This is a genomic window from Mesorhizobium sp. WSM4807 (assembly GCF_055811615.1).
The window spans coordinates 218535-274943 of sequence record NZ_JBVVQY010000004.1 but is presented as its reverse complement, the minus strand read 5'-3'; the positions used below and the strand labels follow the sequence as shown (position 1 = coordinate 274943).

55 protein-coding genes are annotated in these 56409 nt (G+C 61.6%); 32 read left to right on the top strand and 23 right to left on the bottom strand.

All coding sequences use genetic code 11. The features are described 5' to 3' along the window. The first annotated feature begins 676 nt into the window (after positions 1-676). The gene (locus tag AC0L3N_RS07425) at positions 677-1090 is read left to right on the top strand and encodes an ATP-dependent DNA ligase (RefSeq protein WP_473546813.1); all 414 of its coding nucleotides are present in this window, start codon (positions 677-679) and stop codon (positions 1088-1090) included. Positions 1091-1199: 109 nt separating this feature from the next. Beyond that, positions 1200-1436 (top strand): hypothetical protein, encoded by a 237-nt coding sequence (locus AC0L3N_RS07420; protein WP_473546722.1) that lies wholly within the window; start codon positions 1200-1202, stop codon positions 1434-1436. Between the two features lie 50 nt (positions 1437-1486). Here AC0L3N_RS07420 and AC0L3N_RS07415 read toward each other — a convergent pair whose 3' ends face one another. After that, complete coding sequence (locus AC0L3N_RS07415; protein ID WP_473546720.1) at positions 1487-1792, bottom strand: sunset domain-containing protein; 306 nt, start codon at positions 1790-1792, stop codon at positions 1487-1489. 924 nt (positions 1793-2716) lie between these two features. Between AC0L3N_RS07415 and AC0L3N_RS07410 the strand changes: the two genes are divergently transcribed. From AC0L3N_RS07410 to AC0L3N_RS07380, 7 genes are all read left to right on the top strand, one after another. Further along, positions 2717-3067: a hypothetical protein gene (locus tag AC0L3N_RS07410; RefSeq protein ID WP_473546718.1), complete on the top strand. Its 351-nt coding sequence runs from the start codon at positions 2717-2719 to the stop codon at positions 3065-3067. A 140-nt stretch (positions 3068-3207) separates the two neighbouring features. After that, positions 3208-3492: a DUF982 domain-containing protein gene (locus tag AC0L3N_RS07405; RefSeq protein ID WP_292537025.1), complete on the top strand. Its 285-nt coding sequence runs from the start codon at positions 3208-3210 to the stop codon at positions 3490-3492. Positions 3493-3732: 240 nt separating this feature from the next. Next, positions 3733-4032, top strand: coding sequence for an ATP-dependent DNA ligase (locus AC0L3N_RS07400; RefSeq protein WP_473546811.1), 300 nt, complete (start codon positions 3733-3735; stop codon positions 4030-4032). A gap of 272 nt (positions 4033-4304) precedes the next feature. Next, on the top strand, positions 4305-5579 hold the full coding sequence (locus tag AC0L3N_RS07395; RefSeq protein ID WP_473546716.1) for a hypothetical protein: 1275 nt from the start codon (positions 4305-4307) through the stop codon (positions 5577-5579). Between the two features lie 31 nt (positions 5580-5610). Further along, positions 5611-5799: a DUF982 domain-containing protein gene (locus AC0L3N_RS07390; RefSeq protein WP_473546809.1), complete on the top strand. Its 189-nt coding sequence runs from the start codon at positions 5611-5613 to the stop codon at positions 5797-5799. Positions 5800-5807: 8 nt separating this feature from the next. Beyond that, complete coding sequence (locus AC0L3N_RS07385) at positions 5808-6056, top strand: DUF982 domain-containing protein (protein WP_473546714.1); 249 nt, start codon at positions 5808-5810, stop codon at positions 6054-6056. Positions 6057-6165: 109 nt separating this feature from the next. Then, positions 6166-6315, top strand: a complete 150-nt coding sequence (locus AC0L3N_RS07380) for a DUF982 domain-containing protein (RefSeq protein ID WP_473546712.1) — start codon at positions 6166-6168, stop codon at positions 6313-6315. A gap of 51 nt (positions 6316-6366) precedes the next feature. Here AC0L3N_RS07380 and AC0L3N_RS07375 read toward each other — a convergent pair whose 3' ends face one another. Then, positions 6367-7191, bottom strand: a complete 825-nt coding sequence (locus AC0L3N_RS07375) for a methyltransferase domain-containing protein (RefSeq protein ID WP_473546710.1) — start codon at positions 7189-7191, stop codon at positions 6367-6369. A 485-nt stretch (positions 7192-7676) separates the two neighbouring features. Between AC0L3N_RS07375 and AC0L3N_RS07370 the strand changes: the two genes are divergently transcribed. From AC0L3N_RS07370 to AC0L3N_RS07360, 3 genes are all read left to right on the top strand, one after another. Beyond that, positions 7677-7889 (top strand): hypothetical protein, encoded by a 213-nt coding sequence (locus tag AC0L3N_RS07370; RefSeq protein ID WP_473546708.1) that lies wholly within the window; start codon positions 7677-7679, stop codon positions 7887-7889. A 1276-nt stretch (positions 7890-9165) separates the two neighbouring features. Continuing rightward, positions 9166-10686 (top strand): FAD-dependent oxidoreductase, encoded by a 1521-nt coding sequence (locus tag AC0L3N_RS07365; protein WP_473546706.1) that lies wholly within the window; start codon positions 9166-9168, stop codon positions 10684-10686. Between the two features lie 371 nt (positions 10687-11057). Next, positions 11058-11372: an ATP-dependent DNA ligase gene (locus AC0L3N_RS07360; protein ID WP_473546704.1), complete on the top strand. Its 315-nt coding sequence runs from the start codon at positions 11058-11060 to the stop codon at positions 11370-11372. Between the two features lie 447 nt (positions 11373-11819). On the opposite strand, the gene AC0L3N_RS07355 is transcribed toward AC0L3N_RS07360, so the two are convergent. Then, entirely contained in the window at positions 11820-12242 is a 423-nt protein-coding gene (locus tag AC0L3N_RS07355) for a hypothetical protein (RefSeq protein WP_473546702.1), read from the bottom strand. Between the two features lie 735 nt (positions 12243-12977). On the opposite strand from AC0L3N_RS07355, the gene AC0L3N_RS07350 reads away from it, so the two are divergent. Beyond that, positions 12978-13208 carry a hypothetical protein gene (locus AC0L3N_RS07350; RefSeq protein WP_473546700.1) on the top strand — a complete coding sequence of 77 codons (231 nt, stop codon included), beginning with the start codon at positions 12978-12980 and terminating at the stop codon, positions 13206-13208. Between the two features lie 119 nt (positions 13209-13327). Here AC0L3N_RS07350 and AC0L3N_RS07345 read toward each other — a convergent pair whose 3' ends face one another. The 4 genes from AC0L3N_RS07345 to AC0L3N_RS07330 form a co-directional block, all read right to left on the bottom strand. Continuing rightward, entirely contained in the window at positions 13328-14587 is a 1260-nt protein-coding gene (locus AC0L3N_RS07345) for an O-antigen ligase family protein (protein ID WP_473546698.1), read from the bottom strand. Further along, a complete protein-coding gene (locus AC0L3N_RS07340) occupies positions 14584-16119 on the bottom strand; it encodes an undecaprenyl-phosphate glucose phosphotransferase (RefSeq protein WP_473546696.1) in 1536 nt (511 codons plus the stop codon). Before AC0L3N_RS07340 ends, AC0L3N_RS07345 begins: the two co-directional genes overlap by 4 nt. A gap of 106 nt (positions 16120-16225) precedes the next feature. After that, positions 16226-17356 (bottom strand): glycosyltransferase family 4 protein, encoded by a 1131-nt coding sequence (locus AC0L3N_RS07335; RefSeq protein WP_473546694.1) that lies wholly within the window; start codon positions 17354-17356, stop codon positions 16226-16228. Between the two features lie 5 nt (positions 17357-17361). Beyond that, entirely contained in the window at positions 17362-17925 is a 564-nt protein-coding gene (locus tag AC0L3N_RS07330; RefSeq protein ID WP_095495842.1) for a polysaccharide biosynthesis/export family protein, read from the bottom strand. A 361-nt stretch (positions 17926-18286) separates the two neighbouring features. Between AC0L3N_RS07330 and AC0L3N_RS07325 the strand changes: the two genes are divergently transcribed. Further along, complete coding sequence (locus tag AC0L3N_RS07325) at positions 18287-20476, top strand: GumC family protein (protein ID WP_473546692.1); 2190 nt, start codon at positions 18287-18289, stop codon at positions 20474-20476. A 46-nt stretch (positions 20477-20522) separates the two neighbouring features. On the opposite strand, the gene AC0L3N_RS07320 is transcribed toward AC0L3N_RS07325, so the two are convergent. Continuing rightward, positions 20523-21752, bottom strand: coding sequence for a GNAT family N-acetyltransferase (locus tag AC0L3N_RS07320; RefSeq protein WP_473546690.1), 1230 nt, complete (start codon positions 21750-21752; stop codon positions 20523-20525). A gap of 91 nt (positions 21753-21843) precedes the next feature. Here AC0L3N_RS07320 and AC0L3N_RS07315 point away from each other — a divergent pair, with 91 nt between their 5' ends. Both AC0L3N_RS07315 and AC0L3N_RS07310 read left to right on the top strand, forming a co-directional pair. Beyond that, a complete protein-coding gene (locus AC0L3N_RS07315) occupies positions 21844-22899 on the top strand; it encodes a polysaccharide deacetylase family protein (RefSeq protein ID WP_473546688.1) in 1056 nt (351 codons plus the stop codon). Positions 22900-23354: 455 nt separating this feature from the next. After that, the gene (locus tag AC0L3N_RS07310) at positions 23355-27965 is read left to right on the top strand and encodes an nSTAND1 domain-containing NTPase (RefSeq protein WP_473546686.1); all 4611 of its coding nucleotides are present in this window, start codon (positions 23355-23357) and stop codon (positions 27963-27965) included. Between the two features lie 445 nt (positions 27966-28410). Here the strand turns inward: AC0L3N_RS07310 and AC0L3N_RS07305 are convergent, their stop codons facing one another. Further along, a complete protein-coding gene (locus tag AC0L3N_RS07305) occupies positions 28411-28629 on the bottom strand; it encodes a DUF2842 domain-containing protein (RefSeq protein ID WP_473546684.1) in 219 nt (72 codons plus the stop codon). Between the two features lie 152 nt (positions 28630-28781). On the opposite strand from AC0L3N_RS07305, the gene AC0L3N_RS07300 reads away from it, so the two are divergent. After that, positions 28782-29873 carry a COX15/CtaA family protein gene (locus AC0L3N_RS07300; protein WP_473546682.1) on the top strand — a complete coding sequence of 364 codons (1092 nt, stop codon included), beginning with the start codon at positions 28782-28784 and terminating at the stop codon, positions 29871-29873. On the opposite strand, the gene AC0L3N_RS07295 is transcribed toward AC0L3N_RS07300, so the two are convergent. Genes AC0L3N_RS07295 through speB form a run of 3 tightly spaced genes read right to left on the bottom strand, consistent with a single transcriptional unit; the run spans position 29863 to position 32666 of the window. Continuing rightward, a complete protein-coding gene (locus AC0L3N_RS07295) occupies positions 29863-30702 on the bottom strand; it encodes an aminoglycoside phosphotransferase family protein (protein ID WP_473546680.1) in 840 nt (279 codons plus the stop codon). The genes AC0L3N_RS07300 and AC0L3N_RS07295 overlap by 11 nt on opposite strands. Next, positions 30703-31635 (bottom strand): N-acetyl-gamma-glutamyl-phosphate reductase, encoded by a 933-nt coding sequence (gene argC / locus AC0L3N_RS07290; protein ID WP_473546678.1) that lies wholly within the window; start codon positions 31633-31635, stop codon positions 30703-30705. It lies immediately after the preceding gene. Positions 31636-31658: 23 nt separating this feature from the next. Continuing rightward, a complete protein-coding gene (gene speB, locus AC0L3N_RS07285) occupies positions 31659-32666 on the bottom strand; it encodes an agmatinase (protein WP_473546676.1) in 1008 nt (335 codons plus the stop codon). A 154-nt stretch (positions 32667-32820) separates the two neighbouring features. On the opposite strand from speB, the gene AC0L3N_RS07280 reads away from it, so the two are divergent. Together AC0L3N_RS07280 and AC0L3N_RS07275 are read left to right on the top strand one after the other, a co-directional pair. After that, complete coding sequence (locus AC0L3N_RS07280; protein WP_473546674.1) at positions 32821-33009, top strand: hypothetical protein; 189 nt, start codon at positions 32821-32823, stop codon at positions 33007-33009. Positions 33010-33102: 93 nt separating this feature from the next. Further along, the gene (locus AC0L3N_RS07275; RefSeq protein ID WP_473546672.1) at positions 33103-34161 is read left to right on the top strand and encodes a glycerophosphodiester phosphodiesterase family protein; all 1059 of its coding nucleotides are present in this window, start codon (positions 33103-33105) and stop codon (positions 34159-34161) included. 44 nt (positions 34162-34205) lie between these two features. Here the strand turns inward: AC0L3N_RS07275 and AC0L3N_RS07270 are convergent, their stop codons facing one another. Further along, complete coding sequence (locus AC0L3N_RS07270) at positions 34206-35078, bottom strand: aldo/keto reductase family oxidoreductase (protein WP_473546670.1); 873 nt, start codon at positions 35076-35078, stop codon at positions 34206-34208. Positions 35079-35172: 94 nt separating this feature from the next. Between AC0L3N_RS07270 and AC0L3N_RS07265 the strand changes: the two genes are divergently transcribed. Then, the gene (locus AC0L3N_RS07265) at positions 35173-36081 is read left to right on the top strand and encodes a LysR family transcriptional regulator (RefSeq protein WP_473546668.1); all 909 of its coding nucleotides are present in this window, start codon (positions 35173-35175) and stop codon (positions 36079-36081) included. 79 nt (positions 36082-36160) lie between these two features. Here the strand turns inward: AC0L3N_RS07265 and rpsI are convergent, their stop codons facing one another. From rpsI to AC0L3N_RS07240, 5 genes are all read right to left on the bottom strand, one after another. Further along, complete coding sequence (gene rpsI, locus AC0L3N_RS07260; protein WP_023717316.1) at positions 36161-36643, bottom strand: 30S ribosomal protein S9; 483 nt, start codon at positions 36641-36643, stop codon at positions 36161-36163. Between the two features lies 1 nt (position 36644). Further along, positions 36645-37109, bottom strand: coding sequence for a 50S ribosomal protein L13 (rplM, locus tag AC0L3N_RS07255; RefSeq protein WP_023798353.1), 465 nt, complete (start codon positions 37107-37109; stop codon positions 36645-36647). 280 nt (positions 37110-37389) lie between these two features. Continuing rightward, the gene (locus AC0L3N_RS07250) at positions 37390-37788 is read right to left on the bottom strand and encodes a type II toxin-antitoxin system HicB family antitoxin (protein WP_123150077.1); all 399 of its coding nucleotides are present in this window, start codon (positions 37786-37788) and stop codon (positions 37390-37392) included. Then, the gene (locus tag AC0L3N_RS07245) at positions 37785-38000 is read right to left on the bottom strand and encodes a type II toxin-antitoxin system HicA family toxin (protein WP_123150110.1); all 216 of its coding nucleotides are present in this window, start codon (positions 37998-38000) and stop codon (positions 37785-37787) included. Before AC0L3N_RS07245 ends, AC0L3N_RS07250 begins: the two co-directional genes overlap by 4 nt. 50 nt (positions 38001-38050) lie before the next feature. Beyond that, complete coding sequence (locus tag AC0L3N_RS07240; RefSeq protein ID WP_123150076.1) at positions 38051-38506, bottom strand: PaaI family thioesterase; 456 nt, start codon at positions 38504-38506, stop codon at positions 38051-38053. Positions 38507-38684: 178 nt separating this feature from the next. Here AC0L3N_RS07240 and AC0L3N_RS07235 point away from each other — a divergent pair, with 178 nt between their 5' ends. The 6 genes from AC0L3N_RS07235 to AC0L3N_RS07210 all read left to right on the top strand — a co-directional run bounded on the left by AC0L3N_RS07235 (position 38685) and on the right by AC0L3N_RS07210 (position 43037). After that, a complete protein-coding gene (locus tag AC0L3N_RS07235; protein ID WP_123150074.1) occupies positions 38685-39506 on the top strand; it encodes an enoyl-CoA hydratase in 822 nt (273 codons plus the stop codon). Positions 39507-39508: 2 nt separating this feature from the next. Further along, positions 39509-39931: a VOC family protein gene (locus tag AC0L3N_RS07230; protein ID WP_192364770.1), complete on the top strand. Its 423-nt coding sequence runs from the start codon at positions 39509-39511 to the stop codon at positions 39929-39931. A gap of 12 nt (positions 39932-39943) precedes the next feature. Next, complete coding sequence (locus AC0L3N_RS07225) at positions 39944-40720, top strand: AAA family ATPase (protein WP_473546666.1); 777 nt, start codon at positions 39944-39946, stop codon at positions 40718-40720. Next, entirely contained in the window at positions 40717-41238 is a 522-nt protein-coding gene (locus AC0L3N_RS07220) for a CoA-binding protein (RefSeq protein ID WP_258117695.1), read from the top strand. The genes AC0L3N_RS07225 and AC0L3N_RS07220 overlap by 4 nt, the downstream gene beginning before the upstream one ends. A gap of 146 nt (positions 41239-41384) precedes the next feature. Continuing rightward, positions 41385-42665: an O-acetylhomoserine aminocarboxypropyltransferase gene (locus AC0L3N_RS07215; protein WP_473546664.1), complete on the top strand. Its 1281-nt coding sequence runs from the start codon at positions 41385-41387 to the stop codon at positions 42663-42665. 21 nt (positions 42666-42686) lie between these two features. Next, the gene (locus AC0L3N_RS07210) at positions 42687-43037 is read left to right on the top strand and encodes a cupin domain-containing protein (protein ID WP_473546662.1); all 351 of its coding nucleotides are present in this window, start codon (positions 42687-42689) and stop codon (positions 43035-43037) included. Here the strand turns inward: AC0L3N_RS07210 and AC0L3N_RS07205 are convergent, their stop codons facing one another. After that, the gene (locus tag AC0L3N_RS07205; protein ID WP_473546660.1) at positions 43038-44294 is read right to left on the bottom strand and encodes a cytochrome P450; all 1257 of its coding nucleotides are present in this window, start codon (positions 44292-44294) and stop codon (positions 43038-43040) included. A gap of 105 nt (positions 44295-44399) precedes the next feature. Between AC0L3N_RS07205 and AC0L3N_RS07200 the strand changes: the two genes are divergently transcribed. Then, positions 44400-45503 (top strand): NAD(P)/FAD-dependent oxidoreductase, encoded by a 1104-nt coding sequence (locus AC0L3N_RS07200; protein ID WP_473546807.1) that lies wholly within the window; start codon positions 44400-44402, stop codon positions 45501-45503. A 75-nt stretch (positions 45504-45578) separates the two neighbouring features. Here AC0L3N_RS07200 and AC0L3N_RS07195 read toward each other — a convergent pair whose 3' ends face one another. Beyond that, on the bottom strand, positions 45579-46094 hold the full coding sequence (locus AC0L3N_RS07195) for a hypothetical protein (protein WP_473546658.1): 516 nt from the start codon (positions 46092-46094) through the stop codon (positions 45579-45581). A 338-nt stretch (positions 46095-46432) separates the two neighbouring features. Between AC0L3N_RS07195 and clpP the strand changes: the two genes are divergently transcribed. From clpP to AC0L3N_RS07175, 4 genes are all read left to right on the top strand, one after another. Continuing rightward, complete coding sequence (clpP, locus tag AC0L3N_RS07190) at positions 46433-47062, top strand: ATP-dependent Clp endopeptidase proteolytic subunit ClpP (protein WP_095485814.1); 630 nt, start codon at positions 46433-46435, stop codon at positions 47060-47062. A gap of 294 nt (positions 47063-47356) precedes the next feature. Then, positions 47357-48631: an ATP-dependent Clp protease ATP-binding subunit ClpX gene (gene clpX, locus AC0L3N_RS07185; RefSeq protein WP_027155315.1), complete on the top strand. Its 1275-nt coding sequence runs from the start codon at positions 47357-47359 to the stop codon at positions 48629-48631. Between the two features lie 307 nt (positions 48632-48938). Then, positions 48939-51350: an endopeptidase La gene (lon, locus tag AC0L3N_RS07180; protein ID WP_095495865.1), complete on the top strand. Its 2412-nt coding sequence runs from the start codon at positions 48939-48941 to the stop codon at positions 51348-51350. Positions 51351-51543: 193 nt separating this feature from the next. Then, positions 51544-51816 carry an HU family DNA-binding protein gene (locus AC0L3N_RS07175; RefSeq protein WP_023798342.1) on the top strand — a complete coding sequence of 91 codons (273 nt, stop codon included), beginning with the start codon at positions 51544-51546 and terminating at the stop codon, positions 51814-51816. A 105-nt stretch (positions 51817-51921) separates the two neighbouring features. Here the strand turns inward: AC0L3N_RS07175 and AC0L3N_RS07170 are convergent, their stop codons facing one another. Then, positions 51922-52944, bottom strand: a complete 1023-nt coding sequence (locus tag AC0L3N_RS07170) for an aldo/keto reductase (RefSeq protein ID WP_473546655.1) — start codon at positions 52942-52944, stop codon at positions 51922-51924. A gap of 305 nt (positions 52945-53249) precedes the next feature. On the opposite strand from AC0L3N_RS07170, the gene AC0L3N_RS07165 reads away from it, so the two are divergent. Then, positions 53250-53993 carry a creatininase family protein gene (locus AC0L3N_RS07165; RefSeq protein ID WP_473546653.1) on the top strand — a complete coding sequence of 248 codons (744 nt, stop codon included), beginning with the start codon at positions 53250-53252 and terminating at the stop codon, positions 53991-53993. A gap of 206 nt (positions 53994-54199) precedes the next feature. Here AC0L3N_RS07165 and AC0L3N_RS07160 read toward each other — a convergent pair whose 3' ends face one another. Both AC0L3N_RS07160 and AC0L3N_RS07155 read right to left on the bottom strand, forming a co-directional pair. Next, the gene (locus tag AC0L3N_RS07160) at positions 54200-55117 is read right to left on the bottom strand and encodes a carbohydrate ABC transporter permease (RefSeq protein WP_473546651.1); all 918 of its coding nucleotides are present in this window, start codon (positions 55115-55117) and stop codon (positions 54200-54202) included. Between the two features lie 13 nt (positions 55118-55130). After that, positions 55131-56252 carry a carbohydrate ABC transporter permease gene (locus AC0L3N_RS07155; RefSeq protein ID WP_473546649.1) on the bottom strand — a complete coding sequence of 374 codons (1122 nt, stop codon included), beginning with the start codon at positions 56250-56252 and terminating at the stop codon, positions 55131-55133. Between the last annotated feature and the right edge of the window lie 157 nt (positions 56253-56409).

The window sequence follows — 56409 nt, the reverse complement described above, 5'->3', positions numbered from 1 at the left end:
CTTCTTCGGTCGCCAGACGGTCGATTCCTCACCTACTCACCGTCTTCGGCGGAAAAAGATGCGCGACCTTCTCACCTCGATTTGCGGAGACGATCACGGCCGCAGCGACTGCGGCTTTCAACGGAGGCCGTGCAGCCAATGTCCCTTCTTAATGACAGGGAGCCGTTCAGCCTCCCAGCTGGCTTTGGCGAAGACGACGAAACACAGCCTGCCGTCGACTTTGTCGGAATAGACCCGCGAGCGCACGCTCTCGATGCCATGGCAGACTATGCTGATATTCCTTACGGCGACAAGGCGAGGCCCTGTTCCATCAAAGTCTAACGACTGGGAAAACGCACTGGAAAGCACGTGCGGTAACAGTTGATTCAACCGTTACTGGTAATTTTGGAGGAGTGTGGGTAGCGGCTCCGACAGTGGCGCGGGAAGGCGAATTGCCGGAGCCGCCAGCGCAGCCCGTTTGGGGGTTTGACCGCGCCGTCCTATTCTGGGACAGCGCGGTCAACGATTCGTTAAAATTTTCCGGAACTAATTAAGAGCATGCTAATTGAATCGCGGTTTTGCGAGTCAATGCATGCGTTTGAAGTTTGTCCCGCCACTAATGCCGACCTTGGTCGACAAGCCGCCCAAAGGTGACGATTAGCTTCATAAAGCTAAGTTCGACGACTACAGGTCACAAATCATCATCGAAAACGCGGACATTCGCATTTTCACCCGGCGCGGCCTTGATTGGACTGCCAAATACCGCGACCTAGCGACGGCGGCCAAGACGCTGGACGTCGAGAGTGCCATCATCGACGGCGAAATCATCGTCTTGAACGAGGATGGTATTTCGGACTTTGCCGCCCTGCGGAAGGCGATCACGCGGCGCCAGCATGACCTCTGCTTCGTCGCCTTCGATCTTCTGCACCTCAACGGCCACGATCTTCGCGACATGGCACTGGAGGACCGGCGGGAAATTTTGGCCGGTCTTATTGAATCCGGCAGCCGAATCCAATTCAGCGAGGCGCTGCCGGGCGAGGCGAACGCGATTTACCATCTAGTCGATAAGGCGGGCCTGGAGGGGATGGTGTCAAAGCGCGCGGAACTCTAAATACCGCAGCGGCCCGACTACCAACTGGCTGAAGACGAAATCCTTCACCGAAAGCGAGTTTGAACTTCTCGGCGTCGAACGCGAGAGGGGCAAGCCGGCGTTTGCTCTGATGGGCGAGCCGGGCACCCGGAAATATGTCGGCAGTGCCTTCGTAAGCGTCCATCGCGAAATGCGGGAGCGGCTTTGGAAGCGGGTGCAGGAGCATGCCGGGCCGGCGCCCAACGATATGAAGAAGCGGCCGGCAACACAATGGGTCAAGCCGGGGATCAAAGCGCGAGTAAAGCATCTGCGGGGCGAGGACGACCTTCGGCACGCCTCGCTGCAGGATTTCTGGGATGAGGATTGAAGACGACGCACGCTGGCAAATTTGCCGACGCGATGCTGTCCGTCGGCCCTTTATCGCCTTGCCTTCCGCCAGCCGGCCGCTCGCGCCTCGGCCTCGCTGCAAAACCACCGTTCGCCCTTCCGCGAGGTGGTCCGCGTCTCATCGTAATATTTTTGGCCAGGCACATGGTAGATATGCCCACCAGAGCCAATGTTGCCTTTGATGTTGCAACCTGAGTCGAGAAGCCCGACGCTAGTCGATGGCTCGCTGACGGTCTCGACCTTGTCGGTGTTCGCGGCACGCCAATCCCAAGGTTGATCGAACCGGCCCTTGGTGAGCCGCCTTGGCAGTGCGTTGCTCGGCGGCGAATGTCCCATTCGAATAGCGTGGCCAGTCGAGGGCCAGACCCTGCTCGACAAGCCATCGCTGCACGCTGCGACCGTCCGCCCGCTCGCAGTTCCCTACAAGACGCCCGAACCGGTCTATGTGATGCCGCGAGAAACTCGTCCAAGGCTTTGCCAGCGCGGCGCCCGCAGGGATACTCGAAGCCCTTGGCGTCATTGCAATACTGCCCGCTCTCGGGCGCATCGATCCCGTTCAGCCGGATTCGTTGGCCAGCAATCTCGATCGTGTCGCCGTCGATGACAGATGCCCGGCCTCGCATTGGCCCAGGCAGCGTTCCTGACCAGTTTGTCATCGTGCCCTGGAGGCCGGCGGTGCTTTGGAAGACGAACTGAGTCAATGCGGCGGCAAGCGTACCAACGCCTATACAGATCAGTCCCAAGAGGGGTCGCGGCCATCGCCGTGATGGCATCCTTCCGGCGCGTTTTCGCCACCGGTTAGCCTGATCGGCGCTCGATATCCGCGAATTTTGCCCAAGCCCTTCTCCCGAAAGGGAGAATGCCGCTATTGCGGGCGAGAGTCCAGAAGCCTAATCGGCCGGTAATAGATCAACACCGCAGGTCTGGCGCTGAGAGATGGAATATTCGGCTGAACTAGACATCTCTAGGAGACTAAAGGACGCGCTCGCCAATGAGCACGGTGTTCAAAGCAGAACCAATGAGATGGCTGTCTCGGCTTGGCAAAGCCCCATCCTGCATTCTTGCCACAGCCGGGATGCTCGCACAGCCCGAACAGTTGAATGCGGGGTTCGAGGCGTTTCTGTGTCCTCGCGCAAGCTTCGCCGCCACAGTGGACAACTGTCCAGACAGTCCGCTGCCCTCACGGTCGCGGGCCTTTTTGTTACTGAGGAACCTTTACGCTGCGGCGGCCGTTGAGCCCCACCCAAAAGGGAGATCACAATGGCCGACGACCCAAACGAAGACGCAACGCCGACGGAGACGCAGCGCGAAGCTCAAGAAGCCTTGGAGAAGCAAGTTGCGCAACTGAAGCGCGAGATCAACAAGATCAATCGGACGCTCGCGGAGCGCGCTGAAGAGGTGGTCGAGGAAGCCACTGGTTGGTATGAGGGCGCGGCCGATAGCGTGTCTCGGACAACGGAAGCACTTCGCAAAAGGGCATCTACTGCTTCCGGTGTCGTTCAAGAAAATCCTGGCACGGTGTCGTCCGCCTTCATGCTGGGCGCGGCTGTAGGCTTGCTGTTGGGCCTTGTTCTTGTGGCCGGCGACCAGCGCCGGGACCGCTGGATCTAACGCCCCAAATGAGGGCCATAGCTCCGCTGCCAGATCCGCGCGCGACATGTCCACGATGCGATCGGCAGTGTTAGTCGCGATGATGCAACCACCGCCATGGCCTTCGCGTTTAACCGCCTTAATCCTGGCGAGCGATAAAAATGGCGGCGTTCATTCCGATTACAGTCTACCTGAATCACAAGCCGATGGTGGTCGCTTCGATAGCCGACGCCGAGATGGCGCTTCAGCAACCATGGCCACTCATGGAAAAGCCGTCCCGGCTTGAAGCAATCCGAATGATCGAGGAATGCCTGGCCGGACATTGCAGTCACCAAGCTGCGTTCGCTGCTTTCAAGGCGGCCGCATCTGAACAGGGACTTCTTAAGCGAAAGCGTCCAAGCGCAGGCCTTAAGAAATTTGACGGGGTTGCTGAAGACCTGATGTAACGAGGTGGAACTGCCCGACAGCCAGCCGGCCGCCGGGCCTGACCGCCGGGGCGGCTTGCGGGCCGGTCGCCGTCCCTAGCCACCAGATGGGACGGGCCTAGACTCGATTCCGTGCGCAAGCGAGTGATTGCCGGCCGCCGGCTAGAATTTATTCCTCCGATGATGCCGACCTTGGTCGACAAGCCGCCCAAAGGTGACGATTAGCTTCATAAAGCTAAGTTCGACGACTACAGGTCACAAATCATCATCGAAAACGCGGACATTCGCATTTTCACCCGGCGCGGCCTTGATTGGACTGCCAAATACCGCGACCTAGCGACGGCGGCCAAGACGCTGGACGTCGAGAGTGCCATCATCGACGGCGAAATCATCGTCTTGAACGAGGATGGTATTTCGGACTTTGCCGCCCTGCGGAAGGCGATCACGCGGCGCCAGCATGACCTCTGCTTCGTCGCCTTCGATCTTCTGCACCTCAACGGCCATGATCTTCGCGACATGGCACTGGAAGACCGGCAGAGTGAGTGCGCCGGCCCGGCGTGATCGTGAGGTCCTCGCTTACTCGAACATGATCCGATAGGTTCCTCTTTCTGCGATTACAATCAGTGCGCCGGCCGGAACCTTTGTTGATTTAGAAGGTTTGAATACATTCGGCTGCATTCCGTTCCGCGTGGAATTCAGGTCCCGCGAACCAAAGATGACCGCCGACTGGCAATCGTCTTTGGGAGGGACGTGACATGCCTTTGCGTTTCAACGGTACAGGGATAATTTTCGCTCTTCTCCTATCTTCAACCTTGATCCCCGCCGCGGCTCAAATGAGCTCGAAAGGAAAAATAAGCGGGAAGGATTTCGACAATGCTGCCGCCGAGCAGGCCAAGCGATATCTCGAGGAAGGCCGCGAGACATTCCGCTTTGACACCTTCGGCAGCGAGGACTTCTGGGGCGGCAAACTTAAACTCCACGAGGCAATCGCAGGTGAGAAGCTGGGCGGCACAGGATCCGGCCTGAGCCCGGAAAAGGCCCTCGAACTCGGCCTCAAGATCGATGTGAACGCCATTCCCAAGGATGTGGCCGATGCGCTCAACAAGGGCGAGGTCGACCTCGCGGATCCCGCGAGCACGCTTGTTCTGCTGAAAGCCAATGCCGTTGTCGGGGTGACCGGGTTCTTCGCTGAGGACGGAAAGACGCTGACTTCGGTGGGCATCCAATGCGCGGTGTGCCATTCGACCGTCGACGACGCCTACGCACCCGGGATCGGGCAAAGGCTGGACGGCTGGCCCAACCGTGACCTCAATATCGGGGCGATCGTCGCCCTCGCACCTGATCTCACGGCATTCACCGAGATGCTGCAGATATCCGAAGCGGAGGTGAAGAAGGCGGTTGAGGCGTGGGGTCCCGGGAAATTCGATGCCGAACTGAACCTCGACGGCAAAGCATTTCGGCCGGACGGCAAGACGGCCGCCACGCTCAATCCGCCGGCGTTCGGATTGGCCGGTGTAAACAACCACACATGGACCGGAGCCTGGGGCACGGTGAGCTACTGGAACGCTTATGTCGGCAATCTCGAGATGCACGGGAAAGGCGTGTTTTACGATCCGCGCCTTGATGACGCCGAGAAGTATCCGGTCGCAGCACGAACGAAGCAGGGCCACAAGCAGGACAAGCAGGACCGGATTACAGCCAAGTTGCCGGCACTCCATTTCTATCAGCTCTCGCTGCCAACCCCGAAACCGCCGGAGGGCGCCTTCGACAGCGCCGCTGCGGAGAAAGGAGAGGTTCTCTTCAACGACAAGGCCAAATGCGGCACTTGCCACGTGCCGCCGCTCTTCACCGAACCGGGCTGGAACCTGCATACGGCCGACGAGATCGGGATTGACGACTTCCAGGCGATGCGGTCCCCAGACGAGCGTTACCGGACGGCATCGCTGCGAGCCCTTTGGGACATCGAGAAGATCCACAAAGGCGGCTTTTACCACGACGGCCGGTTCGCCACCCTCAATGATGTTGTCAAGCATTATGACGGTCATCTCAGCCTTGATCTGACCGATCATGAAAAGAGTGATCTGATCGAGTACCTCAAATCGATCTGATCCGGCACTCGACGGCGCCAGCGGTCCGGGCATTCGCCATGGGGTCAGCTACGTCGAGGAAGCCGCCGAGGAACTCATGGCGTGGGACACAAAGGGGCCGAGGTGGACGAAAGCGGTCCAATCATGCGTTGACGCGTTCGAGGGCAGTGTCCCCCAAGAGGTCCGTGAAGCCTTTGAGGCGGCGGCCAAGGAGGCGAGCGTATATCTCTCGCCTGAGTAGGAGGTATCATGGCAAGTCTTTGGTTCGTCCCTCCGGTGTTCGTGAAGACTGAAACGGACGGTGCCAGGCATGGCTGCAACAATACGAGGGCAGCCCTTGAGCAGCTCAAGACGTGGACCCGGAGAGGACCTCGCTGGCACAAGGCGTGGACCCTCTGCCTGTCAGCACTGGAGGGCGATCCGATTGACCCTCATGTGATACGAAAGGCTTTCATGGCTGCCGCTAAGGAGGCGGAGATGTATCTCTCGCCCGAGTAGGAGGTATCATGGCCTCTTCATTGGTTTCACCCTCCCGTCAACATCGAGACCGACCGACCTGGGCTCACCTACGGCTGCAACAAACGTCGAGGGAGCCGCTGCTGAACTCATGAAGTGGACCAAGCGGGGACCTAAGTGGAAGAAGGCAGTTAAGGCCTGCATGGCCGTCCATGAGGACGAGGGCACAGCCGAGGACGTAAGGAAGGCCTTCGAGGTTGCTGCCAAGGAGGAGGGGTTGCTACGCTGCTCCTCTAATTAGGCTCACTTTGCGTGGGCGCTGTTGAACACGGATGCCGCAGAACCAGCTGCGCTATTTGCGTGCGAGCACGACGTGAGCCTCTTGGGGGAACATCAGCTCCCCTCCAGTCGAATAGATTGCCAGCGAGGAACTTACATCACCCATGATCGCTGCGATGACTGCGTCCCGCTGTCCGGCATCCATTCCGCTGACCAGCCCAGCCTGCGGAGTCGCTGCCAGCTGTAGTCGCACATATTCCGTTGACGAGGGGAATCGGATGTTCTGTGTCGTCGTGAGGATGGTCACCCGACGAAATCCCGCCCCGGCCACCAATCGGTAAAGCTCGTCCGCGTCGGCGAGTGAATGCTCGGACCGTTTCGTTGCCGAAGCGCCTGGACCGAGATGCCGATCCAAGGCATCCGCCAGCGCCTTTGCCGCAGGAGTATGCTCAATAGCGCTGAAAACGCTTAAGGCCAGTCGGCCGTTAGGCACCAGAACCCGGAACATCTCACGTAGCGCACTCGATCGGTCCGGAAAAAACTGCAGTCCGAGCTGGCAAAGAACCAGATCGAAGGTGGCGTCAGGGAACGGCATTTCGAGCGCGCTTCCCTCGTGCCAGTCGATGAGCGGTCCAGCGCCTCTCGGGAGCGATCGAGCAACGGCTAGCATGCCCGTGTTGATGTCGAGGCCGATGAGCTGCCCACTTCCCATACGCTCGGCGGCCAAGCGTGCCACCACGCCGGTGCCGCAAGCTACGTCCAGAACCCGCTCACCAGATAGAGGGGCAGCGCGATCCACCAGGTCGGCAGCCCACAGGGTTGTGATTGCCGGGACCAGGTAGCGCTCGTAGAGTTCCGCGGCGCTACCTTCCAGCTGCCACTGCTCCTGCTGGGCCATAGCGTCCCTCCCGCACAACGAGCCGCTCGGCAAAAGGCCCGGTCGGCGCTTTAAGCAGTCATCATAAGCGCGTGTCTGTCAAACGCAATCGGGCCAACCGCCGGTTGGTAGACGCGACGCAGCTGGCGAGCGTAGGTTCCTACGATCCGGGCACAAGCCCCCCGCCCACACCCGTGCCTGGTGAACGACTGAAAGCCCGCCGTGCCGAAAGGCGCGGTGGGTTTTTGTCTTCGGTCCGGGAACTCCGGCCGAGCCAAGACGTTTGAATCGCGCAGCACTGGCCCCAGTGCTGGAAGATCGGGTCTTGGTCCTCCGATCCGGTCAGCCCGCGTCCTTCCACTCCCCTCGGGGCGCGGGTTTGCTTTGCAAGATCGGATAAGTCTCCTCCGATGGGCCCGCGTCCTCTTCTTCCGTGGGGCGAGGGCTTTCATGCAACCATTTGGTGACTGGCGAGTTCGGGCTACACACCGGATGGATAATCGCACATGGCAAAGCGTGACAAGGCCGGGCACAAGCCCCTTGCCGAGGCCGTTCGGCAGTTCATCAGTGCTGAAGATAATCGTCATCACGTACAAGCTGCTTGGCTGGAGGTCGGTGCCACTGAGCAGCAGATACGCGACATTGTATCGCTGACCGGCATCGGTCGAGCCTCGATCCTGAGAGAAATCTTGCGCCGTGATCTAGGGCCGAAGCTTTAGAGCTCTCCCTGGGGCCCGATATCAGCGCCTAGAACAACCGGCCGGCGCGGATCATTGCGCAGCCGACGGTCCCGCCTCACGAGGTCATTCAAGCCGATCGACAAGACGCCTGATCATGGGGATGCGGCTGTGCTCGGAAGGCTCAAGGATGCAATGGGGTGACACTGCACACGGATGGCGCCGGACAGACGCCGCGCCACCCGCAAGCGGTGAAGACGCGTCTCGTTGCCACCAAGTGCTCTCTCCGTCGGACGTGCTCTCAAGGTTTCGCCGGATGGATCCGATGAATCGGAACTGACGCAGCGCCGCCGTATCCGCGGAGTTCTGCATAGCGGCCAATTTGGGCCGAAGACAAGATTTCGGCCATTTCGATGTGGTACCGCAGATGAGCGGCTCTCAGATCGCCCTGCGCGAGCGAGGGACCGAGTCGCATCCTTAAGGATTTTCCGGTCACCTGCCTTTCTGCGAAGAGACGTTCCAGCGAGGACTCCTCTTCTACGATCCGCTACATGCGGCATTTCCTTCCGGAGACTGCAAGCGCGGCGGCAGGCCGAGGTTCCGCTCTCCGTGAATGTTATGCGCTCACATGTACGACAATTAGGATGGGCATAGGGAAAACGGAACCCGCTCGATACTGCTTGCGTTGATCTCGAACATCGAAGAAGTCGGAGAGCAACAATGGTACGCGGACTAATTCTATGGCTGTTGGGGGTTCCACTGGTTGTGATCATCTTGCTTTACCTGTTTAACGTCCTGTGACGTGGCCTTGCGGGGCGGCGCGACCGGGCTCCTCAACGACGGCATCATGGACTTAGAACGAGGGTTATGCCCACTCCAAGGATAGGTTGTCGCACGCAGTCGAGAAGAAGCGTCCGGCAGCGCGATTGGCGTCAACGGACCGGACCTGATGAGCAGTTTTGCGTTGCCCCTTGGCTGCCCTATGCTCGCGATCACGGAGGAGAGGATCACATCTTCCCGACCCAACGCAGCGCTGGGCACCCGACTGGACGCTTCCGACCACCAGAACCGCTCCACCCGGGATCGGCGGCGCTGTGATAATCAGAAGCGCTACCTGTGCATTTCGGGGAATTCGTTGCCGGGAGCTTTCAGCTTTCTGAAGCGGTCGAGGAGCAGAGGAAAGTAACTTGGGACGCTCTCCGTAAGAAGCGCCCCACCGCCTTAGAGGTCCGGGCGAAACTGCCGGCATCCGAAGAGGTGGAGGAACTTCGAACCTACGCGTCCGTTTACCGAATGTCGTGGATGGAAGGTTCCGCCAATGAATGTCAGCAGCGAAAGGACTGTATCCCTCTGGGCGGCGACCGAAGTGGCGCCCGATGCGGCGCCGCTCGGGCAGAGCGAACAAGTCGACGTCGTGGTCGTCGGGTCTGGAATTGCCGGACTGTCGGTCGCGTACGAACTGGCCGTCGCCGGGCAAAAGGTGACTGTCGTCGATCGCGGCCGGATTGGAAGCGGCATGACGGCTCGCACCACTGCGCACCTGTCATCCGTCTGCGATGACTATTTTTCGGAACTGACCAAATTGCGCGGTGAGGACCTGGCGCGGATCTTCTACCAAAGCCAATCGGCCGCTATCGACCGTATCCAATCAATCCAGGAGACGGACAGTATCGCGTGCGATTTCCGACGCCTCGAGGGCTTTCTCTTTCCGGCTTCCGGCAGGCAGGAATCCGTTATCAAGCGCGAGCTGGACGCCGCTCTGAAAATCGGGGTTGACGTCGAGAAGATCAGGGGTGTGCCGTTTGCAGGCTTTTCGGATGGGCAGGCCCTTCGATACGCCAATCAGGCGACCTTCCACCCGCTCAAATATCTCCGCGGGCTGGTCGCAGGCATCCGCGCGCGCGGCGGCGCGCTTTATGCCGACACCATCGTCGAAAAAGTCGAGGAGACTGACGGCGGCGTGCGCGTAACCACGGTTTCGGGCTTTACCGTGTCTGCCAAATCGGCCGTTGTCGCCACCAACTCGCCGATCAACGATCGGGTCGCCCTCCATACCAAGCAAGCGCCCTATCGGACCTACGCGATGTCATTCGAGATCGCGCGCGATACCATACCGGATGCGCTGTATTGGGATACCGAAGAGCCTTATCACTACGTTCGGCTTCAGCCTGGCAAAGGTCGGACCGACTTCCTGATCGTCGGAGGTGAAGACCACAAAACCGGACAGGCCGATGATGCCGGCAAACGCTTCGCGGCCCTCGCGGCCTGGACCAAAAGGCTGGTGCCCGATGTCGGCATGGAAACGAACCGGTGGTCCGGGCAGGTGATGGAGACCGTCGATTATGCGGGGTTCATCGGCCGCAATCCTGGGAACCAGCGTGTCTTTGTAGCGACTGGGGATTCGGGCCAGGGCATTACCCATGGCGTCGTCGCCGGCCTATTGATCTCCGACCTGATTCTGAAGGGGGAAAGCCCCTGGCGCGAACTTTACGAGCCGTCTCGCAAGACGGCAGGCGCGATCGGCGATTACCTGGCTGAGAATGCGACGGTGATCAAGAGTTTTGCTGAGTATATCGCGCCTGGCGAAATCGATCCCGTCGACAAGCTGCGACCGGGTGAAGGTGCCATCGTTCGCGAAGGGCTCACAAAAATTGCCGCGTTTCGCGATGAGGACGGCACGCTCTACAAGCGCTCGGCCGCATGCACGCATATCGGCTGCCATGTCCACTGGAACTCCCTCGAGCGCTGCTGGGACTGCCCCTGCCATGGCTCGCATTTTGCCATCGATGGCACGGCTTTGAACGGACCGGCCGTGTCGCCGTTGGCCGGGGTGGAATAGCCCATGGCAATACCCGCTTGAAGGCGGGATGCCGCGATACGACGGTGATGAAGCTATCAACTGCCCGTCCAGCGCAGGCAAAAATGCTGCTTGGTAGCCGCTCGACGCAGATCCCGAAGGAGATAGTGTCCTGAAGGTTCTGCAAAAGCTTTGGAGAGGGAACGGCCCATGAGGCGAGGGGCCGCCATGGCACGCTGGTGACGTTCGATTACCGATTCCCGTGGAAGGGGAGTGCCATGACCAAGCGAGAAGTTAGACTGAGCAGAGGTGTCACTCCATGTCCGGGACGTCGCCGCCAACAAACAGCGTCGTCGGCTCGCCGTATTCGCGCAGCGACGGGAAGCAGCCGCATTTGCCGACACGGTCGAGGTATGGTCGACGCCACGCATTTGCCCTTGCCAGATGACGTGGTCGCCCTCGCATTCCGGGATTTTGCCGCCCTGCGGAAGGCGATCACGCGGCGCCAGCATGACCTCTGCTTCGTCGCCTTCGATCTTCTGCACCTCAACGGCCACGATCTTCGCGACATGGCACTGGAGGACCGGCGGGAAATTTTGGCCGGTCTTATTGAATCCGGCAGCCGAATCCAATTCAGCGAGGCGCTGCCGGGCGAGGCGAACGCGATTTACCATCTAGTCGATAAGGCGGGCCTGGAGGGGATGGTGTCAAAGCGCGCGGAACTCTAAATACCGCAGCGGCCCGACTACCAACTGGCTGAAGACGAAATCCTTCACCGAAAGCGAGTTTGAACTTCTCGGCGTCGAACGCGAGAGGGGCAAGCCGGCGTTTGCTCTGATGGGCGAGCCGGGCACCCGGAAATATGTCGGCAGTGCCTTCGTAAGCGTCCATCGCGAAATGCGCGAGCGGCTTTGGAAGCGAGTCCAGGAACATGCCGGGCCACCGCCAAAGGACATGCCAAAGCGGCCGGCAACGCAGTGGGTCAAGCCGGGGATCAAAGCCTGCGTGAAGCATCTCAGGGGCGAGGACGATTTGCGCCATGCTACGCTACGCTGCGAAGATAGCGGGAAAAGCAAATCTTAAAAAAGTTAAGCTTGGTCGCCCGCACATCCGCGCGGTCTAAGCATGATCCTGCTTTGCGCAAAATTCAAGCCATCTCTAATATACGTAGTTGGTCAATATACGTAGTTGGTCAGTTTGAAATCCAAAAGCCGGAAGTAGATCTCATCCGGCTGGATTGAACTTGTGACCCTAGGCGCGAAGAAGCACGTCCATCTGAATCTGTGATAGGCCTCGAACTTCATATGGGGAATGATCGTTCGATAAAACGTCATTAGACGTTCGCAGATATGGTATCGATCATCAGGCGAGGTCTGGACACGCTCTCTGGGGATAAACCACTCCGCTTCCTGGGTTTCATTCAAGTAAGCGGGGCGCGGCAGCCTGACGAGATAGCCGTCTTTAGTCATCCTGACGTCGTTGGAATCGATCGGGTGGCAATCCTTGTTTCCGCAGCAGTCATAGTGAAGAACGGGATCAGTCTTGCCCGTATACCAATCATGGGCGTCTGCATCGCCGGGCAGCACAAGCCACGCCAATGCAATGTGTCCTAGCAACTGTCTCATGGAACTAGCCCCTCACCATTTTGCGTATAGCATATTAGTGAGAACTAATCACAGCGCTGAAAGTCGCATTGATTTCACGCAGAGGTCGACGAAGCTCGACATCCAGGCGCTGACTGACAGGCTCGGCCGTGACCACGGCTCGATCCATGACGACCTGGTCGGGCTCTTTATCTGCTCAAATTGCAAGGCTGCCGGCGTGACCGCCGGCAGGTGTTCTTCACATGCATTCCTGACTACGAAGGCCAGCAGCGGGCGCACAATCGCGACTGGAAGCCGACCTTCGAAAGTGAAGGGCTCGAAACGCGGGAACCTTTCATCCGCGAGCCGCTTTGTGTGCATGTCCCAAGCCGTGCAACCACCCATATTGCCAAAGGGTAGCCCAGATCGGGACGTCAACTGTGAAGTCGCGTTGGAAGTCGCATTTGCAGCCCTGGTGACCGCCTCGGAAGCGCAGGGGTGGACGCCGCGCGAAACGGCTGCAGCCCTACTGAAAATCGCAACGGAGCATGCCCAGCGGTTCAGGCTTGTGCCGGCTGAGCCGCCAAGGTGGCGAACGCGAAGAGGTATGTTGATCGCGGGTGCCGCGCTCGTGTTTTTGCTGTGTGCGGCCATCGTTTGGTGGGGTGCTTAGATGACGATCAACGTTTCGCCCCCCGGATACGGCCGTTGCCGCGGTCGTGTTGATGGCGTTGCCGCCTGGACGTTGGATTGCGCGACGCTCGCCTAAGTTCATCCGGCCAGCGCCATGCCGACAGCTATGCCTATGCCCATCACCAGCCCTGCAGCGAGTTCCCGCCATATTCGACGGCAATGGCTAAGACCACCACTCGCTACGCCTACGTGCTGAACGAAGAGGTGGCGGCGGCGATGGAGTTGCTACAAAACGCTGCCGCGAAGTCCCGAAAAAAGTCCCGAACTAGGAAGGCGAAAACGGCGTAACGCGGTGACTTTAAATAGAAATCCGCGCTTGCGCCCAATTTCCTCGGGGTCAAGGGGTCGTCGGCTCGAATCCGGCCACTCCGACCATTTCAAAACTTGGACTTGCCCCCAGAAATCCATCATACCCCAGCCGCCGGCGCGGTCAGCGCCGCCGGCCGCAACTGCCGCTGATGGCGGTATTCCAATGCGATGGCGCCCCAGATCAATCCGAGCAGCAGATAGACGTGGCGCCAGTGATCGATGTCGATGAAGGTGCCCAGCGCGATATTGCCGATGAAGGCGACATAGGCGCACAGAAGGTAGGGCTGCCACGGCCTGTCGCGCAGGAGAATGCGGAAGCCGGCCGCTATCGTCCAGCCGGTCAGTGTCAGGAACGACACGAAGCCGAGCCAGCCATAGTCCATCAGCATTTTTAGCCAGATGTCGTGTGTGTCCTCGCCGAACATCGTGCCGAAGACGAGCGGGCCGATGCCGAGCGGATGCTCAAGCGCCATCTGGAAACCGATCGTGTACCGGGCGAAACGGCCGAGGCGGGCAGTATCGTAGCTCTGTTCCAGCTGGGCGCGGCTGGAGAACATTTCTGAAACGCCCGGCAGTTGCAGGATGACGAGCATGGCGATGACCAGCAGCGAGATGGCGGCGATGGTCATGACGACGACACGCAGCCGGAATTTTCCGCTGGCGCTCTGCAGGAACAGGGCGCCGGTGAGCAGGATCGCCGAAACGCCGAACATGCCCCAGGCGCCGCGCGAGAAGGAGAAGAAAATGCCGGCCGTGATGATCAGCAGCGGCACCGCCAGCAACGGCATGCGTGAGATCGGCCCTGTCAGCAGGAGATAGAGCATGTAGATGCCGGGCAGCACCAGGAACGGCCCGAACACATTCGGATCCTGGAAGGCGCCGGTGGCGCGGTCGTATTTGGTGAAGATCTCCGCCCCCGGGAAGGCATGGAAATAGCCCGCTATCCCGAGCAGCGAAGTCAGCACCGCCGATATCACATAGGCCAGGAAGATCACCCGATAGAGACTGGACTGGACCGATGTCACCGAGGCAAAGAACACCGCGGTGAAGGCAAGGAACAGCGACACGGAGAGATAGAGCGGGGTGCCGGCAATATCCGACATCTGCGTCATCGAGATCATGCCGCCGATGTTCATGACCACCAGCAGCACCAGCAGCGGCGCCGCCGCGCGCGATATCCTCAGGCCGAACAAGCACCACACTATGATCAGCCCGACCATGTAGAGGTCGTATGGCGCCGGCTCGGCGATGACGAAGCCGGACAGGAAGACGCCGAGGAAAACCGCGCTCGACGCAATCAGCGCGATCAGCTTGGCGTTGACTGCAGCCGGCGGCAGTTCATGCGCGACGGCGCTCAATAGGCATTTTCCGTATTGAGCAGCCGGATCGGTGTCAGGAACAGAATCCTCAGATCGAACAGCAGCGACCAGTTCTCGATATAATAGAGGTCGTATTCCGTCCGCATGCGAATCTTCTCGTTGGTGTCCATCTCGCCGCGCCAGCCGTTGATCTGCGCCCAGCCGGTGACGCCGGGCTTGACCTTGTGGCGTGCGAAATAGCCGTCGACCACCTCATTGTAGAGAAGGTTGTGCGACTGCGCGGCAATGGCATGCGGGCGCGGCCCGACCAGCGAAAGCGAACCGAAAAGCGAATTGAAGAACTGCGGCAATTCGTCGATTGAGGTCTTGCGGATGAAGCGGCCGACTCGGGTGACGCGCGGGTCGTTCCTGGTCACCGTCCGCCTGGCCGTTGGGTCGGCCTTGTCCGTGTACATCGAACGGAACTTGTAGACCTCGATGATCTCGTTGTTGAAGCCATGCCGCTTCTGGTGGAACAGCACCGGTCCCTTGCTGTTGAGCTTGATGGCGATCGCGGTCACCAGCATGACCGGCGAGAACACGACGATGCCGATGATCGAGAAGACGATGTCGAAGGCGCGCTTGGCGACCGAATCCCAGTCGTTGATCGGCTTGTCGAAGATATCGAGCATCGGCACCGAGCCGATATAGGAATAGGCGCGCGGCCGAAACTGCAGCGCGTTCGAATGCGCCGAGAGCCGGATATCGACCGGCAGCACCCACAGCTTCTTCAAAAGCTGCAGGACACGCGATTCGGCGGTCAGCGGCAGCGACACGATCAGCATGTCGATGCGGGCGATGCGGGCGAACTCGATAAGCTCGGAAACGGTGCCGAGCTTCGGATATCCGGCGACGATGGGTGGCGAGCGCTTGTCGCCGCGGTCGTCGAAGATGCCGCAGATGCGGATGTCGTTATAGGGCTGCCTTTCGACGGAGCGGATCAGGACTTCCGCCGCCGTGCCGCCGCCGACGATGACGGCCCGGCGCTCCATGCGCCCGTCGCGCGCCCAGCGCCGGATCAGCTTGGACATCATTAGCCTGAGGCCGAATATCAGCATGAAGCCGACAACGAACCAGGTGCCGAAAAACAGGCGCGAATAGTCTTCCGACATCTTCATGGCGAATGCCGTCAGCGCCATCAAGGCGAAGGTGCCGGCCCAGACCAGCAGGAGACGGCCGAAATTGGCGAGCGGCCGCATCAACGAGACGACCTGGTAGCAGTCGGTGACGTCGAACAGCACCACGGCGAGGAACGAGGCGGCGGCGATCGTCAGCGGGTATTGCCAGGCGAGATGGCTGAAGAAGCCGACATGGTAGAAATAGACGCAGAGGCCCGACAGGAACAGCAGCGCGAATTCGACCATGCGTAGGACGCCGCTGACCATGATCGGCGACATGGTATCGCGCCTGTATTGCGACGCGACCTGACGGGCGACGTCGTTCATCCCGCCAAGCTTATCGTCGCTGGCCGGGCCGTCGAATTTGCGCACCGCGACTATCGAAAAGCGGCGTGCGGGATCGATCTCGTTCATGGGTGCATCCGCGAAGCTTCCCTCAGGTGAATAGCAAAAGAGAGCTAAGAAACCCTTGAAACAACAGGTGGCTTTGGAGAAGCTTTGGGGCTAGCGCCCTTTGGGGCTAACGCTTGAGCGCGGCGAAATAGGCCGTCTCGATCGCGGCGGCCATCACGTCGGCGCCGAATCGCGTCTTGAGGTCGGCGGTGTCGGGCATCAGGCTGCTATACGCTTCGGGGTCGGCCAGCGCCGCGCTCATCTTGCCGGCGAGTTGGCGCGGGTCGGGCCGGATCAGGGCAGGGGAACCGGCGCCAAAAATTTCCGGGATGCCGCCGACGGCGGTGGCGATCATCGATTTGCCGGCGGCGAGCGTTTCCAGAACGATGTAAGGCATGGCTTCCGCGCGCGAGGGAACGACAACCAGTTCGGCCAGTGCGAAGGCTTTGCGCGCCGGCATCGGCGGCAGGAAGCGCATATGGCCTTCGAGCCCGAGCCGTTTCACTTGCGCATAGTAGCGCGGCAGGTCGTCGCCGTCGCCGACCATCACCGCTTTCACCGGGCGGCCGAGCCGCGTTCCGGCAAGGACCAGCGCATCGATGAAGATGTCCGGTCCCTTGAGGTCGCGCATCATGCCGATATAGAGGACGTCGGCCGCATTCTGCTCGGTCCGCACCGGCTCGAACTCGGCGGCGCTCAGGCCATTGTAGACAAGGTTGTTCGGGACGGGCGGTTCGCCGACCTTCCTGCGATATGTCTGCCTTTCGTAATCGGAGACAAACAGAAGGTAGTCGGTGAAGCGCGCCATGAACCGTTCGAGCGCGAAGAACAGCGTGCCCGTGGCGGTGGTCTCGTCATAATGAAGAGAGCCGCCGTGAGGCGAATAAAGGCGGGCTACGCGAGACCTTGATACCCGCAACAATGAGCCGAAAAGGCGGGCATAGGCGCCACCCTTGGCGCCGTGCCCGTGGAGCACGTCCGGCCGCAATTCCTTGATGATCCCGAAGGTGCGCCAGGCCGAGGCGAGGTCGCCCGGTCCGACATGCCGCTGCATCGGCGTACGATGGATGCCGAGTGCCATTGTGCCCTTCATCTGTTCGAACAAATGTTCCTCGAAGTCGCCGCCCGTCGTCGAATCGCAGACGATGCCGACGGCATGCCCGGCGGCGGCCTGCGCCTCGGTCAGGTCGCGCACGTGACGAAAAATCCCTCCGATAGGTGAGCGAAAGCAGTGAACGATCCTGAGTGTGTCCGCCACGTGGACTAGAACAGGCGTTCGCGAACATAGACCGTGTCGCCGGGCAGGAGCGGGTCGGAGGTGGCCACGCGACCGGTCATGACTTTGCCGTTGATGTCGCGGGTGATATCGACGCTTTCCTGGTTGGCGCGGGGACTGAAACCGCCGGCGATGGCAATCGCCTTTTGCACGGTCAGGCCGGGAACATAGGAGTACTGGCCCGCGGCACCGACTTCGCCCATGATGAAGATCGGCCGGTAGCGGTCGATCTCGACCGAAACGTCCGGATCGCGCAGGTAACCCTGGCGTAATTTGTCGGCGATCTCGCCTTCAAGTTGCTGTGCGGTGTGGCCGCGCGCCGGTACGGCGCCGACGAGCGGGATCGACAGGTAACCGGATTGGTCGACGCTGTAGACGTTGGTCAATCCTTCCTGCTCGAACACGGTGACGCGGACCCGGTCGCCGGCGCCGAGGCGATAGGGCTGATCGAGCATTTTATGAAAGGCGGCCGGCGCCGGCCGGTAGCTGGAGCAGCCGGCAAGCAACGACACGGTGAGCAGCGCGCGGAAGAGGGAAGCAGTGCTTTTCATGGCCGGACACGTACCTTCGACTGGCCGCCGTTACACCGCGGCAAACTCTGAGGATCGAGGCCCGTTATCATCCCGTTAGGGTTAATGGCCGGTAAAGGTGCACGGCCGAAGCGGCGGCAACCGACAGAAGACGGCCGGTTCCGATGCTTTTACCTGCCGCTTGCGAGTAAAAACCTAACAGATGCTTACCGCGATATTAACGGCTGAGTTACCATAGTTGTTTACGGTGCATCCTGACCAATGCATGTCGCCCCAAAAGTGCGCAGCGGTTTTGCGACAACGACATGCATGAAAACAAGAGCTTAAGCGCGTCGCATGAACCTGTTCAACGCGACGTGCTTTAGGTACCGGAGCAGGATGCATGTCCGTTCAATCCGCGGCCGCAGATGTCGACGTCGATCTCAGGCAGCTCTTCGCAAGCATTGCGAGGACTTGGCTGCGCATTCTAGTCGTCGCGCTTGTCATAACCGGTCTGGCGTTCGCGCTCACCTGGCTCGCCACGCCGCATTACAGGGCCGAAACACGGCTTTTGATCGAAACGCGTGAATCGGTCTATACGCGCCCCGACGGCACCAACGACAACGACAAGCCGATTCTCGACGAGGAAGGCGTGACCAGCCAGGTCGAGGTCATTTCCTCGACCGACATCCTCAAGCAGGTTGCGCAGAAGCTCAATTTGTCGCGGCTTGCCGAATTCGACGAGACTGCGGACATGCCGGTACTGAGCCGTCTGCTCGTCATCGCCGGCCTGAAAAGCGACCCCAACGAAATTCCGCCGGAAGAACGCGTGCTGACGAAGATGCGCGAGAAGCTCAACGTCTATCGCGTTGAAAAATCTCGCGTTATCGTCATCGAATTCTCCTCGGAAAATCCCCGGCTCGCTGCTGAAATTCCGAACGCCATAGCCGACGCTTACATCTCCGTCCAGGGCAATGCCAATATCGAATCGAATTCCGCCGCGACCGACTGGCTGGCGCCGGAGATCGCCGACCTGTCGAAGCGGGTGAAGGATGCCGAGGCCAAGGTAGCAAGCTACCGCGCCCAGTCCGATCTTTTGATGGGCGGCAACAATTCGGTGCTCGCCACGCAACAGCTTTCCGAACTGTCCAGCGAACTGTCGCGGGTGCGGGCAAATCGCGCCTCGGCGGAAGCGACTGCCGACAGCGTGCGCAGGGCGCTGCAGAATGGCGGCTCGCTGGATGCGGTACCGGAGGTGCTGTCTTCCGAACTCATCCAGCGGCTGCGCGAGCGGCAGGTCGAGCTCAAGACCAACATAGCCGACCTTTCCACCTCATTGCTCGATAATCATCCGCGCATCCGGGCGCTGAAGTCGCAGCTTGCCGATCTCGACCGCCAGATCCGCAACGAGGCGGAAAAGATCATGAAAGGGCTGATGACGCAGGCGCAGACCGCCCAGGCCCGCGAAAACCAGCTTGTCGCCGACGTCAACACGCTGAAGGCGGCATCGGCGCGCGCCGGCGATCAGCAGGTCGAACTGGACGCGCTGCAGCGCGAAGCGACCGCCCAGCGGCAACTGCTCGAATCCTATCTCACCCGTTACCGCGAGGCGTCCTCGCGCAAGGACAGCAACTATCTGCCGGTCGACGCCCGCGTCTTTTCCCGCGCGGTGGCGCCGTCCGAGCCCTATTTCCCAAAAATCCTGCCGATCACCGGTGCGGCCTTCGTCGGCTCGTTGCTGGTCATGGCGATCGTTACGCTTCTGCAAGAGCTGTTTTCGGGTCGCGCCATGCGGCCGGCCGCCGGCGCCCGCTTCGAGCGGATCGAACAGGTCGCGATGCCGGTTGCCCGCGAACCGTCCAACCGCGAACCGGCCGATATCGAGGACGTCGAGGATCGGGCGGCGGAAGCGCAGGCAGAGCCGGAAGCGGCTGCCGCGGCGCAAGCAACTGCCCCAGCAACTGGCGAGGACGGCGAGCCGGCGCGCCCCACCCTTGGCGAGGTCGAAATCGACAGGGCGGTGGAAAAACTGATCACAAGCGCTGCGGCACGCGCCATATTCGTGTCGCCGGAAGGCGACGAGGCGGCCGCCTCGGCGGTGCTGGTGGCGCGTGAGGTTTCCGACGCCGGCCTGCGTGTGCTCCTGCTCGATCTCACCGCTTCGGGCGCCGCCTCGCGGCCAATGCTGGACAGCGGACTTTTCCCGGGCATCACCAATCTGCTCGCCTCCGAAGCGCAGTTCAGCGACGTGATCCACCCCGATCTCTATTCGGACTGCCACGTCATTCCCGTCGGCACCGCCGATCCGGTCCGCGCCATGCGCGCCGCCGACCGCCTGCCGATCATCATGCAGTCGCTGACCACCGCCTACGATCTGGTCGTGGTCGAGTGCGGACCCGCAGACGCGCAAGGCATCAGCCGCCTTGTCGGCGAGGACACCGAGGTCTTCCTGTCGCTGCTGGAGCCGGACGACGAGGTGGCTCAGGCCGCAGTCGAGCTGATCGAGAGCGGCTATCCCGACCTGACCCTGGTGACGCCGGTCGGCCACGAGACGCCAGGGACGCCGGTACCCGGACGGCGCTCCGCCGCCTGAGACGGTTCGATAACTCTCTTGAACATCCCGGAAATCTCGGCAGCGATCAGCTGTCGTCTTCGCCCGCGGCAGGTGCTGCCTGTCCGGCGGTCCTGCGGCGCAGCATCTTGGTCAGCTTCCAGATCGTCGGGCTGTTCTTGATGACGGCTTTCAGGCGCGCGCCTTGCCGCAGGACGAACACCAGCGCGCGGCCCTTCATCGTCAGCGGAATCAGGACCTCGAAATGCTGGGTCTCGATATCGCACCACAGCCGCTTGTACGGTTCGTCGCCGACCGAGAAATCATAGACATCGAACCCCCTCTCGCAGGCTTCCTCGATGTTGTCGAAGAACAGGAAGTCGCCGGGGCTGGCATGGGCGACGTCGTCGTCGGCGATCGCTCCGAACTCGCAGATCAGGCGTTTTCCCGAGCGGCTCGATCCGGTGACGGCGCGAAGCTTGCCCGCGACTTCGAGCCCGTGCAGCACGAAGGACGGCGTGTCGTCGGAAAGCGCTTCGACGAACAACGCGCGGAAGAAAGCACGAACCTTCGGCTCGCCGAAGACGTTAGCGACGCCCATCTTGCGGAAGCGGAACTCCTTCATCTCGAAAAATGCATCGAGCAGTCTGTTCACCTCGTCCACTGTCTGCGCCTCGATGCGGCGGTGGCTGCCGACGGCTTCTAACTTGCGTGCCTGCGAGCGGTGCCTCTTGCGCCTGCGCTTGCCGCTCGCGCGGGAGAGCAGTGCATCAAAACCTCCCGCCAAGTCGACGGCCAGCGACAGGTTGGGGCTGGGAAAATGTGGGAGGGATAGAAGCGGATTGGCAATGCCGTCGAGATCGGGCAGCAGCCGTTCCAGTGCGACGAGGTCGATGTCCCGCCGCGCCCTGGCGATCGCCGCCAGCATCGAGCGGACTGCCGCGCCATCCGCCTTGGTCAGCCAAGACGGATCGGCGGCGGCGAAATTGCCGTTGGCATGCCGGCCGCCCATGAAACGGGCGACGCGGAACGGACCGCGGCTGGTGACTTCCAGCGCCAACGAAAAAGCCGGTCGGCCGTCAGCGTTCAGCGTCACCAAGACGGTGTTCGCTTCGGCATATCTGGCCCAGTTCAGGATCCAGGCCGGGCTTTGCGCCGGCGCGAACAGCGCCGAACCGCAGAACTCGGCATAGCCCGCAAGTGCCGCACCGCCGGCGACCGAGACCGACAGGCCGGCATGATCCGCAGGCAACGCGCGCGGCGCCGCCTCCATTGCTTCGAGCCGATTGCCGTCAAATGACGCGGTGGCGTCAACCATACCTCAATCCTTTAAGGCGTATTCACCGCGATTGGGGGCTCGCATAGGCGCATTCCGTGCTTGGATGAGCCTAGGCGCAAAAGGTGAATGAATGATCGACGGGGGCGAGGCGATCCGGAAACTGGCGCTCAACGTCGTCCGCTATACCGGTCTTGCCCCGCTGGCCAAGCCGTTTGTCGGCGGCATCGGCGCCATCCTGATGCTGCACCGGGTCACCGCGAGGCCGGAAAAACCTGATAGCGTCAACCGGCATCTCAACATCGCGCCGGAGTTCCTCGACGCCGTGATCGCCGATATGACGGTGAACGGCTATGCATTCGTCACGTTGGACGAGGCGATCAAGCGCATCAAGGCCGGCGGCAAGGATGGCCAGTTCGCGGCGATCACCGCCGACGACGCCTACCGCGACAACATGGCCGAAGCGCTGCCGGTGCTGGAAAAGCACGGCGCGCCGGTCACCATCTATGTCGCGCCGGGGCTGATAAACGGCGCCGCCGATCTATGGTGGGAGGTGGTCGAGGACATCGTCAGCGCGCGCGACCGGTTGATTCTGACAACACCGGACGGTCCGGTGACGATCGATTGCTCGACCCCGGGCAAGAAACTCCAGGCCTTTGCGCGCCTGCACGACTATCTGACGCTGGACGTCGGCGAGGAGGACCAGCGCGCGGTGCTGCGCGAATTGGCGCGGTCGAACGGTATCGAGCGGGACGCGCGCCAGAGCACGTTGATGAACTGGGACGAGATCCGCGCCATGGCAGGGCATCCGCTAGTGACGATCGGCGCGCACACCGTCAATCATCGCAATCTGAAGCGGCTTCCCGAAGCCGATGCGCGGCACGAGGTCGACGACGTCAGGCGCATATTGCAGGCGGAACTCGGCGAGGCGCCGCGCCATTTCGCCTATCCCTATGGCTATGCCAGCGCCGTTGGCGACCGCGAAGTCGGCTTTGCCCGCGACGCCGGCTATGCCTCGGCGGTGACGACGCGTCACGGCGTGCTGCGCGCCGAACATGCCGGCTTCCTGCACGCGCTGCCGCGCATTTCGCTCAACGGTCGCTATCAGAGCGTTGCCCATATCCGCACGATGCTGTCGGGTGTGACGACGCCGCTGGCCAATGCCGGCAAGATGCTTGTCACCATCTAGTGGTGAGAGTCTGACACTTGGTACCGGTGGACGGCAAGAACCGACCCCTTGCGGACCATCCCTGATGGGAGGTCAAGGGAACGTCGTGACCCCTAGCTGCCGTTTCGTGGAACCACCTTGGAAGTCCGGGTCAGGTCAAACCCGGTCGTTTGCGAATGGCAATTTTGAAGCCGTGTGCGAAAACGCGATCTTCGGTCGATAGGCGGGACTTATGCCGGTGTCCCGTTGTCGCAAGTGCGCCACGGGATGGAGGTCCAATGGACGATCAATAAAACTAGAATTATGCTGGTAGTGGCAGAACCGACTGGGATTGGACTTCTCCGCTACAAAGGCGGAAACTGTGCGTTGAGGTCAAAAGGAATAATTGCCAACGCCGTCCTTCGGGTAAGCTTGGTGCCTCCCTCCTCATCGGCCGCCATTTCCTTTAGGATGCTTCAGGATTGCGGGAGCTGGCTATGGCCGTGGATCGCGTTCAGCGCAGAATGGCTGCCATCCTTGCAGCCGATGTGGTCGGCTACAGCCGGCTGATAGGCAGGGATGAGGAAGGTACTCTTGCGACCCTGAGAGCCTATCGCCAGATCATTGACCGGCTGATTGTGCACCATGAGGGACGGGTGTTCGGCAGCGCCGGAGACAGTGTCATCGCGGAGTTCGCAAGCCCTGTCGAGGCGCTGCGGTGTGCCACCGAAATCCAGTTGGAAATCGATAGACAGAACGCCGACCTCCCCGAGCCAGGCCGCCTGCGATTTCGCATCGGCATCAACCTCGGCGATGTCGTCGTAGAGGGTGACAACCTCATGGGCGACGGCGTCAACGTCGCCGCGCGTTTGGAACCGTTATCACGGCCGGGCGGAATATGTGTCTCCGAGGCGATCTATGCGCAGGCTCGCGATCGGCTTTCGCTCGATTTCATCGATCTTGGCGAGCACAAGGTGAAGAATATCGCCCGGCCTGTGCACGTCTATCGTGTACCCCTCGCTTCGGAGGAACAGGTCAGGTCGCCTTTTCGCGGTCTCGACGTCTTCGAATTTGAAAACGCCGACCTCTTTTTCGGCAGAGCGCGGGCGATCACTGCTTGCACCGAAAGGCTGGAGCAGCTGGCAGCCAACGGCAAAGCATTTTTGCTCATCTACGGGATGAGCGGCTCCGGCAAGTCTTCTCTTCTGCGCGCGGGGCTGATGCCTTCAATCACCCGACCCGGCGCAGTGGTAGGCATCAGTTTGTGGCGCCGTTGCCTGATCCGCCCGTCCGAAGGGCCTGATGCTGTCGCCTCGTTGACCGCGGGACTGCTTCGCGAAGGTGCTTTGCCCGAGTTGGCTCTCGAACTGACAGCGGCAGAGCTGACTCAACTCTGTCGAAGCGCTCCCGATCGCGCGATGACTCTGATCCGCCAGGCACTCGGCAAAGCAGCCACCACCGCTGGCTCGGTCCCTTCGCAAATACGATTGCTGATCGCCATCGATCAGACAGAGGAGCTGTTCACGACGGAGAAGGAACCGGCGTCGCGCGAAGCGCTTGTGCGGCTCTTGGCGGCGTTCGCCGGCAGCGGACTGGTCTGGGTGATTGCGACGATCCGGTCGGATTTCTTTCACCGCTGCGGCGAAGTCCGAGGTTTCTCGGCGCTGAAGGACGGCCTCGGCAGCTATGAGCTCTTGCCGCCGACGAGCCCTGAGATCGCGCAGATCATTCGCGAGCCGGCTCGTGCTGCCGCACTCCGCTTCGAGGAGCGCGCCGATCTGGGGCGGCTCGATGATGTGCTGCAGGACGCGGCAGCCGCCGATCCCGGATCGTTGCCGCTTCTCGAATTCGTTCTCGATGCGCTGTACGAGGTAGGCCGGGAGCGCCGGATCCTCACCTTTGCTGCGTATCGTGCGCTTGGCGGCCTCGAAGGGGCGATCGCGCGCCGCGCCGATGAAGTCGTCGACGCGCTCCCGCCCGACATCCAGGAGGCATTGCCGGCGGTGCTGCGCGCTCTCACCACGGTGCGTCCGGGCGATGAAACTGTTACGGCAAGTCCAGTCCTGCTCAGCGAAGTGGCTGGAAAGCCCGCACGATTGGCTCTAGTCGACGCGCTGATCGCCGCCCGGCTCCTCGTCAGTGATGAAGATGCCGCGGGCCATGTCTTCGTCCGCGTGGCCCATGAGGCGCTGCTCAGCCGCTGGCCGCGCGCCAGCGACATTGTCAACGCGAATAGGAGCTTCCTCGAGACGCGGGCTCGGCTCAAGGCTGACGCCCATCGATGGCACTCGGACAACAAGAACCGCGATCTTTTGCTGCCGTCCGGCAAGCGTCTCGCCGAGGGCGAGGAATTGCTGCTGTCGAGACGCCAGGAAGTCGACGATCAAGTCGTTGAATACATCGAGGCGTCCTCACGTGTCCAGAAGGAGAGAGAGGAGAAGGACCGGCAAGCAGAGCGGGCACTGATCGAGGCTGCTGAAGTAGCAAGACGCGAACGCTTGGAGCGCGAGGCCGACCGGCTCGCGGGAGAAGCTGAGCGTCGGGATCTGGCAGCAACTGCTGCGATACAGCTGGCACGACGTACGCGCTATGCGGCCATTGTCGCGACGGTGTTGGCTCTCTTGGCTGGAGCAGGCGCATTCATTGGGTTCAGAGGACAGCAGGAAGCAATGCGGCAGGCGGTGCTGGCGCAAATGAGCGCGGACAAGGCCAGGTCGGCCGAGAGGAAGGCCCTTGAGGCGCGCGACCAGGCGCTGCGCAACCAGTCTCTTTCGCTTGCGTTTCTTTCGCAGCAAACCGCAACGAGCGGTAATACTGAGGCCGCGGTTTTGCTGGCGCTCGAAGCGCTGCCGACGGGCACATCTGAACACAGACGCCCGTACATCGTTGATGCGGAGGCCGCGCTTTACAAGGCTTTGTTAGCGCATCGTCAAACGAGGATCTTCCACCAAGACGCCAGTGTGACACATGCAGCTTTCAATCGGACCGGCGACCGCATTGTCACCTCATCGCATGACGCGACGGCACGCATTTGGGACGCCCTGAATGGTACCGAGACTGCGGTTCTGAAGGGCCACCAAGGCGCCGTTGAGAGAGCCGAGTTCAGCCCGGACGGAAGCCGCGTCATTACAGTTGCTAGAGATGGCACCGCGCGCATGTGGAACGCCACCTCAGGGGAGCAGCTCTTTTTACTTCAGCCGGTCGGCAATTTTCCTACGGCGATTTTCAGCCCAAACGGCACCCGGGTGCTGACAGCGGGGGAGAACAGCGATGCATCACTCTGGGACGCTCAAACCGGAAGGAAAATCCTAAGTGTAGAGAGACGTGGAAGCTCCCTGGCTAGCTTTAGTCCCGATGGCCAGAGCTTCGCAATCGCACAACGCGATCAACGCTCCGTTCTTATCTGGAATGCGGAAGATGGCAAACTGAACCGGACTCTGCGGGTTAACGCTTGGCCGTACAGCGTCGCATTCAGCCCGGACGGAAGCCGGATCCTGATAAGCTCGTGGGGCCCAATTTCATACCCTTTCCTTTCGCATCTTTGGGACGTGTCGAAAGGCATGGAAATTGCGACATTGGCCGGTCACAAGAGCGACACACAATTGCAAGGCGTAATGTTCAGTCACGACGGCCGTCGAATTGCGACGGTATCACTCGATGGTAGCGCACGACTCTGGGACGGAATCTCGGGTAATTTGCTTGGCGTGCTCGGCCAGGAGTCCTCGGGGCTCAAACTAAGTTACATGGGCCCGGATGAGCGCGATCAGGAGATGAACAGCGTCTTCAGCCAAGACGATCGGTTCTTGGCTGCCGCTTCCCTCAACGGCACGGTTCGTATTTGGGATGTCGAGCGCACGTCGCTGCTCACCACCATCATCGGCCATGACGCCTTGGTCGAGCACGTGGAATTCAGCCCAGTTAACAACAGCATTCTTCTCACTGCATCGCACGATCGCACTGCTCGGCTCTGGGATATCGACGGGGTTCTGACAACTGCGCTGTCCCATGAATATCCGCCGACCTTTGCGGTATTTAGTCCCGATAATGTGCACCTTTTGACTGGAGGTGGGGATAGCGCAGCGCACCTGTGGGAGGTTGTAAGCGGACGTCAGATAGCCGAGCTTGACACACACGAAACTGTCCAAAGTGCGACGTTCAGCCGTGATGGAAGTCGCGTTGCAACCGCATCTCTTGGGGGCCGAGTTCTTGTTTGGGACGTTGCAAGCAGACGCGAGGTCGCGCAGCTCAAATCTCGTGACGGGCTACTTCAAGTTCAGTTTAGTCCCAAGGGAGACCTGTTAGCGACGGGTTCGGCTCACGGTACCGCACAGTTGTGGGACGCGGCAAGCGGCGCCGAACTGGCCACCATCAAGACAAGCGGGAAGTTGCCACAGGCGATTTTCGGCCGGGACGGGGATCTCGTCCTTACCGCGACGGACGACAACGCTGCCCGCCTTTTGAAGACGGACGGAACTGAATTCAAGGTTCTCATCGGGCATCAGAACCGAATCACCGCGGCCGCTTTCAGTCCAGACGGCCAACTGGTTGTCACGGGTTCATTCGACCGCACCGCGCGGATCTGGTCGATCAAGGACGGAAACAGTGTCGCGACGCTGAAGGGCCACAGCGACGAGCTGACAGCAGTCGCGTTCAGCCAGGACGGTCAGTCTCTGCTAACTGCCTCACGCGATGGGACCGTTCGAATCTGGAGCGTTCCGGTAGGAACAGAAAAGGTCGTTCTCAGGGGTCACATCGGCGCAGTGGACAGCGCGCAAATCAGTCCTAACGGTTTGTATGTCGTGACGACGTCGTCTCAGGATCGCACGGTCAGGCTCTGGGCGGCGCAGTCGGGGCGCGAGATCGCAGTGCTTGCCAGCCGGGAGGACGAGGCCAACCGACCGGCGCTGATGCGGGCGGCTTTCAATTCCGATGGAACGAGGATCGCAATCGTGTCCGGTGATGATAGCGTCCGAATAATTCGCGCGTTCCAAACACCTCTGGACCTCATTGACTACGCACGTGGGATTGTTCCACGCGAACTGACCGCCTGCGAACGGCGACGTTTTTTCCTTCCTGTCGAACGTGAAGTTGGCGACTGTCCAAGCTGATATCGCTCCAATGCGCTGTCGACCTCACCACGCGATGGTCGGCGTCAGCCGATCCGAGCTAAGAGCGAATGGCAGTTCTGGCGTTCAAAAATTCCGCCTTGCTGAACCGCAATTTTGAAACCGGGTGCAAGAAAGTGATCTTCGGTTGATAAACGGAGCCTATGCCAGCCCACCTTCTCGTACGTGCGCCCTAGAGGAGGTCTAATGGGACGGCCAATCAGCGACGTTTTATGCAGCCAGCGGCAAGGGTGCTAGAGCAAGGGCATTGGTGAGCGGCCGGGATGCGTCGACTCCCGTCGTTGGATGTTTGTCAACTGAAAAGCCGCTTCTGGCGCCGCCTGCGCGTTCCGATCGGCGACACGGAAGGCAGAAAACCACCCTGAGCTGCCCTACGCGTCGGGTAGCAAGCGTCAGGCTTTCACCATCTAGCGGCGGCGAGCGAGCCTCAATTCTTCGGCCGCGGGGGCTCCAGGATCAGCCATTTGATGATGCCCTTAGCAGGCAGCACCCAGAGCATGCCGCTGAGCAGGAAGAACAGGAAATGCGCCCACGGTCCCGATTCCGCCAACTGGGCAACCGCCACAATCGATGCGACCAGCGCATAGACGATGACCAGCGCCACCAGCAGGATTGTTCCGATCAGTTTCTTCAGGCGAATGGGCATTTCGCGATCCGGTTGATCCCTATCGCTTAGGCCCAACGGAAGAGGCACGCAACCCGCAAGAAGCGGCGCGACGGCGTGCCGCGCTGTCCGGTCTTGCCAGCGGGATTGCGATGGTTCACCAATCCGCGACTGCAACCTGCCGGGACAAGCCTATGGCTGCCATATCAGCTGCCGCGCCTTTCGTGGCCCGCGACCGCGACCTGCGCAACCGGGCGCTGGTGCGCGGCTGGCTCTACGTCGTGCTCCTCGTGCTGTCTGTGCTGGTGCTGGTCGGCGGCGTCACCAGGCTCACCGAATCCGGGCTTTCGATCACCGAATGGAAGCCGATCCACGGTATCATCCCGCCGCTCAAGGACGCCGAATGGCAGGAGGAATTCCAGCGCTACCAGCAGATCCCGCAATATGCCGAGCTCAACAAGGGCATGAGCCTCGAAGCGTTCAAGTCGATCTTCTGGTGGGAATGGTTGCATAGGATCCTGGCGCGCGGTGTCGGCGTGGTTTTCGCCGTGCCGCTGGTGTTTTTCTGGGCGACGCGCCGCATCGAACGCGGTCTTGGGCCGAAACTGTTAGGCATTCTTCTTCTCGGCGGCCTGCAGGGCGCGATCGGCTGGTGGATGGTGGCGTCCGGACTGGTCGACCGGGTCTCCGTCAGCCAGTACCGGCTGGCGACGCATTTGACGCTGGCGGCGCTGATCTTCACCGCGACCATGGTGGTCGCGCGTGGATTGGCCCCGCACTCCGAGCCCGCCGCCGACCGTTCGACGCAGCGTCTGGCCGGCTTTCTGGTGCTGCTGGCGCTGATCCAGATCTATCTCGGCGGGCTGGTCGCCGGGCTCGATGCCGGCCTGAGCTACAACACCTGGCCGCTGATGGACGGCAAGCTCATCCCCGGGGATCTGTTGATCCTCGAGCCGGCATGGCGCAACTTCTTCGAGAGCCCGAAGACGGTCCAGTTCATCCACCGGCTCGGCGCCTACGCGATCTTCGTCGCAGCACTTTGGCACATGATCGCGACGCACCGCCGCCAGCCAGGCACGACGCATGCGCACCGCGCGACGTTGCTGTTTCTGCTGGTGCTGGCGCAGGCCTTGATCGGCATCGGCACGCTGCTGATGCACGTGCCGCTGCACATGGCGCTGATGCATCAGGCATTTGCGCTTGTCCTGCTGGGTTTCGCCGCAGCGCATTGGCGCGGCACCAAGGGCGCTTATCCCATGCCCAACCAGATCGCCGTCAGAGGCTAAGCCGCACCGTCCTGATCGCCTTGGCAATGGACAATTCGCGGCTTTCCTCGATCGAATTGCCGTCTTCATGATGCCATGACGCCGACAGGCAGCCATAGGCGATGGCGTGATCAAGGATGGCTGGCGGCCTCTGGCCGAGCGTTCTGGCGAAGATCTCTGCCATGTCCCCAATCCGCCGGGGATCACGGCAAGGATCGTCGCGGTCGAGCGGGTTGTAGAATATGTTCGCCGCATCGAAGCCGGGATCGCCGAGAACGCCCTTAGGGTCGATCGCCAGCCAGCCGCGCGGTCCCAGCATGATGTTGTCGTGATGCAGGTCGCCATGCAGCGGCAGCACGTCGACGGGATCGGCCAACACCCGTTCCGCAGTCGCAGCCGCTTCGACGTAAAGGCTCTTTTCGCCGGCGTCGCGATCGATCTTCGCCTTGTTGAACAGGCTGGAAAACCGTGCCCGCAGCGGCTGCAGATCCGGTGGGGCAGGGTGGTCGGATGGCGAGAACAGTCTTGCCATCACTTCGGCCGCGATTGCTGTGGCGGCATTGTCTCCCTGCTCCGCGAGAACCTGTGACAGCAAGGTTTCGCCGGCATATTCGAGCAGCATGCAGTGACCGTCGCGGCCGAGCAGCCGCACCGCGCCTTCGCCGCGCCGCCAGGCGAGGAAATGCTCGCCGCGCAACTCGTCTTCGACATCGTCGAAAGCTTTGAGGGTCTTGACGATCGCCGGCGAACCGTCCGCGCGAACAACCTTCCAGACGCGGCTGCTGAACGTCTCGGCAATCAGTTCTGGCGCGGTGACCTTCCAGCGTTCTGGAAATGCCGGAGCGTCCATTCAGGGCTCGAGGCCGAGCATCAGATCCATGTTCTGCACGGCAGCACCCGAGGCGCCCTTGCCGAGATTGTCGTAGACGGCAAGCAGCAGCGCCTGGGCCCTGTCGTCGTTGGCGAAGACATAGAGCTTCATCCGGTTGGTGCCGTTGTAGATTTCGGGATCGATCTCCGGCACGCGCTCAAGATGCACATAGGGCGCCACCTCGACCACGCCGCCATCGATGGCGGCGAAATGGTCGGCGATCGCCGCATGGAGCTCGGCGCCGGTCGGCACATAGTCGAGGCCGCCGAGCTGCAGCGGCACCACGGTAATCATGCCTTGCGCGAAATTGCCGACCGCAGGCTGCATGATCGGATCATGCGACAGCTTCGCATAGGTCCTGAGCTCCGGCACATGCTTGTGCTGCAGGGTCAGCCCGTAGGGCAGGAATTCCGACGCATCCTCGCCCTTGGCGACATAGTCCTCGATCATCGGCCGGCCGCCGCCCGAATAGCCCGTAATGCCGTTGACGGTGACCGGAAAATCCGGCGGCAACAGCCCGGCCGCCACCAGCGGCCTGAGCGTCGCGATCGGGCCTTGCGGCCAGCAGCCCGGATTGGCGACGCGCTTCGCCCTGGCGATTGTCTTCGCCTGATCCTTGTCCATTTCGGCGAAACCATATTCCCAGCCCTCGGCCACGCGATGCGCGGTCGAGGCGTCGATAACCCTAGTGGTGTCGTTGGTGATCAGCGAGACGCTTTCCTTCGCGGCTGCGTCCGGCAGGCAGAGGATCGCGACATCGGCGGCGTTGAGGAACTCGGCTCTAGCTGCCGGTTCCTTGCGGCGCTCGGTCGGAATGGAGATGATCTCCAGGTCGCCGCGCTCGGCCAGCAGCGCCCTGATCTGGAGACCGGTGGTGCCGTGCTCGCCGTCGATGAAGATTTTCGGTTTCATTGCCTGCCTTTAATTCCTGATAGTTATATGCCGCTTGCCTGATTCAATGCGGCAACGACGTTATTGCCGCTGTTCAGCTCTTCGAGTCGGGCCTTTCGTTCCGCCAGCAGCCCGAGATAGTGCATGGCCACCGTCGACCCGGCAATTGCCGTTATATCGGCGTGATCATAGGCCGGCGCAACCTCCACGACATCGGCGCCGACGATATCGACCTGATTGATCTGGCGCAGCACCGACAGGATTTTTGCCGAGGACGGCCCACCGGCGACCGGTGTGCCGGTGCCGGGCGCGAAGGCCGGGTCCAGGCAATCGATATCGAAGGTGACATAGGCCTTCTTGCCGCCGGTGCGGTCGACGATGGCATAGGCGATATCGGACGCGCGCATTTCCTCGACTTCGTGGCCGTACAGGATCTTGATGCCGAAGGTGTCGGGTGCATGGGTGCGGATGCCGATCTGGATCGAACGGTCAGGATCGATAATCCCCTCCTTGACCGCACGGCCGACGAAGGAGCCGTGATCGATGCGCTTGCCGTCGTCCGGCCAGGTGTCCTGGTGGGCGTCGAACTGCACGAGGGCGAGCGGGCCGTGGATGGCGGCATGCGCCTTGAGCAGCGGCCAGGTGACGAAATGGTCGCCGCCGAGCGATAGCAGGAAGGCGCCGGATTTCAGGATCTTTGCCGCCTCGCGCTCGATCGTCCCTGGCGTCTTCTGGTGATTGCCACTGTCGAGCAGGCAATCGCCATAGTCGACCACCGCGAGATGTTCGAACAGATCGCGCGAGAACGGATATTGCGGATCGTTGTCGAGGATAGTCGAGGCGCGGCGAATCGCCTGCGGTCCGAAACGCGCGCCCGGCCGGTTGGTGACGGCGGCGTCGAAGGGGATGCCCCACACCACCGCGTCCGCGCCCTTCACGTCCTTCGTGTATTTGCGTCGCATGAACGACAGCGCGCCGGCATAGGTCGGCTCGAAGGACGCACCTGTCCTGGCCCGGGCGGTGAAGGCGTGGTCGATGTTGGTGTTCGGCATGAAGGTCTCCTGTGCGTCGAGGCGCAACCTTATTGGATATAATTCTCAGAAATGCGACCCCCTCCGAGGCCATGGACATTCGAGCTTGGTCACAAATTCTTGCTTGCCAGGTGAGCCCGCATGGCAAACCCGGAAATTGCGTAGGTAAGCATGAATGCAACCGAAAGTAGAAAGCCATGCCCTCATCGGATGGCATCGGCCGGGAGCGGAACAGATATGGGCCGCGCCACCCGGCCAAACCGACCGCTACGGCGGCGGCATCGATCTCGTCGACCTGATTGCTGGCGACCTGCTGATTGCCGTCGGTTCGAGGTTGCAGAACGGTCGCTTCAGCCGGCATTGACCTGACTTTTCGGCATTTGCGAAGCCGGCTTCGTTCACTGGGCTGTCACGTGCGTCGCTTAACCGGGTTCCCATCCGGTACGGAGCGATTCTCATGCAAACGACCTGGTTGAACCTTCTGCTCTCCGCCGCCTTGGCGCTGTTCACAGGCACGGCATCGGCAGGCGAAACACGCGCCAGACAGATTCTCGACCGTTTCGAACACGCCAACCAATGGCGCGACCATGTCATGGTGGCGGCACACCGCGCCGGCAGCATGCAGGCCAGCAAGACGCTCTATGCGGAGAACTCGATCGCCGCCGTCGAGGCATCGATCGCGCTTGGTGCCGAAATCGTCGAGGTCGACGTCAGGCGCTCCAAGGACGGCGAGTTCGTCGTCATGCACGACAGCTGGCTCGATCGCACGACGAACTGCAAGGGCGAGGTGGTCAAGCGCACGCTGGCCGAACTCAAGTCCTGCAGACTGGTGATCGAGGGCACTGGCGCCGTCACCGATGAGCCGGTTTCGACGCTGCGCGAGATGCTGGTGGCGACCAAGGACAGGATCCTCATTAACATCGACAACAAGCTCGACGTCGACAGCCTGGCCGGCATGATCGCGGTTGCGCGCGACCTGGGCATGGCCGAGCAGGTGATCGTCAAGGAAAACCTGTGGAACCCGGCCAGGATCACCACTGTCAAGGCCGCCATGGGCGCGATCGGCAGCGGTTTCCAGTTCATGCCGATCATCGCCGACGACGCGGTTCGCGACGCCGGTTTCGCCGAGAAAGTCAGCGGGGCCTTTTCGCCGCGCGCGGTCGAGATGATCAACTGGCGGGCCGGCGCGGAGGCGTTGACCGACACCGGCGGTCCGCTGTTCAGCCCCCGCATGCGCGCGGCGGCGATAAGGGGCGACTGGCACATCTGGGCCAATACCTACGCCATCGTCAACAAGCCGGGCGGCTTTCTCGCCGGCGGGCGCGGCGACGAGTTGGCGGTGCTCGCCAGTCTGCCGCGCGAGACGTACGGCTTCTGGGCCGAGCGCGGCGCCACCATCATCCAGACCGACGAGCCGAAAGCGGCGATCGACTGGCTGGCGGCGAACGGCTATCGCGTACCTTATTCTGATGAGATGCGGCCGGCGGAGCCGGCGAACACCGCAAGCATCAACTAGACCTGGAGCGGAGCGGGCAAGGGTGCCGCTTCGCCAGCTCGCCGTCAGGCGGCCATCGCCACGCCGTCCAGCTCCTTGACGGCATCCTTGGGCAGATCGAGTTCGGCTGCGGCAAGATTCTCCCTGAGATGCTCGACCGATGAGGTGCCGGGGATGAGCAGGATATTGGACGCGCGACGGAGCAGCCAGGCGAGCGCGACCTGCATCGGCGTGGCGCCCAGGCGCTGAGCGACGCCGGATAGGGTAGACGACTGCAGCGGGTTGAAGCCGCCGAGCGGAAAGAACGGCACATAGGCGATACCGTCGCGGGCGAGTTTGTCGATCGAGGCATCGTCGCCCCTGTGCGCCAGATTGTATTGGTTCTGCACGCAGACGATCCTGGCGATCCGTCGCGCCTCTTCGACCTGCGCTGACGTGACATTGCTTAGCCCGATGTGACGCACCAAACCCTGCCGCTGCAACTCGGCCAGCACAGTGAACGGCGCCTCGATCGACCCTTCGGCAGGGCCATGCGCGTCGAACATGATCCTGAGATTGACCACGTCCAGCACGTCGAGCCCGAGATTGCGCAGATTGTCGTGCACCGCCTGGGTCAGCTCTTCGGCCGAGAAGGCCGGCAGCCACGATCCATCCGCGCCGCGACGCGCACCTATCTTGGTGACGATCGTCAGATTGTCTGAATAGGGCGCAAGCGCTTCACAGATAAGCAGATTGGTGATGTGCGGGCCGTAAAAGTCGCTGGTGTCGATGTGGTTCACCCCGCGCGCAACGGCTTCGCGCAGCACGGCCAAGGCTGCGTCGTGATCTCTGGGCGGACCAAACACGCCGGGTCCCGCGAGCTGCATGGCGCCGTAGCCGAGCCGTTTCACGGTGCGGTCGCCGAGAGTGAATGTGCCGTAATTGTCGGTACTGGACATGATCTATCTCCGCTCAGGATGACGCTGAGATAGGCGCTGTCCGATCTCACGATAATTGGGTACATTCCGCACGGGCTGTACGGAATATCGAACAATGAAGATCGACCTCGGAGACCTGAACGCCTTCGTGGCCGTAGCGCGGGCCAGGGGTTTTCGCGATGGCGCCCGCGCGAGCGGCGGCAGTGCGTCGGGCTTGAGCGAGGCGGTGCGCCGCCTCGAGACGCAGCTCGGTGTCAGGCTGCTCAACAGGACGACCCGCAGCGTCGTCTTGACCGAAGCGGGCGCGAGCTTGCTGGCCCGGCTCGGCCCAGCCTTGACCGAGGTGGAATCGGCCCTCGACGTTGTGAATGGCTTCCGCGACAGGCCGGCAGGTACGTTGCGCCTTAATGTGCCGGTCAGCGCGGCGCGGCTGGTGCTGCCCAGCATCGTCCCGGGGTTTCTCGCTGCCTATCCCGGCATCCGGCTGGAGGTGATCGCCGAGGAGAGCTTTGTCGATGTGCTGGCGGCGGGGTGCGATGCCGGGATCCGTTACGACGAGCGGCTGGAACAGGACATGATCGCGGCGCCGATCGGACCGCGCCTTCAGCGCTTTGCCACCGCCGCTAGCCCTGCCTACCTTGACCGCCATGGCCGGCCGCAACACCCGCGCGACCTTCTCGGTCACGCCTGCCTGCGCGGCCGCTTCGCCAGTGGTGCGATGCCGCCGTGGGAATTCGAGCGTGCCGGCGAGGTGGTGCGGGTCGATCCGACGGGGCCGCTCCTCGTGACCCTGGGCGGAGCGGCCGATCTCGCCGTCGATGCAGCCATCGCCGGTACCGGCATTGTCAGCCTGTTCGAGGATTGGCTTCGCCCTCACTTTGAGCGCGGTGTGCTCGAACCCGTCCTCGAACCTTGGTGGCAGAGCTTCCCCGGGCCGTTCCTCTATTATCCCGGCCGGCGTCTCGTGCCGGCGCCGTTGCGGGCGTTTATCGACTTCATCAAAGTACCGGCCGATCGTTCCTAAATTTGGACCATGTTAGTAATCACCAAAAGAAAAGGCCGCCCGGAGGCGGCCTTTTTGAATGTCTGAAGCTGCGCAGTGCTTAGCGCTTCGAGAACTGGAACGAGCGGCGGGCCTTCGCCTTGCCGTACTTCTTGCGCTCGACGACGCGGCTGTCGCGGGTCAGGAAGCCGCCCTTTTTGAGCACGGCGCGCAGCGCGGGCTCGTAATAGGTCAGCGCCTTGGAGATGCCGTGACGCACGGCACCGGCCTGGCCGGAAAGGCCGCCGCCGATGACCGTGGCGACGATGTCGTACTGGCCGGCGCGGTTGGCGGCGATGATCGGCTGGTTGAGGATCATCTGCAGGACCGGGCGTGCGAAATATTCGGCGAACACCTTGTCGTTGACGACGATCTTACCGGAGCCGGGCTTCACCCAGACACGCGCGATGGCGTTCTTGCGCTTGCCGGTGGCATAGGCGCGGCCCGACTTGTCGAGCTTCTGGACATGGACGGGTGCCGCCGGCTGCGTGTTGGTGTTGCCGGTGGCAGTTCCGAGTTCTGCGAGCGAGGAAAGCTCAGCCATTTTACGAAACCTTCTTGTTCTTGGCGTTCAGCTTGGCCACGTCGAGCGTGACGGGCTGCTGGGCGACATGCGGATGTTCCGTGCCTGCATAGACGCGGAGATTCTTCATCTGGCGACGGCCGAGCGGGCCACGCGGGATCATGCGTTCGACGGCCTTCTCGACGACACGCTCGGGGAAACGGCCCTCGAGCAGCTGGCGCGCGGTGCGCTCCTTGATGCCGCCGGGGTGACCGGTGTGCCAGTAATAGACCTTGTCGGTGAATTTCTTGCCGGTGAACACCACCTTGTCGGCGTTGATGACGATGACGTTGTCGCCGTCGTCGACATGCGGGGTGAAGGTGGGCTTGTGCTTGCCGCGAAGATGATTGGCGATGACAGTGGCGAGACGGCCGACGACGAGACCCTCGGCGTCGATCAGCACCCACTTCTTCACCACATCCGCAGGCTTCTGCGAAAAGGTTGCCATGGATTGTTGCTTTCGGTTCGGATCTTCCCCATCGACGAACGACAAGGAAAAGCGCTTCTTGTTGCTTGGATTGACGCCGAGCGCTCGCCCGCCGCCAATAACAAAACGGCGGCCTTTGGCGGGCCGCTGTTCCGTGAGGGCTTATAGGCGAGGGGGAGATAGCACGTCAAGGCGAATTAAAAGACGCGTAGCTCAGAAAATGAAGCAAAAACAAAGGATTGAATAATAGGTACTATTTTACCACACTGATCTAGTGTTAATTGCGGTGCAGAATCTGGCCTTAGTGCTTTGCCTCGATTTCCTTGCGGGCCGCGCTGGAGAGGAACGCAGATCGCGTTATGCCGCGTTCGCGCGCTGCGATGTCGATCGCCCGCAAAACGCCGCGCTCGAAAGTCACGTTTGCCCTGACGACGGCGCTGTCATTGTCGATGAGCGGCACCGAGACCAGATAGGCTCCTTCGGCGAGCGCGTTGCGTATGTCGGGAAGCGCGACAATCGCTTCATGGTTGGACGGCTCTGGAACGGGCATATCCTCTGCCCACAATTGCAAGGCTTCAACGGCATTGGGCACGATGTCTTCCGCCGCGTCCGCAGCCGAAAAGCAGCCGGGAATGTCCGGAAAGCGGATGCCGAATGCGCTGTCGGGATCTTTGTCGACCAATGCGAAATAGTTCTTCATTTGCAATCTCCAGGACGCTTCAGCTCGTCCTTATCCAGCCTGGCCTGCTTGGCGATCGCGCGAGCGGTACCGGTTGGCAGATTCTTCTCGGGATGCGGAACGATCAACACAATCTCGCCCTTTCGGAATTTGTGATGCGAGCCGCGTACGGAAATCAGTTCGAAACCATCGTCTTTGAGACGCTTCACGATCTTGCGGCTGTCACGTTCCAGCAAAGGTCATTTATGCGCACATATATACACATCAACCGGAAATTCAATTGTCAAGATGGCGACCGCTTCGGCGGGATCGAATAGGTTCCCGTCGCGTGCGCTACCGTATGTCCCTGCGGTCCGGCGACGATCTCGATTTCGAACACCATCAGGCTCTTGCCCAGCTTCAGGATCCGGCAATGGCCGTCGATCGGTCCGGCCTCGGCTTTGCGGACGAAATTGATGTTGAGATTGGTGGTCACCGAAAGCGCATCCGGCCCGGCATGCGAAAGCACGCAGACATAGCCGCCAATGTCGGCCAGCGTGAACAGCGACGGGCCCGACACGGTTCCGCCGGGGCGCAAATGCCGCTCGTCGGCATTCAGGCGCACCGTGCAGCCGCCCGGAAACACGTCGATCGCCTCGTAGAAGGTGAACTGGTCGTTGAGCTGCGGATAGACGGTCTCCATCAGTGCATTGACTTGCGCGGCAGTCAGCATCGGCTTGAGATTGTTTTGGGCGGGCATAGGCGGTTTCCTATATACGGCGCCGTAGGGCCGGCGGTCTCAAGGCGAGGGCGCTTGGCTGAGGCCGCGCAGCCGAGAAAACACGTCTCAAGGCTGTTCTTCAATCGGCAGCGTGCTAGTTCTTTTGTTCCATGGCCCGCGAATCCGATGCCCGCTGGCCGATGAAGAGGTTGGAGACATGGCTGAAATCGTCGCCATCAAGCCGGCTGTTGCCGAAGGTCCTGTCGTCGCGAGGCTGGACAAGGGCGTGCTCCGCCTCACGCTCGCCAATCCGCCGGCCAATGCCCTGTCGCTGGCGGTGATGGCGGCGCTGGCGGCGGAGCTCGACCGCGCGAAATCAGACAGATCCGTCCGCGTCATCATCCTGGCAGCGGCCGGAAAGGTGTTCTGCGCCGGACACGACCTCAAGGAAATGACCGCGCGCCGCGCCGACGCCGATCGCGGCAAGGCATTCTTCGAGGAGACGTTTTCCGCCTGCGCGGCACTGATGCAGGCGATCGTGCGCCATCCCAGGCCGGTGATCGCCGAGGTCGATGGTCTGGCGACGGCGGCCGGGGCGCAACTGGTCGCGAGCTGCGATCTGGCGATCGCCTCGCATAAGGCGACCTTCTGCACGCCGGGCGTCAATATCGGGCTGTTCTGCTCGACGCCGATGGTGGCGCTGTCGCGCAACGTCTCGCGCAAGCAGGCGATGGAGATGCTTTTGACCGGCGAGACGATCGATGCGGCGACGGCTAAGGAATTCGGCCTGGTCAATCGCGTCGTGCCGGGCGAATATCTCAATCAGATTGTCACCAAATACGCGCAAACCATTGCTGCAAAATCGGCCTTGGTCGTGAAGACCGGCAAGGAGGCCTTCTACGCGCAGGCCGAGATGGGGCTGGCCGAGGCCTATGCCTACACTGGCCGCGTCATGGTCGACAACATGCTGGCGCGCGACGCGGAAGAGGGCATCGGCGCCTTCATCGGCAAGCGCAAGCCGGAATGGACGGACGACTAGATATGGAACCCCGCATCTCCATCATCACCATCGCCGTCGACGATCTCGAGCGCGCCACGCGCTTCTACGAGGCGATGGGCCTGACCCGCCATGCCGGGATCACCGACGGCGTCGCCTTCTTCCAGATGGGCGGCGTCATTCTCGGGCTGTTTCCGCGCGAAAGCGCCGAAGCGGATTCAGGCATCACCTTCGGCACGGCGCCGTCGGCGATCTACCTCGCCTACAACACCCGCTCCGACACGGAAGTCGATCACGTGCTTGCGATGGCCGAGAAGGCCGGCGGTCGTATCGTCAAGCCGGCCGGCCGCGCCTTCTGGGGCGGCTGGTACGGTTATTTCGCCGACACGGAAGGGCACGTCTGGGAAGTGGCGCACAATCCGGCTTTTCCGATCGCGGAAGACGGCAGCATCTCGCTGCCGGGCTGATACCGCTGCCAGATGGCATATCGCAAGCAGCTGACGCGACTTAAGGCTCCCTATCTCAAGCGCATCCTGATAGAGCCGGCGCGGGTCGAAGATTGGGAAAAATATCCCTGGAACCTGCCGATCTTCCGCAGTCACGATTTCGAGCTCGAATTCACCACGCCGATCACCATCATCGTGGGAGAGAACGGCACCGGGAAATCAACGCTGCTCGAGGCGATCGGCGCGCTGGCCGGATATGATGAGGCCGGTGGCGGTAAGGGCTACATGCCCATCGACCACTCCCGCGCCATCGACAAGAGCGGCGCGGCACTGGCGGAAACGCTGCGCGGCCATTGGCTGCCGAAGGTCACCGCCGGCTGGTTCTTCCGCGCCGAATCTTTTTACTCCGTGGCCCGCTATCTCGATCAGGCCGCCATCGACGCCCATGCGGCGCCGCCCGACTTCCTGTCCTGGTCGCATGGCGAGGGTTTCATCCGCTTCTTCGAGGAGCGCTGCCGCCGGCAAGGTATCTACATCCTCGACGAGCCGGAAAGCGCCTTGTCACCGACGCGCCAGATCGAGCTTCTCAAAATGCTGCGGCGGATGGATCTATCAGGCACGGCGCAAGTGATCATGGCGACGCATTCGCCGCTGCTGATGGCCTGTCCCGGCGCGCGGCTGTTCCGCATCAGCCGGTTCGGGCTCGACCAGACCGATTTCCATGATACCGATCATTTCCGCATGATGCGCAGTTTCTGCAACGACCCGGATGGTTTTCTCGCCGAAGCTCTGTATGAGGACGAGGCATGAACCACGACGCCTACGACAATGCCTATATTGCCGGCATCCTCAATTCGGTGAAAACCATCGCCATGGTCGGTGCGTCCGCCAACGATGTGCGGCCGAGCTACTTCGTGCTGAAATACCTGCTGGGCAAGGGGTTTTCGGTGTTCCCGATCAACCCCGGCCAGGCCGGCAAGGAAATCCTTGGCCGGATGACCTATGCCAGGCTCGCCGATGTTCCCGAGCCGATCGATATGGTCGACGTGTTTCGCGGCTCCGCGGCAGTGCCGGGCGTCGTCGACGAGGTCTTGCGGCTCGATCCGTTGCCGAAAGTCATCTGGATGCAGCTTGGCGTGCGCCACGACGAGGCGGCCGCGCGCGCCGAGGCCGCCGGCATCAAGGTCGTGATGAACCGCTGCCCCAAGATCGAATATGGCAAGCTGTCGGGCGAAATCGGCTGGACCGGCGTCAACTCAGGCGTGTTGTCGTCGAAGAAGCCGCTGATGCGGCCGGGATTCCAGAGTTTTGGCGTTCGCCAGAAGTAGACGGAAAGTCATTCCGCCAATCGGAACATTTTCTCGTGCCTCGATCACAGAACGTGCATCGAAGGGCATTTTCTCCTTTGCATTCGCGACCGGGCTTCGCCAAGAATGCCCGGCGTTTTTCAGACGGTTCAAAAGGGAGGTATTCGATGACCCGCACGCCCGGTTTCAACACGCTCGCCGTCCATGCGGGTGCCAAGCCCGATCCGGCGACCGGCGCGCGTGCCACGCCGATCTACCAGACGACCTCCTTTGTCTTCGATGATGCCGATCATGCCGCCTCGCTGTTCGGGCTAAAAGCCTTCGGCAACATCTATACCCGGATCATGAACCCGACGCAGGCGGTGCTGGAAGAGCGTATCGCGGCGCTCGAAGGCGGCACGGCGGGGCTGGCGGTGGCGTCGGGCCACGCCGCGCAGGTGCTCGTCTTCCACAATCTGATGCAGCCCGGCGACAATTTCGTCGCCGCGACAAGGCTTTACGGCGGCTCGATCAACCAGTTCGGCCACGCCTTCAAGAATTTCGGCTGGCAGGTGCGCTGGGCCGACACCAACGACATCTCGACCTTCGAAAGCCAGATCGACGAAAAGACCAAGGCGATCTTCATCGAGAGCCTGGCCAATCCGGGCGGTGTCTTCGTCGACATCGAGAAGATCGGCGACATCGCCCGTAAACACAGCCTGCCGCTGATCGTCGACAACACGCTGGCCTCGCCCTATCTGGTGCGCCCGATCGAGCATGGCGCCGACATTGTCGTGCATTCGCTGACCAAGTTCATCGGCGGCCACGGCAATTCGATCGGCGGCGCCATTGTCGACGGCGGCACCTTCGACTGGTCGAAATCCGGCAAATATCCGATGCTGTCGGAGCCGCGCCCCGAATATGGCGGCCTCGTCCTGCACGAAACCTTCGGCAATTTCGCTTTCGCCATTGCCGCGCGCGTGCTTGGCCTGCGCGACATGGGCCCGGCGATCTCGCCCTTCAACGCATTCCTGATCCTGACCGGGCTGGAAACCCTGCCGCTCAGGATGCAGCGCCATTGCGACAATGCGGTCACTGTCGCCGCCTGGCTGTCCAACCACCCGAAGATCGCTTGGGTGTCCTATCCCGGCCTGCCCAGCGACAGCAACAACGCGCTGCAGAAAAAATATTCGCCGCTTGGCGCCGGTGCGGTGTTCACCTTCGGCCTGAAGGGCGGCTATGCGGCGGGCATCAAATTCGTCGAGGCGCTCGAACTGTTCTCGCACCTTGCCAATGTCGGCGACACCAAGTCGCTGGTCATTCACCCGGCATCGACCACGCATCGGCAACTGTCCGACGAGCAGAAGGTCGCCGCCGGCGCTGGGCCGGATACGGTCAGGCTCTCGGTCGGCATCGAGGATGTCAACGACATCGTCGCCGATCTGGAACAAGCTCTCGCCAAGGTTTGATCCCCGCTGGAAGGAGTTTCCATGACTGCGCCGAAATTTCTCTCCGTCGATACTGAAAGCGTCGAGCCGGAACCTGGCGCGCCGGCGCCGGATCGCCTGATTTCAGGCGATCCAAAATTCCGCACCTGGAATGTCGAGGAGCAGGACGGCGGGCTCTATGCCGGCATCTGGGAGGCGACGCCGGGCAAATGGCGTATCGAGTATGACGAGTGGGAGTTCTGCCACATCCTGTCGGGCGTCTCGGTGATATCAGAGGACGCTGGCGAGGCGCGCACCGTCAGGGCCGGCGACAGTTTCGTGCTCAGGCCGGGGTTTAAGGGAAGCTGGGAAGTGCTTGAAACGACTCGCAAGGAGTATGTGATCAAGCTTTGATCACCGTCCGGTGTGCACGACGAGCGTTTCCAGCCCGTGGAAATGATAGGTATCGCGAAAGCGCGGCTGTTCGGCCAGATGGAGCTGGGGTAGGCGCTCGAATAAGGTTTTCAGCGACACCTGCAATTCGAGCCGGGCGAGCGGCGCGCCGATGCAGAAATGAATGCCGGCGCCGAACGAGACGTTCTTTTGGTCCGCACGATCCGGCCGGAAGGCGAAGGGTTCGGCAAACGCCGCCGGATCGTGGTTGGCCATGCCGAGCAGCAGGCCGATCGTCTCGCCCGGCCGCACGATGACACCGGGACCGACCTCGATCTCTTCATAGGCATAACGCGTAAACATGTGCAGCGGCGCGTCGAAGCGCAGGCATTCCTCGACGGTGGCGGCTGTCATTTGCGGCGAAGTGAAGAAGCGGCGCGGGTCGCCGCCTTGCGCGAGGATCGCGCGCACCGCATTGCCGGTCTGATGGACGGTTGCCTCGTGGCCGGCATTGAGCAGCAGGATAGCCGAGGACACCAGCTCGTCCTCCGAGAGTTTTTGGCCATCGTCCTGTGCCGCAATTAGCAGCGACAGGAGGTCATCGCCGGGGTTTTTGCGTCGCTCGGCAACATAGCCACGCAGGAAATCCGAAAAATCCCGCGCCGCGCGATTGGCCGTCTCTTCCGTTTCGCGTGTGCGGCCATGCATGTACATGGCGACCATCCGATGCGACCAGTCGAGCAGTTGCGACCCCATCTCGACCGGCACGCCGAGCATTTCGGCAATGATGGTGATCGGCAAAGGCGACGCGAAAGCCGGCAGCAGGTCGACCTGGTCCGGTTCGAAACGGTCGATCAGCTCGTTGGCGAGCGCCTCGACACGCGGCCTGAGGCGCTCGACCTGGCGCGAGACGAAGGCGCGGTTGACCAGCGTTCTGAGCCTGGTGTGAACGGGCGGTTCCAGCTCCAGCATCGAATTGGCCTCGACACCGTCGAAGGCGTTGAGATGCGTGCGATCCCGGCCGATGCCGCTTCTGTCCGGGATGCCGGCCGGGTTCTGGCGGCCGAAGCGGCGGTCGCGCAGCAGCCGGCTGACGTCGTCGAAGCCGCCGAAGCACCAGAAGCCGAACTCTTCCCAGAAGAAGGCGTTCGATGCGCCGTGCATAAAGGCATAGGCCTCATAGGGGTTCTGGAAGAAAGCCGGCTCGTGCGGATCGAGCCGCACATGGCGGGTGGCCGGATCGAAGGCCAGGTAAGTTGGTGGCACCAAATCGGTCATTCTGGATCATTAGCGCGGCTTGCCAGCTTGGCGCCAGACCGTATGTTGGCGCCCGGTGATCCTTCGAGTTGAGCCAGCCGGCGCGGCTGCGGAAAGACTGACTTGATGAATGTGATCGTGGTTGGCGCAGGCATTGCAGGGCTTTCGACGGCCTGGTCGCTGGTCAAGGCCGGGCACCGGGTCACGATCGTCGAGCAGGGGTCGATTCCCAATCCGCTTGCTGCCTCAGGCGACCATCACCGCATCATCCGCCGCGCCTATGGTGCAGCGGCGGGCTATGGCCGGCTGATCACCGAGGCCTATGAGGCCTGGGACGAGATGTGGGCCGATCTCGGCGAAAACCATCTCGACCGGCGCGGCTTCATCTGCATTTCGCGGGAGCCGGGAGACGAAGCCGAGGAATACCGCGAAGGCATGGAAGCCGGGAACTACCCGTTCGAACTGTTCGAGCCGGACGCCGCGGCTAGACGCTGGCGGTTCCTTGAGCCCGGCTCGTTCCGCTACGCGTTTTTTTCGCCGGACGGCGGTGCGCTGCATTGCCGCAGGATCGCCTCCGGTCTGGCCATATGGCTGCGGGCCAACGGCGCCAATGTCTACGAGAACAGCAAGGTGACGGAAGTCGACGCCGAGGCCGGCCGCATCGTGCTTGAAAGCGGCGAGACGATGCAGGCCGACCGCATCGTCGTCACATCAGGCGCCTGGGTGCTGAAACTGTTTCCGGAACTGGACGGCGAACTGAAGACCTGGCGCACCGCGCTTGCCTATGTCGAACCGCCGGCGGATCTGAAAGCGGCATGGCAGGCAGCCCCGGTCATCCTCAATGTCGGCGGCGCTGTCGACGGCTACGTGGTCCCGCCGTCCGGCGGCGCCGGCATGAAATTCGGCTCAGGGCTGCACAGGGTGCCGACCAGCGACGCCGACTGGAACCGCCAGCCGGTGGCGGGCGAGGGCGAGGCGATCCGCAACCTGTTTTCGCCGCCGATCGCTCGTGTCGAAGAATACAAGATCACCGAGGTCGTCACCTGCGCCTATACCTTCACCGCCGACGAAAAATTCCTGGCGCATGAGAAGGGCAAATGCATTGTTGTCTCGGCCTGCTCCGGCCACGGCTACAAGTTTGGCGCAGCTGTCGGCAGGCGTGTCGCGGCGACTGTCGGCAATGGGGACGTCGCCGGCTTGAAGGCGTGGCTGCGGGCCGAGGCGGTCTGACCTAGTACCGGCAGTGCCTCGACATATGCACGCGCCGCCAGCCGGATGAGCCTTCCCTGACCACCACGCGGCGCGTCACTGTCTGGTAGGAGGCGGGAACGTCGATGATCCGCCGTTGTTCCGGCTGCACCAAAACCTCTTCGGCCACGCTCTCCTACTCGGCGGGATGATGACGCGCCGTTGGCGCTCAGGCTGCACCACCACGGTCTCGGCCACGCGTTCATAGCGCGCCGTGTGCCTGATCTTGCACAGCACCTTGCGGCCATGGATGACGCGCCATTCCCAGGAATAGCCGCCGTCATTGATCTTCACCGTACGGTAGATGGTGCGGGTGATGGCAGGTATGATCTCGTAGCTGACACGCTGGGGTGCGATCTGCACCACCCGCTCGCGCGTCCCGTAGATCGCGGGAACATACTCCACCTGCTGGCCGGCCGGGCTGACGAGCGCGTTTTCGTAGACTGTTTCGAAGACGGCCGGCCTGTTGACCTGCTCGTAGCATTCGACGGCGCGTCCGCCGGCGGCCGTTTCGGATACCATGCCGAGAACAGCAAGGCTGGCGATGGCCGAGGAAGCAGTTTTCCTGATCATGGCACTCCCCCTGTTTGAACTCAAAACACAAGTTCAACGTTGAATTGTAGGGGAAGCCGTGTCGCCGGAAAGCGGTTTCGACACATTTCGTTAAGCGACGCGGTTAAGAAACTGCTACTCGGCAGCGCGGCTGAAAAAACGGGAGAAAGCTGCCGGCATCCGGGTCGGGCGAATCCTGTGCAGAAACCTTGATTCGACTTAACCGGATGGCTAGGAGAGGCGGCCTTGCGCTAGGGTGAGCCGGCATCCTATTTACAGGACAACGATCCAGAACCGATTCTGCCCGATGTGCTAATATCCCCCGGCGCCGGAATCCCACCTTTGAGAAGGGATAGTCCATGAAGAACCCCGTCGAAACCTACATGAACCTCGTTCCGATGGTGGTCGAACAGACCAATCGCGGCGAGCGGGCCTACGACATTTTCTCGCGGCTGCTGAAAGAGCGCATCATTTTCATCACCGGCCCGGTCGAGGACGGCATGGCGACGCTGGTCTGCGCGCAGCTCCTGTTCCTCGAAGCGGAGAATCCGAAGAAGGAAATCAACCTCTACATCAATTCGCCCGGCGGTGTCGTCACCTCGGGCATGGCGATCTACGACACCATGCAGTTCATCAAGCCGGCGGTGGCGACGCTGTGCATCGGCCAGGCCGCCTCGATGGGCTCGCTGCTTCTCACCGCAGGCGAGAAGGGCATGCGCTTCGCCACGCCGAACGCCCGCATCATGGTCCACCAGCCTTCCGGTGGCTTCCAGGGTCAGGCTTCCGACATCGAACGCCACGCCCAGGACATCATCAAGCTGAAGCGCCGTCTCAACGAGGTTTATGTCAAGCACACCGGCAAGAGCTACGACGAGATCGAGAAGACGCTCGACCGCGACCACTTCATGACCGCTGACGAGGCGAAGGATTTCGGTCTCATCGACAAGGTCATTTCGTCGCGCGAGCCGGCTGAGGTTGCCGCCGCATAAGCCCGGTGGCAGTTGGATGGCGGGAAAACACGCTTTTGATGCCGCTTGCGGCATTTCGGCCACAATTGGCTGTTCCCTCGACGGGAGCAATTGCCTACGTTAAGCCTATGTTGATTTTCGACGGCTTAGCTTTGTGCGGGGTTGGTGCGAATCATTGCGACGTTTTCTGATATGTGTTTCGTATGGAATGCGTTGCGGGAGCCGGAATACTGGCGGCGGCGATTTCCCGCGATAGATTGAGTTATGCGCCCTTTCAACCAGACCATCGGCGGGCGGCTATGAAAGGACATGAAAATGAGCAAGGTCGGCAACAGCGGCGGTGATTCCAAGAACACGCTTTATTGCTCGTTTTGCGGCAAAAGCCAGCACGAAGTCCGCAAGCTGATCGCCGGCCCGACGGTGTTCATCTGCGACGAATGCGTCGAGCTCTGCATGGACATCATCCGCGAGGAGAACAAGACCTCGATGGTGAAGTCACGCGAGGGCGTGCCGACCCCGCAGGAGATCCTCAAGGTTCTCGACGACTACGTCATCGGCCAGCCCTACGCCAAGCGCGTGCTGTCGGTGGCCGTCCACAACCATTACAAGCGCCTCGCGCATGCCGGCAAGAACAACGACGTCGAGCTGGCGAAGTCCAACATTTTGCTGATCGGCCCGACCGGTTGCGGCAAGACGCTGCTTGCGCAGACGCTGGCCCGCATCATCGATGTGCCGTTCACCATGGCCGATGCGACGACGCTGACCGAGGCCGGCTATGTCGGCGAGGATGTCGAGAACATCATCCTGAAGCTGTTGCAGTCGGCCGACTACAATGTCGAGCGCGCCCAGCGCGGCATCGTCTACATCGATGAAATCGACAAGATCTCGCGCAAGTCGGACAATCCTTCGATCACCCGCGACGTGTCGGGCGAAGGCGTCCAGCAGGCGCTGTTGAAGATCATGGAAGGCACGGTCGCCTCCGTCCCGCCGCAGGGTGGCAGGAAGCATCCGCAGCAGGAATTCCTGCAGGTCGACACCGCCAACATCCTGTTCATCTGCGGCGGCGCCTTCGCCGGCCTCGACAAGATCATTTCGGACCGCGGTCGCAAGACCTCGATCGGCTTCGGCGCCACCGTCGCTTCGCCCGAGGATCGCCGCACCGGCGATGTTTTCCGCCTGGTCGAGCCCGAGGATCTGCTGAAGTTCGGCCTCATTCCCGAGTTCGTCGGGCGTCTGCCGGTCCTGGCGACGCTGGAGGACCTCGACGAGCCGGCGCTGATCCAGATCCTGACCGAGCCGAAGAACGCGCTGGTCAAGCAGTATCAGCGGCTGTTCGAGATGGAGAATGTCGACCTGACCTTCCATGAGAATGCGCTGTCGGCGATCGCCAAGCGCGCCATCGAGCGCAAGACCGGCGCGCGCGGCCTGCGCTCGATCATGGAAGCGATCCTGCTCGACACGATGTTCGAGCTGCCGGCGCTGGAAGGCGTGCGCGAAGTGGTTATTTCGGAAGAGGTGGTGTCCGGCAACGCCAGGCCGCTCTACATCTATTCCGAGCAGAAGGAAAAGAAGGGCAACGTCAGCGCCTGACGTGAGCCCCTGCAGTGGAGATTCCTCAAACGGCGCCGCGAGGCGCCGTTTTGTTTTGCGGACGGGCCGACTTATGATGAACGGTTGTGACAGATTGGATGAACGGATTGTGACAGATTGGATGAACGGTTTCGTGTTGACCCTTGATCTTTGCCCCCCGTGCCTCCAACTAACTGAGGAAGGCCGGGGTGCCGAATTCTGTGCTGTAAAACTCCCGTCACAAACGGTGGTAGGCGGAACGATCCTCGGTCGTTAATATGAGATTCGCGGTTGGCCGATTGGCGGTCGCGACATGAAAGGTTGGACAATGGCCAAAATATCCAAGGCTCCCAGCGACGGCGTCTTTGCTGTCCTCCCACTGCGCGACATCGTGGTGTTCCCGCACATGATCGTTCCGCTCTTTGTCGGGCGTGAAAAGTCGATCAAGGCGCTGGAGGAGGTGATGGGTCAGGAAAAGCAGATCCTGCTCGCGACCCAGATGAATGCCGCCGATGACGATCCCGAGTCCGATGCGATCTTCGACATCGGCACGCTCGCCAATGTGTTGCAGTTGCTGAAGCTGCCGGACGGCACCGTGAAGGTGCTGGTCGAAGGCGCCTCGCGCGCGAAAATCGTCTCGTTCACCGACCGTCCCGACTTCCACGAGGCCCGCGCCGCGGCGCTGGTCGAACCGGATGAGGAAGAGGTCGAGGTCGAGGCGCTGGCCCGTTCCGTCGTCACCGACTTCGAGAACTACGTCAAGCTGAACAAGAAGATCTCGCCCGAAGTGGTGGGTGCCGCCAGCCAGATCGACGACTATTCCAAGCTCGCCGATACGGTTGCCTCGCATCTTGCCATCAAGATCCCCGAGAAGCAGGAGATGCTGGCCACGCTTTCGGTCAAGGAGCGGCTGGAAAAGGCGATGGGCTTCATGGAAGCCGAGATCTCCGTCCTGCAGGTCGAGAAGCGCATCCGTTCGCGCGTCAAGCGCCAGATGGAGAAGACGCAGCGCGAATACTACCTCAACGAGCAGATGAAGGCGATCCAGAAGGAGCTCGGCGAGGGCGAGGACGGCCGCGACGAGGCCGCCGAGATCGAGGCGCGCATCAAGAAGACCAAGCTCTCCAAGGAGGCCCGCGAAAAGGCGGAAGCCGAACTGAAGAAGCTGCGGACGATGTCGCCGATGTCGGCTGAATCGACCGTCGTGCGCAACTATCTCGACTGGATCCTGTCGATACCGTGGGGCAAGAACTCCAAGGTCAAGCAGGATCTGGCCTTCGCGCAGAACGTGCTCGACACCGACCATTTCGGCCTCGACAAGGTCAAGGACCGCATCGTCGAATATCTCGCCGTGCAGAGCCGCCAGAAGAAGCTGAAGGGGCCGATCCTGTGCCTCGTCGGACCTCCCGGCGTCGGCAAGACCTCGCTCGGCAAGTCGATCGCCAAGGCGACCGGCCGCGAGTTTATCCGCATGGCGCTGGGCGGCGTGCGCGACGAGGCCGAAATCCGCGGTCACCGGCGCACCTATATCGGCTCGATGCCCGGCAAGGTCATCCAGTCGATGAAGAAGGCGAAGAAGTCCAACCCGCTCTTCCTGCTCGACGAGATCGACAAGATGGGCCAGGATTTCCGCGGCGATCCGTCATCGGCTTTGCTCGAGGTGCTCGATCCCGAGCAGAACTCGACGTTCATGGACCACTACCTCGAAGTCGAATACGACCTGTCGAGCGTGATGTTCGTGACGACGGCGAACACGCTGAACATCCCTGCGCCCTTGATGGACCGCATGGAGATCATCCGTATCGCCGGCTACACCGAGGACGAGAAGATCGAGATCGCCAAGCGCCACCTGATGCCCAAGGTGATCCGCGATCATGCGCTGCAGCCGAAGGAGTTCTCCGTCGGCGAGGACGCAATCCGCGGCATCATCCAGACCTACACCCGTGAAGCGGGCGTCAGGAGCCTGGAGCGCGAGCTGATGAAGCTCGGCCGCAAGGCGGTGACCGAGATCCTGAAGACGAAGAAGAAGACGGTCGACATCACGGCGGACAATCTCGCCGATTACCTCGGTGTTCCGCGCTTCCGCTTCGGTCAGGTCGAGGCCGACGATCAGGTCGGCGTGGTCACCGGGCTCGCCTGGACGGAAGTCGGCGGCGAGCTGCTGACGATCGAAGGCGTCATGATGCCCGGCAAGGGCCGCATGACGGTGACCGGCAATCTGCGCGATGTGATGAAGGAATCGATCTCGGCGGCGGCCTCCTACGTCCGCTCACGGGCTATCGATTTCGGCGTCGAGCCGCCGCTGTTCGACAAGCGCGACATCCACGTTCACGTGCCCGAGGGCGCAACGCCCAAGGATGGACCGTCGGCGGGTGTGGCGATGGCGACGGCGATCGTCTCGGTGCTGACCGGCATTCCGGTCAGGGCCGATGTGGCGATGACCGGCGAAATCACGCTGCGCGGCAGGGTGCTGCCGATCGGCGGGCTCAAGGAGAAGCTGCTTGCAGCGCTGCGCGGCGGCATCAAGAAGGTGCTGATCCCGGAAGACAATGCCAAGGATCTGGCGGAGATTCCGGACAACGTTAAGAACGGTATGGAGATCGTTCCGGTCGGGCGGGTCGGTGAAGTCTTGCGCCATGCGCTGGTGCGTATGCCGGAGCCGATCGACTGGGTTGAACCGGTCAATGCGCCGGCTGCGGTGGATGCCGGAGACGACGCCGGCAAGTCGCTGGCTCATTAGCACCTTCTAAAGTTGCAATGCACAAGAGAGAGCCGGGCCGAGCGCCCGGCTTTTTCATGTGAAAAACCCCGGAATTCCGCGGTTTTTTCGACTCTATTGACGCTTTTCGACTTGGTTGCGGAAGCGCTTCTTTCTAAAGTCCGTTTCCTGCCGGATGAGTCTACGTTCCGGTTTCTCATGGAAGGGAATTTTTATGAACAAGAACGAACTGGTGTCCGCTGTCGCCGATGCCGCGAGTATTTCGAAGGGTGACGCGCAGTCGGCGGTTGATGCGGTGTTCTCCGTCATCACCGGCGAACTGAAGAAGGGCGGCGATGTCCGGCTTGTCGGCTTCGGAAATTTCACCGTGTCAAAACGCGCTGCCTCGACCGGCCGCAATCCGCAGACCGGCGCGGAAGTGCAGATTCCGGCGCGCACCGTGCCGAAGTTTTCGGCCGGCAAGGGCCTCAAGGACGCAGTCAACTAAGCGCCTTCTTACCCTTTTCAGAGACCAGAAAAGCCGGGCATGCCCCGGCTTTTCTTTTGCACCCACTTTTGTGGGCTCATATTGTCGAGATGACAGCGGACGGCTTTATGCCGTCGGTGCATCGGCGCGCATCAGCCCTTCCTTTTTGAGATCGGCCCAGAGTGCTGATGGCAGCTTCGCGTCGAGCAGCGACCGGTTGCTTTCGACCTCGCTCGGCCGCTGTCCGCCGGGGATCACCGACACGACCGAAGGGTGCAGCAGCGGAAATTGCAGTGCTGCCTCGATCAGGCGCACGCCATGGCGTTTACAGACGGCCTCGATGCGCGTGACGCGGTCGATGATGTCCTGCGGCGCCTCGGAATAATTGTAGTGGGCGCCGGGCTTCGGTCCGGTTGCCAGGATGCCGGAATTATACGGCCCGCCGAGAACGATGCCTATACCGCGCTTCTGGCATAGCGGCAGGAAGGACTGCAGCGCCTCCTGCTCCAGCAGCGTATAGCGCCCGGCTAGCAGGAAAAGGTCGAAGTCGCCACGCTCGGCAAGTGTCTGGGCAACCTGCCATTCGTTGATGCCGCCGCCGAACGCCTTGATGACGCCCTGGTCACGCAAGGCGAGCAGCCCGTAATAGCCCGAGCGCATGAACTCCTCGATGCGTTGGTCCGAGGCCTCCTTGCTGCCATGCGTGAAGACGTCGACGTCATGCACGAAAAGGATGTCGATGCGGTCGACGCCGAGGCGCTCGAGCGAGGCTTCGAAGGAGCGCATGACGCCGTCATAGCTGTAGTCGTAGACCTCGCGGCGCGACGGCGTGTCGAAGAACTTGCCGATGCCGGTGCGTTGGTCCGGCGGGCAGGCCCGCATGATGCGGCCGACCTTGCTCGACAGCACGTAGTCGTCGCGCTTTTTCGAGCGCAGGAACGGATTGAGCCGCGTTTCCGACAGGCCAAGCCCGTAGAGCGGCGCGGTGTCGTAGTAGCGGCAGCCGACCCGCCAGGCGGTCTCCAGAGTGGCGTTGGCATCTTCATCGGAGACGGCGCGATAGAGGTTTCCGAGCGGCGCCGTGCCGAAGCCGAGTTCCGTGAAACTGATGCCGCCATTGCCGATGCGGTCGAAATGCCGTGTCTTCATGTCCTGCCGTTTTCCTCACCTTTGCAATTGCCATGACACTATCACGCCTGGGGCGCTGCAAAAGCACTCCGAGCCGTTGGACACGAACTTTCACGGTGATAGCATGAGCAAAAACAAGCTGTTCGGGGAAAAAATGGCCCAAACATTCAGGCAAGTTTCGGGTTCCGGGAAATTGGTCGAACCATCGTGACCAATGCCGGCACAGATCTGGTCCGAATTGCGCTCGACGAGCTTGGCACTGTGCTGGCTCGGATCGGCGAAAGCCGTATCGACGCCGCCCGCCACACCAACATGGAGTAGGCGTCATGCGCTACGAGCTGATGCTGCCGCACCAGATCCGCAAGGCGATCGCCGAGAACTGGCCGGTCGTGCTCCCGCTCGGCGTGCTCGAATACCATGGTGAGCACATGGCCGTCGGCATGGATACGCTTGCGGTGGTCAAGATGCTGGAGCTGTTCGAAAAGGAAGCCGACATTGTCATCCTGCCAGCCTTCTACTATGGCGCGGCGAGCTACGCGGTGGCGCCGCCGGAGGGCAATGGGTCGGTTCAGGTCGGCGGCAGGGCGCTGGCGCCGTTCGCGGAGGAACTGTTCTACAGCCTATTGCGCATCGGTTTTCGCAACATCCACGCCATCATCCACCACCAGACCGAGAACTTTGTTGCCGGCATGCCGACCGATCTCGCTTTCAAGACCGCTGGCCGCCTGGCGATCTTCCGTTTCCTGGAGAAGGAACGCGGCGAGGGCTGGTGGGGCTCGGAGACGATGGCCGGCTACTATGCCGAGCACGCCGAGGGCGCCAATTTCTTCAACTGGATACAGGTGCATCCGCTGATGCCGGCTGCGATGTATGGCCAATATCCGTTCGACCATGCCGGCATCGGCGAGACGTCGCTGATGCTGGCGCTATGCCCGGAAGCGGTGGACGCCGGCCATTTTACCGACAATACGGGATGGTACACGGCGACCGCCCCCGACGCCTCGGCGGAACTGGGGCAAAAGGGCGTCGCGATGATCCTCGATCATTTGAGGGCGATACTTTTAGCCTAGAGCGGTTTCTCCCTTCTCCCCTTGTGGGAGAAGGTGGCCGAGCCCACGGGTCTTGCCTCCGGCAAGCCCGAGGACAGGCTCCGCTCGGTCGGATGAGGGTGTTCCAGGGAACGCGACGCCTCATTTCTTCCAGCACCCCTCAACCGTCTCGGCGCTACGCGCCAATCCACCTTCTCCCACAAGGGGAGAAGGGAAGGCAGGGCGGTCTACTTCACCGCGCCCGCGGTCATGCCCATGATCAGATAGCGCTCCAGCGCGATGCCGATGACGGCGAGCGGCGTGATCGCGGCGGTGGCGAGTGCGGCCATCGACCACCAGTTGATGCCCTGCGAGCCGGTCTGGCTCGCCACCATCACGGGAATGGTCTTGGCATCGGTCGAGGTCAGCAGTGCGGCGAAGAAATACTCGTTCCAGCACAGCACCATCGCCAGGATGAAGGCGGCGACCATGCCCGGCAGCGCGATCGGCATGACGATGCGGAAGAAGGCGCCCCAGATCGACAGGCCGTCGACCAGGGCTGCTTCCTCCAGTTCGACCGGGATCGAATTGAACTGGTCGCGCATGATCCAGATGACGATCGGCAGCACCATCAGCGTGTAGAGCAGGATCAGCCCGATGCGCGTGTCGAGCATGCCGACTTCCCGGTACAGCACCAAAAAGGGCAGGGCGAGCACGACCGGCGGCAGGATCAGCTGCGACAGGAAGAAGAAGGAGATGTCCTCATTCTTGAACCAGGCGAAGTGATAGCGGTAGCGGGTGAGGCCATAGGCCGCGAGACTGCCGATGACGATGGCGAGGCTCGACGCGCCGACCGAGGTGATGACCGAATTCGAGAAGCGCTTGATGAATTCATCGCGCACCGTCGAGGTCCGGAAGATCGAGTCCGGCGACAGGCCGAGCGAGCGCCAGCCCTTCCAGTCCGGCCGGAAGTCGACGAACGGGATGAGATGGCCCTGGGTGACGTCGACCGCGGTTTTGAACGAGGTGGTTATCGTCCAGTAGATCGGGAACAGGCAAATGAAGGCCCAGAACACCAGCGCGCCATAGATGAAGACGCGGTTGGCGAAAAAGCTCGCCGGCGAGCGGATTTCGGAAGCGGCATAGTCGGTGGTCTGAACGCTCATGTCGCCGCCCCTATCAATTGACGTTGCGCACGAAGCGGTTGGCGAATTTCAACAGCCACGTCACGAATACGATGATGATGATGAGGTAGGCCATCGCCAGCATGGTGCCGTAGCCGACATTCGAGCGGTCGCGATACTCGCGATAGATGAAGCTCGACACGGAATCGGTCGCGCCGCCCGGGCCGCCCGAGGTGACGGTGATGATGATGTCGGCAAGCTTCAGTTTGAAGATGATGCGCAGGATGATCGCCGTCACCGACACCGGCAGCATCAGCGGGAAGGTGACCTGCCAGAAGGTCTGCCAGGCATTGGCGCCGTCTACCCTGGCCGCCTCAAGCACTTCGCGCGACATCGCCTGAAGGCCGGCGAGCAGCATGATCATCATGAACGGGATGAACGTCCAGGCATCCAGCACCATGATCGAGATGCGGGCGGTGATCGGGTTTGAAAAGAAGGCGGGATTTTCCCAGCCGAGCTGGCGCGCCAGGGTTGCGGCCGGCCCGAACCGGTATTCCATCAGCGACTTGCCGATCATCCACGACACCGCGACCGGCGACAGCATCAACGGCATGAGGAAGACGACACGGAAGAATTTGCGCGCCCTGATCTGTGCGTTGAGCAGCAAGGCAAGGCCGAAGGCGATGACATATTCGACCAGCACCGCAAGCACGTAGAGTACCATGTTGAACAGCGCGTTGCGGTAGTAGGGGTCGGCCAGCATCTGCCAGAAATTGTCGAGCCCGTTGAACTTCCGGCCGGAGAAAGAACTGAGGTTCCAGTCGGTCAGCGCGATGTAGAGGCCGAACAGCGTCGGGAAGATCACCATCGCGACGGTGAACAGCAGCGCCGGCAGCAGGAACAGCGCGCGCTGGCCGTCTTCGCCGCGTGTCAGCACCTGGCCGATGCCGAGTGCTGTACCCCACAGCACATAGGCATAAACGACCGGCCGCCAGGTCTCGAATCCGACTGCATTGACGTCGGTCTTGTACAGGATCTGAACTGCGATCACCGCCAGAAGGCCGAGCGTCGCAGCAGCCATCAACGCCCGGCCGAGCCGCTTGCGGCCCGGCGATATCAGATCGGATGGAGCGGCGTCTGCCGGCCACGCATTGGTGGGCAAAGTCTGGTCAGCCACGCGTCTCGTCCGTTCACTGAAGGCTTTTATGACCGGCTGGCCGGTCAAGCTGCGGTGGGGGGGGGGGGGGGGGCCCCCCCCCCCGGGGGGGGAAAAAAAAAAAAAAAAAAAACCACGCAAGGATTGGGGGTAGTTGGTTTTTTTGTGCGGGGAGGGG

Coding starts and splice junctions, on each gene's coding strand:
- AC0L3N_RS07420 (WP_473546722.1), top strand. CDS start 1,200: ATGGGCGAGCCGGGCACCCGGAAATATGTCGGCAGTGCCTTCGTAAGC.
- AC0L3N_RS07415 (WP_473546720.1), bottom strand. CDS start 1,792: ATGGGACATTCGCCGCCGAGCAACGCACTGCCAAGGCGGCTCACCAAG.
- AC0L3N_RS07410 (WP_473546718.1), top strand. CDS start 2,717: ATGGCCGACGACCCAAACGAAGACGCAACGCCGACGGAGACGCAGCGC.
- AC0L3N_RS07405 (WP_292537025.1), top strand. CDS start 3,208: ATGGCGGCGTTCATTCCGATTACAGTCTACCTGAATCACAAGCCGATG.
- AC0L3N_RS07395 (WP_473546716.1), top strand. CDS start 4,305: ATGAGCTCGAAAGGAAAAATAAGCGGGAAGGATTTCGACAATGCTGCC.
- AC0L3N_RS07385 (WP_473546714.1), top strand. CDS start 5,808: ATGGCAAGTCTTTGGTTCGTCCCTCCGGTGTTCGTGAAGACTGAAACG.
- AC0L3N_RS07380 (WP_473546712.1), top strand. CDS start 6,166: ATGAAGTGGACCAAGCGGGGACCTAAGTGGAAGAAGGCAGTTAAGGCC.
- AC0L3N_RS07375 (WP_473546710.1), bottom strand. CDS start 7,191: ATGGCCCAGCAGGAGCAGTGGCAGCTGGAAGGTAGCGCCGCGGAACTC.
- AC0L3N_RS07370 (WP_473546708.1), top strand. CDS start 7,677: ATGGCAAAGCGTGACAAGGCCGGGCACAAGCCCCTTGCCGAGGCCGTT.
- AC0L3N_RS07365 (WP_473546706.1), top strand. CDS start 9,166: ATGAATGTCAGCAGCGAAAGGACTGTATCCCTCTGGGCGGCGACCGAA.
- AC0L3N_RS07360 (WP_473546704.1), top strand. CDS start 11,058: ATGGTCGACGCCACGCATTTGCCCTTGCCAGATGACGTGGTCGCCCTC.
- AC0L3N_RS07340 (WP_473546696.1), bottom strand. CDS start 16,119: ATGAACGAGATCGATCCCGCACGCCGCTTTTCGATAGTCGCGGTGCGC.
- AC0L3N_RS07330 (WP_095495842.1), bottom strand. CDS start 17,925: ATGAAAAGCACTGCTTCCCTCTTCCGCGCGCTGCTCACCGTGTCGTTG.
- AC0L3N_RS07325 (WP_473546692.1), top strand. CDS start 18,287: ATGTCCGTTCAATCCGCGGCCGCAGATGTCGACGTCGATCTCAGGCAG.
- AC0L3N_RS07320 (WP_473546690.1), bottom strand. CDS start 21,752: ATGGTTGACGCCACCGCGTCATTTGACGGCAATCGGCTCGAAGCAATG.
- AC0L3N_RS07315 (WP_473546688.1), top strand. CDS start 21,844: ATGATCGACGGGGGCGAGGCGATCCGGAAACTGGCGCTCAACGTCGTC.
- AC0L3N_RS07310 (WP_473546686.1), top strand. CDS start 23,355: ATGGCCGTGGATCGCGTTCAGCGCAGAATGGCTGCCATCCTTGCAGCC.
- AC0L3N_RS07305 (WP_473546684.1), bottom strand. CDS start 28,629: ATGCCCATTCGCCTGAAGAAACTGATCGGAACAATCCTGCTGGTGGCG.
- AC0L3N_RS07300 (WP_473546682.1), top strand. CDS start 28,782: ATGGCTGCCATATCAGCTGCCGCGCCTTTCGTGGCCCGCGACCGCGAC.
- AC0L3N_RS07295 (WP_473546680.1), bottom strand. CDS start 30,702: ATGGACGCTCCGGCATTTCCAGAACGCTGGAAGGTCACCGCGCCAGAA.
- argC (WP_473546678.1), bottom strand. CDS start 31,635: ATGAAACCGAAAATCTTCATCGACGGCGAGCACGGCACCACCGGTCTC.
- speB (WP_473546676.1), bottom strand. CDS start 32,666: ATGCCGAACACCAACATCGACCACGCCTTCACCGCCCGGGCCAGGACA.
- AC0L3N_RS07280 (WP_473546674.1), top strand. CDS start 32,821: ATGCAACCGAAAGTAGAAAGCCATGCCCTCATCGGATGGCATCGGCCG.
- AC0L3N_RS07275 (WP_473546672.1), top strand. CDS start 33,103: ATGCAAACGACCTGGTTGAACCTTCTGCTCTCCGCCGCCTTGGCGCTG.
- AC0L3N_RS07270 (WP_473546670.1), bottom strand. CDS start 35,078: ATGTCCAGTACCGACAATTACGGCACATTCACTCTCGGCGACCGCACC.
- AC0L3N_RS07265 (WP_473546668.1), top strand. CDS start 35,173: ATGAAGATCGACCTCGGAGACCTGAACGCCTTCGTGGCCGTAGCGCGG.
- rpsI (WP_023717316.1), bottom strand. CDS start 36,643: ATGGCTGAGCTTTCCTCGCTCGCAGAACTCGGAACTGCCACCGGCAAC.
- rplM (WP_023798353.1), bottom strand. CDS start 37,109: ATGGCAACCTTTTCGCAGAAGCCTGCGGATGTGGTGAAGAAGTGGGTG.
- AC0L3N_RS07250 (WP_123150077.1), bottom strand. CDS start 37,788: ATGAAGAACTATTTCGCATTGGTCGACAAAGATCCCGACAGCGCATTC.
- AC0L3N_RS07240 (WP_123150076.1), bottom strand. CDS start 38,506: ATGCCCGCCCAAAACAATCTCAAGCCGATGCTGACTGCCGCGCAAGTC.
- AC0L3N_RS07235 (WP_123150074.1), top strand. CDS start 38,685: ATGGCTGAAATCGTCGCCATCAAGCCGGCTGTTGCCGAAGGTCCTGTC.
- AC0L3N_RS07230 (WP_192364770.1), top strand. CDS start 39,509: ATGGAACCCCGCATCTCCATCATCACCATCGCCGTCGACGATCTCGAG.
- AC0L3N_RS07225 (WP_473546666.1), top strand. CDS start 39,944: ATGGCATATCGCAAGCAGCTGACGCGACTTAAGGCTCCCTATCTCAAG.
- AC0L3N_RS07220 (WP_258117695.1), top strand. CDS start 40,717: ATGAACCACGACGCCTACGACAATGCCTATATTGCCGGCATCCTCAAT.
- AC0L3N_RS07215 (WP_473546664.1), top strand. CDS start 41,385: ATGACCCGCACGCCCGGTTTCAACACGCTCGCCGTCCATGCGGGTGCC.
- AC0L3N_RS07210 (WP_473546662.1), top strand. CDS start 42,687: ATGACTGCGCCGAAATTTCTCTCCGTCGATACTGAAAGCGTCGAGCCG.
- AC0L3N_RS07205 (WP_473546660.1), bottom strand. CDS start 44,294: ATGACCGATTTGGTGCCACCAACTTACCTGGCCTTCGATCCGGCCACC.
- AC0L3N_RS07200 (WP_473546807.1), top strand. CDS start 44,400: ATGAATGTGATCGTGGTTGGCGCAGGCATTGCAGGGCTTTCGACGGCC.
- AC0L3N_RS07195 (WP_473546658.1), bottom strand. CDS start 46,094: ATGATCAGGAAAACTGCTTCCTCGGCCATCGCCAGCCTTGCTGTTCTC.
- clpP (WP_095485814.1), top strand. CDS start 46,433: ATGAAGAACCCCGTCGAAACCTACATGAACCTCGTTCCGATGGTGGTC.
- clpX (WP_027155315.1), top strand. CDS start 47,357: ATGAGCAAGGTCGGCAACAGCGGCGGTGATTCCAAGAACACGCTTTAT.
- lon (WP_095495865.1), top strand. CDS start 48,939: ATGGCCAAAATATCCAAGGCTCCCAGCGACGGCGTCTTTGCTGTCCTC.
- AC0L3N_RS07175 (WP_023798342.1), top strand. CDS start 51,544: ATGAACAAGAACGAACTGGTGTCCGCTGTCGCCGATGCCGCGAGTATT.
- AC0L3N_RS07170 (WP_473546655.1), bottom strand. CDS start 52,944: ATGAAGACACGGCATTTCGACCGCATCGGCAATGGCGGCATCAGTTTC.
- AC0L3N_RS07165 (WP_473546653.1), top strand. CDS start 53,250: ATGCGCTACGAGCTGATGCTGCCGCACCAGATCCGCAAGGCGATCGCC.
- AC0L3N_RS07160 (WP_473546651.1), bottom strand. CDS start 55,117: ATGAGCGTTCAGACCACCGACTATGCCGCTTCCGAAATCCGCTCGCCG.